The 54530-nt window shown below is 64.2% G+C and carries 66 protein-coding genes and 1 tRNA gene (2 of these 67 only partly in view); 25 read left to right on the top strand and 42 right to left on the bottom strand.

Annotated elements, in window-relative coordinates:
• The 13 genes from P2G62_RS03840 to P2G62_RS03780 all read left to right on the top strand — a co-directional run.
• On the top strand, window positions 1-782 hold the 3' portion of the coding sequence (locus tag P2G62_RS03840) for an AraC family transcriptional regulator (protein ID WP_275733544.1). Its footprint begins 67 nt before the window's first position; only the last 782 of its 849 coding nucleotides appear in the window; its start codon lies beyond the left edge, outside the window; it ends in the stop codon at window positions 780-782.
• A 70-nt stretch (window positions 783-852) separates the two neighbouring features.
• Window positions 853-1719 carry a branched-chain amino acid aminotransferase gene (locus P2G62_RS03835; RefSeq protein WP_275733543.1) on the top strand — a complete coding sequence of 289 codons (867 nt, stop codon included), beginning with the start codon at window positions 853-855 and terminating at the stop codon, window positions 1717-1719.
• A 62-nt stretch (window positions 1720-1781) separates the two neighbouring features.
• On the top strand, window positions 1782-2237 hold the full coding sequence (locus P2G62_RS03830; RefSeq protein ID WP_275733542.1) for a universal stress protein: 456 nt from the start codon (window positions 1782-1784) through the stop codon (window positions 2235-2237).
• A 95-nt stretch (window positions 2238-2332) separates the two neighbouring features.
• Window positions 2333-2896 carry a NifU family protein gene (locus P2G62_RS03825; protein WP_275733541.1) on the top strand — a complete coding sequence of 188 codons (564 nt, stop codon included), beginning with the start codon at window positions 2333-2335 and terminating at the stop codon, window positions 2894-2896.
• A complete protein-coding gene (gene tsaB, locus P2G62_RS03820) occupies window positions 2886-3500 on the top strand; it encodes a tRNA (adenosine(37)-N6)-threonylcarbamoyltransferase complex dimerization subunit type 1 TsaB (RefSeq protein WP_275733540.1) in 615 nt (204 codons plus the stop codon). The genes P2G62_RS03825 and tsaB overlap by 11 nt, the downstream gene beginning before the upstream one ends.
• A gap of 4 nt (window positions 3501-3504) precedes the next feature.
• A complete protein-coding gene (gene rimI / locus P2G62_RS03815) occupies window positions 3505-3930 on the top strand; it encodes a ribosomal protein S18-alanine N-acetyltransferase (protein ID WP_275733539.1) in 426 nt (141 codons plus the stop codon).
• A gap of 156 nt (window positions 3931-4086) precedes the next feature.
• Entirely contained in the window at window positions 4087-5076 is a 990-nt protein-coding gene (locus P2G62_RS03810; protein ID WP_275733538.1) for a BMP family ABC transporter substrate-binding protein, read from the top strand.
• On the top strand, window positions 5076-6662 hold the full coding sequence (locus tag P2G62_RS03805; RefSeq protein WP_275733537.1) for an ABC transporter ATP-binding protein: 1587 nt from the start codon (window positions 5076-5078) through the stop codon (window positions 6660-6662). The genes P2G62_RS03810 and P2G62_RS03805 overlap by 1 nt, the downstream gene beginning before the upstream one ends.
• Entirely contained in the window at window positions 6662-7753 is a 1092-nt protein-coding gene (locus P2G62_RS03800; protein WP_275733536.1) for an ABC transporter permease, read from the top strand. The genes P2G62_RS03805 and P2G62_RS03800 overlap by 1 nt, the downstream gene beginning before the upstream one ends.
• Window positions 7753-8721: an ABC transporter permease gene (locus P2G62_RS03795; RefSeq protein ID WP_275733535.1), complete on the top strand. Its 969-nt coding sequence runs from the start codon at window positions 7753-7755 to the stop codon at window positions 8719-8721. Before P2G62_RS03800 ends, P2G62_RS03795 begins: the two co-directional genes overlap by 1 nt.
• A complete protein-coding gene (locus tag P2G62_RS03790) occupies window positions 8705-9505 on the top strand; it encodes a purine-nucleoside phosphorylase (RefSeq protein ID WP_275733534.1) in 801 nt (266 codons plus the stop codon). Before P2G62_RS03795 ends, P2G62_RS03790 begins: the two co-directional genes overlap by 17 nt.
• Before the next feature lie 86 nt (window positions 9506-9591).
• Window positions 9592-10509 carry a sulfite exporter TauE/SafE family protein gene (locus P2G62_RS03785; RefSeq protein WP_275733533.1) on the top strand — a complete coding sequence of 306 codons (918 nt, stop codon included), beginning with the start codon at window positions 9592-9594 and terminating at the stop codon, window positions 10507-10509.
• Complete coding sequence (locus P2G62_RS03780; protein WP_275733532.1) at window positions 10506-11261, top strand: TIGR02186 family protein; 756 nt, start codon at window positions 10506-10508, stop codon at window positions 11259-11261. Before P2G62_RS03785 ends, P2G62_RS03780 begins: the two co-directional genes overlap by 4 nt.
• Here P2G62_RS03780 and P2G62_RS03775 read toward each other — a convergent pair.
• The 3 genes from P2G62_RS03775 to P2G62_RS03765 form a co-directional block, all read right to left on the bottom strand.
• Entirely contained in the window at window positions 11258-11989 is a 732-nt protein-coding gene (locus tag P2G62_RS03775) for an SDR family oxidoreductase (RefSeq protein WP_275733531.1), read from the bottom strand. The genes P2G62_RS03780 and P2G62_RS03775 overlap by 4 nt on opposite strands.
• Window positions 11990-12000: 11 nt before the next feature.
• The gene (locus tag P2G62_RS03770; RefSeq protein WP_275733530.1) at window positions 12001-13542 is read right to left on the bottom strand and encodes an AAA family ATPase; all 1542 of its coding nucleotides are present in this window, start codon (window positions 13540-13542) and stop codon (window positions 12001-12003) included.
• Between the two features lie 166 nt (window positions 13543-13708).
• Window positions 13709-15673, bottom strand: coding sequence for a protein meaA (locus tag P2G62_RS03765; protein WP_275733654.1), 1965 nt, complete (start codon window positions 15671-15673; stop codon window positions 13709-13711).
• A gap of 302 nt (window positions 15674-15975) precedes the next feature.
• On the opposite strand from P2G62_RS03765, the gene ccrA reads away from it, so the two are divergent.
• On the top strand, window positions 15976-17268 hold the full coding sequence (ccrA, locus tag P2G62_RS03760; RefSeq protein ID WP_275733529.1) for a crotonyl-CoA carboxylase/reductase: 1293 nt from the start codon (window positions 15976-15978) through the stop codon (window positions 17266-17268).
• Window positions 17269-17404: 136 nt separating this feature from the next.
• Here ccrA and P2G62_RS03755 read toward each other — a convergent pair whose 3' ends face one another.
• From P2G62_RS03755 to P2G62_RS03730, 6 genes are all read right to left on the bottom strand, one after another.
• Window positions 17405-18178 carry a glycosyltransferase gene (locus P2G62_RS03755; RefSeq protein ID WP_275733528.1) on the bottom strand — a complete coding sequence of 258 codons (774 nt, stop codon included), beginning with the start codon at window positions 18176-18178 and terminating at the stop codon, window positions 17405-17407.
• Window positions 18175-19332, bottom strand: a complete 1158-nt coding sequence (locus tag P2G62_RS03750) for a ceramide glucosyltransferase (RefSeq protein WP_275733527.1) — start codon at window positions 19330-19332, stop codon at window positions 18175-18177. Before P2G62_RS03750 ends, P2G62_RS03755 begins: the two co-directional genes overlap by 4 nt.
• Window positions 19329-20147: a UDP-2,3-diacylglucosamine diphosphatase gene (locus P2G62_RS03745; protein WP_275733526.1), complete on the bottom strand. Its 819-nt coding sequence runs from the start codon at window positions 20145-20147 to the stop codon at window positions 19329-19331. The genes P2G62_RS03750 and P2G62_RS03745 overlap by 4 nt, the downstream gene beginning before the upstream one ends.
• A gap of 199 nt (window positions 20148-20346) precedes the next feature.
• Window positions 20347-20423: transfer RNA gene (locus P2G62_RS03740), tRNA-Arg, on the bottom strand.
• Window positions 20424-20524: 101 nt separating this feature from the next.
• Entirely contained in the window at window positions 20525-21013 is a 489-nt protein-coding gene (locus P2G62_RS03735; protein WP_275733525.1) for a DUF4405 domain-containing protein, read from the bottom strand.
• 75 nt (window positions 21014-21088) lie between these two features.
• The gene (locus tag P2G62_RS03730; RefSeq protein ID WP_275733653.1) at window positions 21089-22492 is read right to left on the bottom strand and encodes a HAMP domain-containing sensor histidine kinase; all 1404 of its coding nucleotides are present in this window, start codon (window positions 22490-22492) and stop codon (window positions 21089-21091) included.
• A 304-nt stretch (window positions 22493-22796) separates the two neighbouring features.
• Here P2G62_RS03730 and rpmH point away from each other — a divergent pair, with 304 nt between their 5' ends.
• The 8 genes from rpmH to yihA all read left to right on the top strand — a co-directional run bounded on the left by rpmH (window position 22797) and on the right by yihA (window position 29740).
• A complete protein-coding gene (rpmH, locus tag P2G62_RS03725; RefSeq protein WP_066013101.1) occupies window positions 22797-22931 on the top strand; it encodes a 50S ribosomal protein L34 in 135 nt (44 codons plus the stop codon).
• Window positions 22932-22952: 21 nt separating this feature from the next.
• Window positions 22953-23453 carry a ribonuclease P protein component gene (gene rnpA / locus P2G62_RS03720; RefSeq protein ID WP_275733524.1) on the top strand — a complete coding sequence of 167 codons (501 nt, stop codon included), beginning with the start codon at window positions 22953-22955 and terminating at the stop codon, window positions 23451-23453.
• Entirely contained in the window at window positions 23450-23719 is a 270-nt protein-coding gene (gene yidD, locus P2G62_RS03715) for a membrane protein insertion efficiency factor YidD (RefSeq protein ID WP_275733523.1), read from the top strand. The genes rnpA and yidD overlap by 4 nt, the downstream gene beginning before the upstream one ends.
• Entirely contained in the window at window positions 23712-24596 is an 885-nt protein-coding gene (gene ttcA, locus P2G62_RS03710; protein WP_275733522.1) for a tRNA 2-thiocytidine(32) synthetase TtcA, read from the top strand. Before yidD ends, ttcA begins: the two co-directional genes overlap by 8 nt.
• A 78-nt stretch (window positions 24597-24674) precedes the next feature.
• On the top strand, window positions 24675-26216 hold the full coding sequence (locus tag P2G62_RS03705) for a GGDEF domain-containing phosphodiesterase (protein WP_275733521.1): 1542 nt from the start codon (window positions 24675-24677) through the stop codon (window positions 26214-26216).
• Between the two features lie 298 nt (window positions 26217-26514).
• A complete protein-coding gene (gene yidC / locus P2G62_RS03700) occupies window positions 26515-28338 on the top strand; it encodes a membrane protein insertase YidC (RefSeq protein WP_275733520.1) in 1824 nt (607 codons plus the stop codon).
• Window positions 28335-29090, top strand: coding sequence for an MOSC domain-containing protein (locus P2G62_RS03695; RefSeq protein ID WP_275733519.1), 756 nt, complete (start codon window positions 28335-28337; stop codon window positions 29088-29090). Before yidC ends, P2G62_RS03695 begins: the two co-directional genes overlap by 4 nt.
• Entirely contained in the window at window positions 29090-29740 is a 651-nt protein-coding gene (yihA, locus tag P2G62_RS03690) for a ribosome biogenesis GTP-binding protein YihA/YsxC (RefSeq protein ID WP_275733518.1), read from the top strand. The genes P2G62_RS03695 and yihA overlap by 1 nt, the downstream gene beginning before the upstream one ends.
• A gap of 15 nt (window positions 29741-29755) precedes the next feature.
• Here the strand turns inward: yihA and P2G62_RS03685 are convergent, their stop codons facing one another.
• Window positions 29756-30487, bottom strand: a complete 732-nt coding sequence (locus tag P2G62_RS03685; protein ID WP_275733517.1) for an SDR family oxidoreductase — start codon at window positions 30485-30487, stop codon at window positions 29756-29758.
• 141 nt (window positions 30488-30628) lie between these two features.
• Here P2G62_RS03685 and argB point away from each other — a divergent pair, with 141 nt between their 5' ends.
• From argB to P2G62_RS03670, 3 genes are read left to right on the top strand one after another with little or no spacing between them, the layout of a single operon-like run.
• The gene (gene argB, locus P2G62_RS03680; protein ID WP_275733652.1) at window positions 30629-31507 is read left to right on the top strand and encodes an acetylglutamate kinase; all 879 of its coding nucleotides are present in this window, start codon (window positions 30629-30631) and stop codon (window positions 31505-31507) included.
• Window positions 31504-32118 carry a ferredoxin gene (locus tag P2G62_RS03675; protein WP_275733516.1) on the top strand — a complete coding sequence of 205 codons (615 nt, stop codon included), beginning with the start codon at window positions 31504-31506 and terminating at the stop codon, window positions 32116-32118. The genes argB and P2G62_RS03675 overlap by 4 nt, the downstream gene beginning before the upstream one ends.
• Entirely contained in the window at window positions 32115-32636 is a 522-nt protein-coding gene (locus tag P2G62_RS03670; protein ID WP_275733515.1) for a histidine phosphatase family protein, read from the top strand. The genes P2G62_RS03675 and P2G62_RS03670 overlap by 4 nt, the downstream gene beginning before the upstream one ends.
• A gap of 90 nt (window positions 32637-32726) precedes the next feature.
• Here P2G62_RS03670 and P2G62_RS03665 read toward each other — a convergent pair whose 3' ends face one another.
• The 32 genes from P2G62_RS03665 to rpsC all read right to left on the bottom strand — a co-directional run.
• The gene (locus P2G62_RS03665; RefSeq protein ID WP_275733514.1) at window positions 32727-33518 is read right to left on the bottom strand and encodes an amino acid ABC transporter ATP-binding protein; all 792 of its coding nucleotides are present in this window, start codon (window positions 33516-33518) and stop codon (window positions 32727-32729) included.
• 10 nt (window positions 33519-33528) lie between these two features.
• Complete coding sequence (locus tag P2G62_RS03660) at window positions 33529-34845, bottom strand: amino acid ABC transporter permease (RefSeq protein WP_275733513.1); 1317 nt, start codon at window positions 34843-34845, stop codon at window positions 33529-33531.
• A 1-nt stretch (window position 34846) separates the two neighbouring features.
• The gene (locus P2G62_RS03655) at window positions 34847-36112 is read right to left on the bottom strand and encodes an ABC transporter permease subunit (RefSeq protein ID WP_275733512.1); all 1266 of its coding nucleotides are present in this window, start codon (window positions 36110-36112) and stop codon (window positions 34847-34849) included.
• 140 nt (window positions 36113-36252) lie between these two features.
• Entirely contained in the window at window positions 36253-37269 is a 1017-nt protein-coding gene (locus P2G62_RS03650; protein ID WP_275733511.1) for an amino acid ABC transporter substrate-binding protein, read from the bottom strand.
• Between the two features lie 217 nt (window positions 37270-37486).
• Window positions 37487-38197 (bottom strand): ATP12 family protein, encoded by a 711-nt coding sequence (locus P2G62_RS03645; protein ID WP_275733510.1) that lies wholly within the window; start codon window positions 38195-38197, stop codon window positions 37487-37489.
• Window positions 38194-38859, bottom strand: coding sequence for an HAD-IA family hydrolase (locus tag P2G62_RS03640; protein ID WP_275733509.1), 666 nt, complete (start codon window positions 38857-38859; stop codon window positions 38194-38196). The genes P2G62_RS03645 and P2G62_RS03640 overlap by 4 nt, the downstream gene beginning before the upstream one ends.
• Window positions 38856-39917 (bottom strand): RluA family pseudouridine synthase, encoded by a 1062-nt coding sequence (locus P2G62_RS03635; protein ID WP_275733508.1) that lies wholly within the window; start codon window positions 39915-39917, stop codon window positions 38856-38858. Before P2G62_RS03635 ends, P2G62_RS03640 begins: the two co-directional genes overlap by 4 nt.
• Window positions 39914-40291 (bottom strand): fluoride efflux transporter CrcB, encoded by a 378-nt coding sequence (gene crcB, locus P2G62_RS03630; protein WP_275733507.1) that lies wholly within the window; start codon window positions 40289-40291, stop codon window positions 39914-39916. The genes P2G62_RS03635 and crcB overlap by 4 nt, the downstream gene beginning before the upstream one ends.
• Before the next feature lie 31 nt (window positions 40292-40322).
• Window positions 40323-41633, bottom strand: a complete 1311-nt coding sequence (locus P2G62_RS03625; RefSeq protein ID WP_275733506.1) for a replication-associated recombination protein A — start codon at window positions 41631-41633, stop codon at window positions 40323-40325.
• 144 nt (window positions 41634-41777) lie between these two features.
• Window positions 41778-42362: an acyl-homoserine-lactone synthase gene (locus P2G62_RS03620; RefSeq protein ID WP_275733505.1), complete on the bottom strand. Its 585-nt coding sequence runs from the start codon at window positions 42360-42362 to the stop codon at window positions 41778-41780.
• Window positions 42363-42410: 48 nt separating this feature from the next.
• The gene (locus tag P2G62_RS03615; protein WP_275733504.1) at window positions 42411-43001 is read right to left on the bottom strand and encodes an autoinducer binding domain-containing protein; all 591 of its coding nucleotides are present in this window, start codon (window positions 42999-43001) and stop codon (window positions 42411-42413) included.
• 382 nt (window positions 43002-43383) lie between these two features.
• Window positions 43384-43803 carry a 50S ribosomal protein L17 gene (rplQ, locus tag P2G62_RS03610; RefSeq protein ID WP_275733503.1) on the bottom strand — a complete coding sequence of 140 codons (420 nt, stop codon included), beginning with the start codon at window positions 43801-43803 and terminating at the stop codon, window positions 43384-43386.
• A 182-nt stretch (window positions 43804-43985) separates the two neighbouring features.
• The gene (locus tag P2G62_RS03605) at window positions 43986-45002 is read right to left on the bottom strand and encodes a DNA-directed RNA polymerase subunit alpha (protein ID WP_275733502.1); all 1017 of its coding nucleotides are present in this window, start codon (window positions 45000-45002) and stop codon (window positions 43986-43988) included.
• 121 nt (window positions 45003-45123) lie between these two features.
• Window positions 45124-45513 (bottom strand): 30S ribosomal protein S11, encoded by a 390-nt coding sequence (rpsK, locus tag P2G62_RS03600; RefSeq protein ID WP_275733501.1) that lies wholly within the window; start codon window positions 45511-45513, stop codon window positions 45124-45126.
• A 15-nt stretch (window positions 45514-45528) separates the two neighbouring features.
• Window positions 45529-45897 (bottom strand): 30S ribosomal protein S13, encoded by a 369-nt coding sequence (rpsM, locus tag P2G62_RS03595; RefSeq protein ID WP_275733500.1) that lies wholly within the window; start codon window positions 45895-45897, stop codon window positions 45529-45531.
• 179 nt (window positions 45898-46076) lie between these two features.
• Window positions 46077-46733, bottom strand: a complete 657-nt coding sequence (locus tag P2G62_RS03590) for an adenylate kinase (protein ID WP_275733499.1) — start codon at window positions 46731-46733, stop codon at window positions 46077-46079.
• A gap of 14 nt (window positions 46734-46747) precedes the next feature.
• Window positions 46748-48109: a preprotein translocase subunit SecY gene (gene secY / locus P2G62_RS03585; protein ID WP_275733498.1), complete on the bottom strand. Its 1362-nt coding sequence runs from the start codon at window positions 48107-48109 to the stop codon at window positions 46748-46750.
• 102 nt (window positions 48110-48211) lie between these two features.
• On the bottom strand, window positions 48212-48682 hold the full coding sequence (gene rplO, locus P2G62_RS03580) for a 50S ribosomal protein L15 (protein WP_275733497.1): 471 nt from the start codon (window positions 48680-48682) through the stop codon (window positions 48212-48214).
• A gap of 147 nt (window positions 48683-48829) precedes the next feature.
• On the bottom strand, window positions 48830-49159 hold the full coding sequence (locus P2G62_RS03575) for a ribonuclease E inhibitor RraB (protein WP_275733496.1): 330 nt from the start codon (window positions 49157-49159) through the stop codon (window positions 48830-48832).
• 128 nt (window positions 49160-49287) lie between these two features.
• Window positions 49288-49473 carry a 50S ribosomal protein L30 gene (gene rpmD, locus P2G62_RS03570; RefSeq protein WP_275733495.1) on the bottom strand — a complete coding sequence of 62 codons (186 nt, stop codon included), beginning with the start codon at window positions 49471-49473 and terminating at the stop codon, window positions 49288-49290.
• Between the two features lie 12 nt (window positions 49474-49485).
• Window positions 49486-50046, bottom strand: coding sequence for a 30S ribosomal protein S5 (gene rpsE / locus P2G62_RS03565; protein ID WP_275733494.1), 561 nt, complete (start codon window positions 50044-50046; stop codon window positions 49486-49488).
• A gap of 114 nt (window positions 50047-50160) precedes the next feature.
• Entirely contained in the window at window positions 50161-50520 is a 360-nt protein-coding gene (rplR, locus tag P2G62_RS03560) for a 50S ribosomal protein L18 (protein ID WP_275733493.1), read from the bottom strand.
• Window positions 50521-50531: 11 nt separating this feature from the next.
• A complete protein-coding gene (gene rplF / locus P2G62_RS03555) occupies window positions 50532-51065 on the bottom strand; it encodes a 50S ribosomal protein L6 (protein WP_275733492.1) in 534 nt (177 codons plus the stop codon).
• A gap of 10 nt (window positions 51066-51075) precedes the next feature.
• Window positions 51076-51474, bottom strand: a complete 399-nt coding sequence (gene rpsH, locus P2G62_RS03550) for a 30S ribosomal protein S8 (RefSeq protein WP_275733491.1) — start codon at window positions 51472-51474, stop codon at window positions 51076-51078.
• 13 nt (window positions 51475-51487) lie between these two features.
• Window positions 51488-51793 (bottom strand): 30S ribosomal protein S14, encoded by a 306-nt coding sequence (gene rpsN, locus P2G62_RS03545; RefSeq protein WP_275733490.1) that lies wholly within the window; start codon window positions 51791-51793, stop codon window positions 51488-51490.
• Between the two features lie 19 nt (window positions 51794-51812).
• Window positions 51813-52373: a 50S ribosomal protein L5 gene (gene rplE, locus P2G62_RS03540; protein ID WP_275733489.1), complete on the bottom strand. Its 561-nt coding sequence runs from the start codon at window positions 52371-52373 to the stop codon at window positions 51813-51815.
• Window positions 52373-52678, bottom strand: a complete 306-nt coding sequence (rplX, locus tag P2G62_RS03535) for a 50S ribosomal protein L24 (RefSeq protein WP_275733488.1) — start codon at window positions 52676-52678, stop codon at window positions 52373-52375. Before rplX ends, rplE begins: the two co-directional genes overlap by 1 nt.
• Entirely contained in the window at window positions 52678-53046 is a 369-nt protein-coding gene (rplN, locus tag P2G62_RS03530) for a 50S ribosomal protein L14 (protein ID WP_022705624.1), read from the bottom strand. Before rplN ends, rplX begins: the two co-directional genes overlap by 1 nt.
• 81 nt (window positions 53047-53127) lie before the next feature.
• The gene (rpsQ, locus tag P2G62_RS03525) at window positions 53128-53361 is read right to left on the bottom strand and encodes a 30S ribosomal protein S17 (protein ID WP_275733487.1); all 234 of its coding nucleotides are present in this window, start codon (window positions 53359-53361) and stop codon (window positions 53128-53130) included.
• A 12-nt stretch (window positions 53362-53373) separates the two neighbouring features.
• The gene (rpmC, locus tag P2G62_RS03520; RefSeq protein ID WP_275733486.1) at window positions 53374-53574 is read right to left on the bottom strand and encodes a 50S ribosomal protein L29; all 201 of its coding nucleotides are present in this window, start codon (window positions 53572-53574) and stop codon (window positions 53374-53376) included.
• Window positions 53575-53753: 179 nt separating this feature from the next.
• Window positions 53754-54167 carry a 50S ribosomal protein L16 gene (gene rplP, locus P2G62_RS03515; RefSeq protein ID WP_275733485.1) on the bottom strand — a complete coding sequence of 138 codons (414 nt, stop codon included), beginning with the start codon at window positions 54165-54167 and terminating at the stop codon, window positions 53754-53756.
• Between the two features lie 12 nt (window positions 54168-54179).
• On the bottom strand, window positions 54180-54530 hold the 3' portion of the coding sequence (gene rpsC, locus P2G62_RS03510) for a 30S ribosomal protein S3 (protein ID WP_275733484.1). The gene runs 360 nt beyond the window's last position; the window shows 351 of its 711 coding nt (coding positions 361-711); its start codon lies off the right edge, out of view — the gene reads right to left on this strand; it ends in the stop codon at window positions 54180-54182.

The raw sequence follows: 54530 nt of genomic DNA, 5'->3' as shown, positions 1-54530 counted from the left end.
ATCTGGGCGCGGGGGCTGCATTGGCGGTCTGGTCGAACACGCGCGACCGGGTGCGCTATGAAAACACCCGGATGCATGTGCTCAGCCTCTATCTGGAGAACGGTCAGGAATGCCGCAGGCTGGACCGGGGGCGGATCACCGGGGCGCCCGGGGCGGTCTGCATCATGCCGCAAGGCGCGCAGTCCGACTGGGAAATCGGTGGCGCCTTCCGCTTCCTGCATCTGTATCTGCCCGACGCGCAATTGCGCCACTTCGCGGCCGAAACGCTGGGGCACGCGCCCGCCCGGATCGACCTGCCGGAACTGACCTTCGCCACCGCGCCGGACCTTGCCACGCATCTGTGCACCCTTGCCGCGGTGCAGGCGCGCCCCTTGGCCGCCCGCGCCGCCCTGCTGGATCTGATGCACCATCTGCTGACCGCACCCGGGCTGGGAAACCTGCGCGCCGAACCGCTGCGCGGCGGTCTGGCCCCGGCGGTGCGGCGCCGGATCTGCACCTTTATCGAGGACACTCTGGACAGCGCCCTGCCGCTGGCCGATCTGGCCGCGCAGGCCGGGCTGTCCGAATTCCATTTTCAACGCATGTTCACCGCCACGCTTGGCCTCAGCCCGCAGCGCTATGTCGAGACGCGGCGGATCGCCCGGGCCGAGGCGCTGATCGCGGACGGCACGCCGCTGGCCGAGGTCGCCGCCGCCTGCGGATTTGCCCATCATAGCCACCTGACCCGCACATTCCGGGCCCATCGCGGGGTGACGCCCAGCGTCTGGCGCGCCGCACTTTGACACCGATACAAGCCAGATCTGGACCTTGCCGCGCCCCGGTGCTTAGAGTGCGCGCCAAAGGAGACACGCTATGTCATTTGGGAAAAATATCCGCACCTGGTTCGAAGGCAGCTGGCACGAAGGCGACATCCCGGTGATGCGCGCCGCCGATCACGGCATCTGGCAGGGCAGTTCGGTCTTTGACGGGGCGCGGATGTTCGACGGGCTGATCCCCGATCTGGACGCCCATTGCGCGCGCACCAACCGCTCGGCCGAGGCGCTGATGATTACCCCCACGATCGACCCCGCCGAGATGGTCGAGATCGCGCGCGAAGGCCTGCGCCTCTATCCCCGCGACGCGGCCGTTTATGTGCGGCCGATGTATTGGGCGATCCACGGCTCGGAACTGGGCATCGCGCCGCTGGAAGGCGTGACCGGCTTTGCGCTTTGCCTCGAAGAGGTGCCGATGCCGCCCGCCGAGGCCACCACGACGATCACCACCACCAGCTTCCGCCGCCCGGTGCTGGCCGACAACGTCTGCAACGCCAAGGCCGGCTGCCTGTATCCGAACAACGCGCGGATGCTGGTCGAGGCCAAGCGCAAGGGCTTTGGCAATGCGCTGGTGCAGGATGCGATGGGCAATGTCGCGGAATCGGCCACGGCCAACGTGTTCATGGTCCGCGACGGCGTGGTGATGACACCCATCGCCAACGGCACCTTCCTGTCCGGCCTGACCCGCGCGCGCCACATCGAGAACCTGCGCGACAATGGCATGGAGGTGCGCGAATGCGTCCTCACGCTCGATGATTTCCGCGCGGCGGACGAGGTGTTCCTGTCGGGCAACTTCGCCAAGGTCACCCCGGTCGTGGCCTTCGACGAGGTGCGCTACGACCACGGCCCCGTCACCAAACGCATCCGCGAGATGTATTGGGACTGGGCGGCCAGCTGCCCGCTGTAACGCAGCACGGTTGCCAAACGCCCGGCCCGGCGCAATGATCGGCGCAGATCAAAGGAGATCCCATGCGCAAGTTTCTGGTGGTGCTTGACGATACGCGCGAATGCCTGAACGCGATGCGCTATGCCGCGATGCGGGCCAATCATACCCGCGCGGGCGTGGCGATCCTGTCGATCATCCCGCCCGAGGAATACCAGCACTGGATCGGCGTGGCCGAGATCATGCGCGAAGAGGCGCGCGAACGGATCGAGGCGCATTTCGAGGTGTTCGCGAAATGGATGCGCGACCGGCAGGGCGTCGACCCCGAACTCATCATCCGCGAGGGAGAGCCGGTGACCGAGATCCTTGACGTGATCCGGCAAGACCCGCAGATCGGCGTGCTGGTTCTGGGCGCGGGCACCGACAAGGCCGGGCCCGGCCCGCTGGTCACGCAGATGAGCCGCAACTCGGGCAACCTGCCGATCCCGCTGACCGTGGTGCCCGGCGACATGTCGAAAGAGCGGCTGGAGGCGATCACCTGACCGCCTGCGCCGATTTGCCCGCAGGGCGATCGAGCCGCAATACTTGATTAATTCGCTCGGGCGCCGCATATGTGCCCCAAGCCAAGGAGGCGCCGATGTTCATCCAGACCGAGACCACCCCGAACCCCGCCACGCTGAAATTCCTGCCCGGCCAGACCGTGCTTGAAGTCGGCACCGCCGATTTCCAAAGTGCCGAGGCGGCCGCGAAATCGCCGCTTGCGCAACGGATCTTTGCCGTTGCGGGCGTGACCGGCGTGTTCTTCGGATCGGATTTCGTGACCGTGACAAAAGATGCCGCGACCGCCTGGGAACACGCCAAACCGGCGATCCTGGGGGCCATCATGGAGCATTTCCAGTCCGGCGCCCCGGTGATGGAAGGCGAAGGCCCCGCGACCGGCGGGCACGCCGAACATTCCGGCGAAGATGGCGCGATCGTGGCGCAGATCAAGGAATTGCTGGATACCCGGGTGCGCCCGGCGGTGGCGCAGGACGGCGGCGACATCACCTTCCACGGGTTCGAACGTGGCGTGGTTTACCTGCACATGCAGGGCGCTTGCGCCGGCTGCCCCAGCTCGACCCTGACGCTGAAGATGGGCATCGAAAACCTGCTGCGTCACTACATCCCCGAGGTGACCGAGGTGCGCCCCGTTGCAAGCTAAGCGCTGGACCCTGGGCTTCGACACATCGGCCGCGCATTGCGCGGCCGCTTTGTTGCATGGTGAACGCCTGATCGAGGCCCGCGCCGAAGACATGCCGAAAGGCCAGGCCGAACGGCTGATGCCCTTGCTGGACGAGATGCTGGCACGCGCGGGCATCGGCTGGCGCGATCTGGCGGTGATCGGCGTCGGCATCGGACCGGGCAACTTCACCGGCGTGCGGATTTCGGTCTCGGCCGCGCGCGGGCTGGCGCTGGCACTGGGGATTCCAGCGGTGGGGGTCAGCACGCTCGACGCGCTTGCCGCAGGTCAGCCGCGCCCGCTGCGCGCCCAGATCGACGCCCGGCGCGACGAGGTTTATGTGCAGGATTTCACGGCGACCGGCGCGGATGCCCCGCAGATGATGCCGCGCGCACAGGCCGATGCCGAGGCGGCGCAACGCCATATGCCCCTGCGCGAAGGGATCGCGCCCGCCGAGCTGGCCACGGCGATCGCCCGGCTGGCCGCGGCGCGCGCCGATACGCCGCAGCCGCGCCCTGCCCCGCTTTACCTGCGCTCGGCCGATGCGGCGCCGCCATCCGACCCGCCGCCGGTCATTCTGGATTGACGCGATGAGCCCCGAGGCCCTTGCTGCCCTGCACAAGCGCTGTTTCACCACCCCGCGCCCCTGGTCGGCGGCGGAATTCGCCGAATTCCTGACGGCGCCCCTCTGTTTCCTGCAGGGCGATTCTCAGGGCTTCGTTCTGGGCCGGGTGATCGCCGGTGAGGCAGAGTTGCTGACCATCTGCACCGCGCCCGAGGCCCGCCGTCAGGGCACCGGCCGCGCGCTTCTGGCGCAATTCGCCGCCACCGCCCAAGAGCGCGGCGGCGAAAGCGCCTTTCTGGAAGTGGCCGAGGACAATACCGCCGCGCGCGCGCTTTACGCAGCGGCGGGCTGGCGGGAATCGGGGCGCAGGCGCGGCTATTACCACACGCCCGAGGGCGCGCGCGTCGATGCGCTGGTGCTGACCCTGCCGCTGCGGCCCGCCGAAGTTTGACCGAGCGCTCAAAAAGCCGCCAAGCACCGCCCCGCGCGCGCAAAATCACGCTTGACCCCCCCGGCAATCCCGGCCCTAATCCCTGTGGTCCGCGGGCCCATCAGCCTGCCAACAGCGTTCCGCAAGGAATGTGCAAACAATGACCGGGAGTGACCAATGACCCTTATGAAACAGTTTCTCGGCGCGGCCGCCACGCTGGCGCTTTGCACCGGCGCGGCCTTCGCCGATCCGGCACTGATTTACGACCTTGGCGGCAAATTCGACAAATCCTTCAACGAGGCGGCCTATACCGGCGCGAAGAAGTGGGTTGATGAGACCGGCGGCAGCTACAAAGAACTGGAGATGCAGTCCGAAGCCCAGCGCGAGCAGGCCCTGCGCCGTCTGGCCGAGTCGGGCGCCAACCCGATCGTGATGACCGGCTTTGCCTTCGGCGATGTTCTGAACACCGTGGCCCCCGACTACCCGGATACCAAATTCGCGATCATCGACATGGTCGTCGATCAGCCCAACGTCCGCTCGGTCGTCTTCACCGAAGAGCAGGGCTCGTTCCTCGTCGGCATGATGGCTGCGCAGGCCTCGAAGACCGGCACGGTCGGCTTCATCGGCGGCATGGACATTCCGCTGATCCGCAAATTCGCCTGTGGCTATGTGCAGGGCGTGAAGGCGGTCAACCCCGACGCCAAGGTGATCCAGAACATGACCGGCACCACGCCGAGCGCCTGGAACGACCCGGTCAAGGGCAGCGAACTGACCAAGGCGCAAATTAGCCAGGGCGCAGACGTGATCTATGCCGCCGCGGGCGGCACCGGCATCGGCGTTCTGCAAACCGCCGCGGATGAAGGCATCCTGTCGATCGGCGTGGACAGCAACCAGAACTATCTGCACCCCGGCAAGGTCCTGACCTCGATGCTCAAGCGCGTGGACAACGCGGTTTACGAGGCCTTCAAGGCGGGCGACACGCTGGAAACCGGGATCCATGTGATGGACCTCAAGGCCGAGGGCGTGGGCTATGCGCTGGATGACGATAACGCCGCGCTGATCACCGACGAGATGAAGGCGACGGTGGATGCCGCCGCCGCCAAGATCATCGCGGGCGAGATCACCGTGCATGACTACATGTCGGACAATACCTGCCCGGTCGAATAATGACGGGCGCACAGACCACGGAGGCGCGGCAGGACACTGCCGCCCTCGCTCCGGCGATCGAGCTGCGCGGCATCTCGAAAGCCTTCGGGCCGGTTCAGGCCAACAAGGACATTTCGATCCGGGTGATGCCGGGGACGATCCACGGGATCATCGGCGAAAACGGCGCGGGCAAATCCACGCTGATGTCTATCCTTTACGGGTTCTACAAGGCCGATGCGGGTGAAATCATCATCCACGGCCGCCCGACCCAGATCCCCGACAGTCAGGCCGCGATCCGCGCCGGTATCGGCATGGTGTTTCAGCATTTCAAGCTGGTGCAGAACTTCACCGTTCTGGAAAACATCATCCTGGGCGCCGAGGATGGTGCGCTGTTGCGCCCGTCCCTTTCCAAGGCGCGCAAGACGCTGCAGCATCTGGCCGAGGAATACGAACTGGACGTGGACCCCGACGCCGTGGTCGAGGAACTTTCGGTCGGCCACCAGCAGCGCGTCGAAATCCTCAAGGCGCTGTATCGTCAGGCCGACATCCTGATTCTGGATGAACCCACCGGCGTTCTGACCCCCGCCGAGGCGGACCACCTGTTCCGCATTCTGGACAACCTGCGTGCCCAGGGCAAAACCATCATCCTGATCACCCACAAGCTGCGCGAGATCATGGAAATCACCGATACCGTCTCGGTGATGCGCCGCGGCGAGATGACCGCGACCGTGAAGACCGACACCACCAGCCCCGAAGAGCTGGCCGAAATGATGGTCGGGCGCAAGGTGCTGCTGCATGTGCCCAAGGGCCCCGCCAATCCCGGCGCCACGGTGCTGGAAATCGCCGCTCTGCATGTGGTCGACGAAGACAAGGTCGAACGGATCAAGGGCATCAGCCTGCAGGTCCGCGCGGGCGAGATTCTGGGCATCGCCGGGGTCGCGGGCAACGGCCAGTCCGAATTGCTGGGCGTTCTGGGCGGAATTCAGAAAGGCACCGGCACGGTGCGCATCAACGGCCAGGAAATCGACCTGACCGGCAAGCATTCCAACGGTCAGTCGCGGCGTGCGCGCGGGATCGCGCATGTGCCCGAAGACCGGCAGCATCTGGGCCTGATCATGGATTTCGCCGCCTGGGAAAACATGATCTTCGGCTATCACCACGCGCCGGAATATCAGAAGAACGCGGTGGTGATGGATAACGCGGGCATCGTTGAAAAGACCGAAGGCGCGATGGAGCGCTTCGACGTGCGCCCGCCGATCCCGTCACTGCCCGCCAAATCGTTTTCGGGCGGGAACCAGCAAAAAATCGTGCTGGCCCGCGAGATCGAGCGCAACCCCGACCTGCTGCTGGTGGGCCAACCCACGCGCGGCGTCGACATCGGCGCGATCGAATTCATCCACAAGCGCATCGTCGAGTTGCGCGATGCGGGCAAGGCGGTGCTGCTGGTCTCGGTCGAACTGGATGAAATCCTGTCGCTGTCCGACCGGATCGCGGTGATGTTCGACGGCCGCATCATGGGCGAGCGTCTGCCCGCCGACACCAACGAACGCGAGCTGGGTCTGCTGATGGCGGGCGTGACCGATGCCGGCAAAGGAGAGGCCGCCTGATGGAAAAGCTCCCGACCTGGGCCGATGTGGTGCTGGTGCCGCTGATCTCGCTGCTGTTGGCGGCGATCATTTCGGCGATCGTGATTCTGGCGATCGGCAATGACCCGATCGAAGCCGTGACGGTGATGGTGGATGGCGCCTTCGGCTCGGCCAGCGGCATCGCCTATACGCTGTTCTACACGACCTCTTTCATCTTTACCGGGCTGGCGGTGACGGTCGCCTACCACGCCGGGCAATTCAACATCGGCGGCGAAGGCCAGGCGCAGATCGGCGGCCTGGGCGTGGCACTGGTCTGCCTGGCGCTGCCCTGGCCGCACTGGACGCTGGCGCTGGCGGCGGCGACGGTGGGGGCTGCGGCCTTCGGTGCCGCCTGGGCCGCGATCCCGGCCTATCTGGCGGCCAAGCGTGGCAGCCACATCGTCATCACCACGATCATGTTCAACTACATCGCGGCCGCGCTGATCGTCTATCTGCTGGTCGAGGTGCTGCGCCCGGCGGGTCAGATGGACCCGGCCACCGCGCGCTTCCCCACCGGGGCGGAACTGCCGAATTTCGGGGAAATCCCCGGGCTGAGCCTGATCTTTTCCAAACGCGTGCCCGCGAATGTCAGCTTCTTCGTCGCGCTGGCGGCTTGCTGGGGGGTGTGGCTGCTGCTGTGGCGCACCCGGCTTGGCTATGAAATCCGGGCTTTCGGCAAATCCGAAAGCGCCGCGGTCTATGCCGGGATCTCGCCGTTCAAGGTGGTGATGGTCTCGATGCTGATCTCGGGCGGGCTGGCCGGGATGATGGCGATCAACAACGTGATGGGAGAGGCGCACCGCCTGGTGCAGAACTCGGCCGAGGGCGCGGGCTTCATCGGCATCGCGGTGGCGCTGATGGGGCGCAACCATCCGATCGGGGTGTTTCTGGCCGCGTTGCTGTTCGGCTTCCTCTATCAGGGCGGGGCCGAGATGGGGCTGATGACCTCGATCCCGATCGAGCTGCGGCTGCTGTTGCAGGGTCTGGTGATCCTGTTCACCGGTGCGCTGGACACGATGGTGCGGATGATGCTGGGCGTCTTCTTCCGGCCCCGCACTAAGGAGGCCCTGTGATGGATTACGCAACGCTTCTGCAGATCCTCGACACCACCGTGCGCTTTGCGACGCCGCTGCTGCTGGCCTGTCTGGCGGGGCTGTTTTCAGAACGCTCGGGCATTTTCGACATCGGGCTGGAAGGCAAGATGCTGATGGCGGGCATGGCCTCGGGCGCGGTTGCGGCGCTCAGCGGCAGTGTCTGGATCGGGCTGCTGGCGGGGATCGGCGGCTCTGTGCTGTTTTCGATCGTTCACGGGCTCGCCTCGATCACCTTCCGCGGCAATCAGCTGATTTCCGGTGTGGCGCTGAACTTCGTGGCCTCGGGGGCGACGGTTCTGGTCGCGCAATCGCTGTTCCATCAGGGCGGCCGCACGCCGCCGCTGACCGGCGACGCCCGGTTCAACCCGATCACCCTGCCCTTTGTCGACACGCTGCGCGAGGTGCCGCTGATCGGGCCGTTCTATGCCGAGGTGATCTCGGGGCATTCCTTCCTGGTCTATGCCGCCTTCGTCGCGGTTCCACTGACGTGGTGGGCGCTCTATCGCACGCGCTTCGGGCTGCGGCTGCGGGCGGTGGGCGAGAACCCAGAATCGGTCGATACCGCGGGCGTGTCGGTGATCCGGCTGCGCTATACGGCGGTGATGATCACCGGCATCCTCTGCGGCATGGCGGGCGCCTATATGGCCACCGGGTTGCAGGCGGGCTTTGGCAAGGAAATGACCGCCGGGCGCGGCTATATCGCGCTGGCCGCGCTGATCTTTGCGAAATGGCGGCCGTGGTATGCGCTGATGGCGACGCTGCTGTTCGGCTTCTTTCAGGCGCTGGCGCTGCGCCCCGATGTGATCGAGGGCACCTTCGGCATGGCCATCCCGGTGCCCGCGCTGGACGCCCTGCCCTATATTCTGACCGTGATCGTGCTGGCGGGCTTCGTCGGGCGCGCCATCCCCCCCCGTGCCGGAGGCCAACCCTATGTCAAAGAGCGCTGAACTCGCCGCGCTGATCCGCGCCCGCGCGGGCGATGCGGCCCCGCACCTGGGGCTGATCCTGGGCTCGGGGCTGGGCCATCTGGCCGAAGAGGTGCAGGGCGTGGCGATCCCCTATTCCGATCTGCCGGGGTTTCCGCAGGCGGGCGTGTCGGGGCACAACCCGAAACTGGTGATCGGCGATCTGGAGGGCGTGCGCGTCGCCGTCTTCGGCGGCCGGGCGCATTACTACGAACACGGCAATCCCGCCGAAATGCGCCTGCCGCTGGAAATCCTGCGCGATCTGGGCTGCGGGCAGTTGCTGCTGACCAATGCGGCGGGCAGCCTGCGTCCTGACATCGGGCCGGGCGATCTGATGGCGCTGAACGACCACATCGCATTCGCCGGCACCAACCCCCTGATCGGAGAGCCGTCGGACGCCCGTTTCGTGCCGATGACCGAGGCCCATGACCCCGAAATGCGCGCAGGCCTTGCCGCCGCCGCCGCCGCCGAGGGCGTGGCCCTGCCCGAAGGCGTGTATTGCTGGTTCTCGGGGCCGTCCTTTGAAACACCGGCCGAGATTCGGGCGGCGCGCGTTCTGGGGGCCGATGCGGTGGGCATGTCGACCGTGCCCGAGGTGATCTTGGCGCGGTTCCTGGGCCTGCGGGTCGCGGCCGTGTCGGTGGTCACCAACATGGGCGCGGGCCTGTCTGCCGAAAACATCAGCCACGAGCACACAAAGGCGATGGCCCCGGTGGGCGCGGCCAAGCTGGAGCGGGTTTTGCGACGATATTTACGCAACCTTTAACCCCGCGCTTTCCTTGACGGAAACCGGGGTTTGACACCGTGCCCAAGGCAGGCAAGACTGACCCTCAAACACCAACCGGGCTGCCCATGCAGATCTACCTCCCTATCGCTGAGGTCTCCGTCAGTGCCGCCCTGCTTCTGGGCCTCGGAACGCTGGTCGGGCTGTTGTCGGGCCTGTTCGGCGTGGGCGGCGGCTTTCTGATCACGCCCCTGCTGTTCTTCATCGGCATTCCGCCCACCGTGGCCGTGGCCACCGGCGCCAATCAGGTCGTGGCCTCTTCGGTGTCGGGCGTGCTGGCACAGTTCAAGCGCAAGGCGGTGGATGTGCCGATGGGCGTGGTGCTGCTGATCGGCGGTCTGATCGGCTCGGGCATGGGGATCTGGGTCTTCAACCTGCTGACCCGGCTGGGCCAGATCGACCTTGCGGTGCAACTGGCCTATGTGGTGTTTCTGGGCTCGATCGGCCTGCTGATGCTGCAGGAATCGCTGCGCGCGATGCGCCGGGAAAAGCGCGGCGGAAAGCGCGCCAAACGGCATCAACACCTGTGGGTCCACAAGCTGCCCCTGAAGGTCAAGTTCCGCGCCTCGGGGCTGTATATCTCGGTGATCCCGCCGATGCTGGTGGGGATCGTGGTTGGGGTTCTGGCCGCGATCATGGGCGTCGGCGGCGGCTTCATCATGGTGCCCGCGATGATCTATCTGCTGGGGATGCCGACCAAGGTCGTGATCGGCACCTCTCTGTTCCAGATCCTGTTCGTGTCAGCCTTCACCACGATGATGCATGCGATCACCAACCAGTCGGTCGATGTGATGCTGGCGCTTCTGCTGATCGTCGGCGGCGTGATCGGCGCGCAGATCGGCTCGCGGCTTGGTGCGCGACTGAAGGCCGAACAACTGCGCATCCTGCTTGCGCTGCTGGTGATCCTGGTCGCGGGCAAGCTCGGGCTCGACCTGCTGCTGCGCCCGTCCGAACTGTTCTCGCTGTTCCCCGGGGCGTTCGAATGATCCGCGCGCTGATCATCCTGCTGGCGCTTGCCCTGCCCGCCCGCGCCGAAGAGGTGGTCGCGGGACTCAGCCACGACAATATCGGCATCACGGCGTCGTTCAACGGCTCCGAAATCCTGATCTACGGCGCGATCAAACGCTTCGAGCCAGAGCCCACGAGCGATCGCATGGGCATCATCGTGACACTAGAGGGCCCGCCGGGGTCGGTCACCATCCGCCGCAAATCGCGCCAGATGGGGATCTGGGTGAACACCGATTCCGTGGGTGTGGCCGCGGCCCCCAGCTATTATGCGGTTGCCAGCAGTGCCCCGCTGGCCGAGATCCTTGATCCCAATGTCGATGTCAGCCAGCGCATCTCGATCCCGCTGGCGATGCGCTCCTTCGCCGGACCGATCGAGGTTGCCGATGCGCGCCCCTTCACCGAGGCCCTCCTGCGCATCCGTCAGGAAGAGGGGCTGTATCATCTGGATGAAGCAGCGGTCACGATTCTGGAAAATACCCTGTTCCGCGCCGATTTCACCCTGCCGGCCAATCTGATCGAGGGCGATTACAAGACGCGCATCTTCCTGTTGCGCGATGGACAACTGGTCGACCAATACCGCACCGCGATCTATGTGCGCAAAGTCGGGCTGGAGCGGTGGCTTTATACCCTCTCGCGCGATCACGCGGCGATCTACGGCGCGCTGTCGCTGGCACTGGCGGTGTTTGCGGGCTGGGCGGCGGCGGCGGTGTTCCGCCTGATCCGCACCTAACCGCGACCGACGAAGGGCATCGCGGTCGCCATCACCGTCATGTTCAGCACATTGGCCCCGGGCGGCAGGCTGGCCATATGCAGCACCGCCGCCGCCACATCGCCCACCTCCATCATCGGCTCCGGGCGGATGCTGCCATCGGCCTGCAGCACCCCCGCCTCCATCCGCGCCGCCAGATCGGTGCGCGCGTTGCCCACGTCGATCTGCCCACAGGCGATGCCGAAATCGCGCCCGTCCAGCGCCAGCTGCTTGGTCAGCCCGTTGATCGCATGCTTGGTCACGGTATAGGCCAGCGACCGCGGCCGCGGCACCTGCCCCGCGATCGAGCCATTGTTGATGATCCGCCCGCCTTGCGGCGCCTGCGCGCGCATCTGCGCAAAGGCTGCACGCGCGCACCATACCATGCCGTCCAGATTGACCGCCCGTGTCAGGGTCCAGTCGTCGGGGTCCATCTCGTCGATCAGCGCGCCCTGCGGAAACACGCCCGCATTGTTGAACAGCACGTCGATCCGGCCGAACCGCGCCACCGTGTGCGCGAAAGCCGCCTCGACCGCGGCACGATCCGCGACATCGCAGGCCAGCGCCAATCCGTCGCCCCGCGCCGCCACCTCGGCCAGCGGTGCCGCGCGCCGTGCCAGACACGCCACCTGCCAGCCTGCCGCCAGCGCCGCCTCGGCCACCGCGCGGCCGATCCCCGCGCTCGCCCCCGTCACCACCATCACCGGCATGTCCTGTCTCCTCAGCCGTCTTCCTCGCGTTCCAGTTTCAGCGCGACCGCCCCCGTGGGCAGATCGTCGGTCGACAGCGGCGCCGAGGGCCGCGCCAGCCGCGCCCGCGTCACCCACAGCAGCCGGTGTTCGGCCCGGGTGATCGCCACATAGGCCAGCCGTTTCCACAGCGGAATCCCCGCCTCCATCCGCCCGGCGCGGGCGGCGGCGTAAATATCGGGCGCGAAGACCTGCACATCGGGCCACTGGCTGCCCTGCGCCTTGTGGATCGTCACCGCCGCGCCATGCAGGAAGGTCGCCCCCATTCGCGCGGCGAAGGGGATGAAGGGCTCTTCCTCGTCGGGCAGTTCGATCTTGACGATCGACGCCGCCGACAGCCGCGGATCTTCGGCGCCGATCACATGCAGACGCGAAAACCCGGGCTTCTTGCCCGGCCCCAGATAGATCACCTGCGCGCCCTTGATCAGGCCCCGCGCTTCCAGATCAATGCGTTTCTTGCGGTGTTTCAGCGGCAATTCGATCCCGTCGCAGATCAGCGGCTCGCCCGGCAGCAACATGTCGGCGGGCGCGGAATGCGCCGCGCGGAAGGCGGTGATCAGACGAATCCGCGTCGCATTGCGCCAGACCAGCACCGGGCTGCGCGCCATCAGATCGCTTTCCACCCGTTCCGCCCAAACGACGCGCGGGTCGTTCGCTGCGGCTTTCTCGATCATTCGCTCGAAGCCTTCGAAACTCAGGCTCTCATCGGCCAGCGCATGCGCCAGATCCAGGATCGGATTGTCCTGCGTCTGGCGGTGAATGCGATGCAGAACATGTTTTTGCGAATCCGGCAGACGTTCGAAACACATCTGCCCGGACTGGTTTACCGGCGCCAGCTGCGCGGGGTCGCCAAACAGCACCAGCGTCGGGAAAATCTCGCGCAGGTCGTCGAACTGGCGTTCATCCAGCATCGAGGCCTCGTCGACGAATCCGATGTCGAGCGGGTCTTCGCGCCGCTTCCAGCCATTGATGAAATCCGATCCGCGCAGCCCCGCCGAGGCCAAAGCCGCGGGGATGGATTTATACTGGTCGTAAAACGCCTTGGCACGGTCCAGCGCCTCTTCGGTCAGCCCGTTGATGCCCAGCATATCGACCTTGGGGCGCTCGCCCTGCCCGGCCAGCCATTCGGCGATCCGCTCGTATTCCGGGTCATAGACCGGGGTGTAAAGAATGCGGTGGATCGTCGTTGCCGGAACCCCGCGCCCCCGCAGCACCGAGGCCGCCTTGTTGGTGGGGGCCAAGATCGCCAGCGTGCGCCGGTCGCGGCGCCGCTTGCCCTCGAAATCGCCCGAAACCAGATCAACCCCGGCTTCCTCCAGCGCCTTGTAAAGCGCGGCCAGCAGCATCGTCTTGCCCGACCCGGCCTTGCCGATCACCGACAGCACGCGATTGCCGCCGCCATCGGGCGACAGGCTGCCTTCGACAATATCGACGCCCGCCGCCTCCAGCGCAGAGGCCACGGCATCCCAGGCCTCGGCCTGATCTTCGGAAAAGGTAATCGCAGGGCTGTTCATGGCCGCGACCTTACAGGGCGCGCGCGCCCACCGAAAGGCGCGAAATCGGCGAGGGCGGATGCCTCCGGCGGGGATATTTCCGCCAGAAAGAAAACAGCCCGGCCGGCTTCTTTCTGGTGAAAATATCCTGCGGGGGTCTGGGGGTGCAAAACCCCCAGCGCCGAGATCAGGCCGCCGCCGAGGCCGGGGTGGCGAGCGCCACGATATCCATCATGATCCGGTTGAGTTCGAAATCCTTGGGCGTGTAAACCCGCGCCACGCCGAACCCACGCAGTTTCACCGCGTCCTCGTCGGGGATGATGCCGCCCACAACGACCGGCACATGATCAAGCCCCGCAGCGCGCATCCGCTCCATCAGTTCTTCGATCAGCGGAATGTGGCTGCCCGACAGGATCGACAGACCCACGACATGCGCCTCGTCCTCGATCGCCTTGGCGACGATCTGTTCGGGCGTCAGGCGGATGCCGTCATAGGTGATGTCCATGCCGCAATCGCGGGCGCGGAAGGCGATTTGTTCCGCGCCGTTCGAATGGCCGTCAAGGCCCGGCTTGCCGACCAGGAATTTCAGGCGGCGGCCCAGTTGCGTGCTGACCGCATCGACGGCCGCGCGGATGTCGTCCAGACCTTCGGTCTTGTTCGAGGGGCTGCGCGACACGCCGGTCGGGCCGCGGTATTCGCCATGCACGGCCCGCATCACGCCGGCCCATTCGCCGGTGGTAACCCCGGCCTTCGCGGCGGCGATCGAGGCGGGCATGATGTTCTTGCCCGCTTTCGCATCGGCCTTCAGCTGATTGAGCGCTGCGGCAACGGCGGCCGCATCGCGTGCGCCGCGCCAGGCCTGCAGCCGCGCGACCTGATCGGCCTCGACGCCCGGATCGACGACCATGATGCCGCCATCGCCTGCGGTCAGCGGGCTGGGTTCGCCCTGCTGCCAACGGTTCACCCCCACGACGATGGTTTCGTTGGCCTCGATGCGGTTGATCCGCTCGGCGTTGCTTTCGACCAGACGGCCTTTCATGTAGTCGATGGCGGCAATCGCGCCCCCCATCGCATCAAGGGTTTCCAGCTCGGCGCGCGCACCTGCCTTCAGTTCCTCGACCTTGGCGGTCACGGCGGGGTTGCCGTCGAACAGGTCGGCATATTCCAGCAGGTCGGTTTCATAGGCCATGATCTGTTGCATGCGCAGCGACCACTGCTGGTCCCAGGGACGCGGCAGGCCAAGCGCCTCGTTCCAGGCCGGCAGCTGCACCGCGCGCGCGCGGGCGTTTTTCGACAGGGTCACGGCCAGCATCTCGATCAGGATGCGGTAGACGTTGTTTTCCGGCTGCTGCTCGGTCAGGCCCAGGCTGTTGACCTGCACGCCATAGCGGAAGCGGCGGTATTTCTCTTCCTCGATGCCATAGCGTTCGCGGCAGATTTCGTCCCACAGCTCGGTGAAGGCACGCATCTTGCACATTTCGGTGACGAAACGGATGCCCGCGTTCACAAAGAAGGAAATCCGCCCCACCATCGCCGGGAAGCCCGCGGCCGGGACTTTATTCTTCAGGTCATCCAGCACCGCGATGCCGGTGGCCAGCGCGAAGGCCAGCTCCTGCTCGGGCGTGGCGCCCGCTTCCTGCAGGTGGTAGGAACACACGTTCATCGGGTTCCATTTCGGCAGATGTTGCGCGGTATAGGCGGCGACATCGGTGATCATCGCCAGGCTGGGCTTGGGCGGGCAGATATAGGTGCCGCGCGACAGATATTCCTTCACCAGATCGTTCTGCACCGTGCCCTGCAGTTTCGAGACATCGGCGCCTTGCTCCTCGGCCACGGCGATATAGAGCGACAGCAGCCAGGGCGCGGTCGCGTTGATCGTCATCGAGGTGTTCATCTGTTCCAGCGGAATCTGATCGAACAGCGCGCGCATGTCGCCCAGATGGCAGACCGGCACGCCGACCTTGCCGACCTCGCCGCGCGACAGGACATGATCGCTGTCATAGCCGGTCTGGGTCGGCAGATCGAAGGCCACCGACAGGCCGGTCTGCCCCTTGGACAGGTTCGTGCGATAGAGTTCATTCGACTTTTCGGCGGTCGAATGGCCCGCATAGGTGCGAAACAGCCACGGCTTGTCCTTGGCGGGTTTGGTCATCTCGGTCATGCTGGCCTCCGGTCCCGGTCGAATCTAATTCCGCAACAAAATTGCGGGTTACGCCCTGATATGCGAAAGAATATATCCCTGTCAATTCGCCGCGCTGCGGCACGGGCGCCGCATTTTGCCACGCTGCGGCTTTCCAAGCAAATACAGGGAAGAGCTTGCACAGCCCAAAATCGAGCGAGACAGAAAATTACAAAATCGTAACGTCAGGCATTGCATTGTTGCGCAGGCGGAAGTATCTCGGTTTCCGATCCTCGCCCGATTCTGCGGCGCGGCGACGCTAACAGGAGATGCTCATGGCCCTCGACGTGAACACCAATATCGCGCCCTATGAAGCGCCGGAAAAAGACCTCTATGAAATCGGCGAGATGCCGCCCTTGGGCTATGTGCCGAAGAACATGTATGCGTGGGCGATCCGCCGCGAACGTCATGGCGAGCCCGAGCAATCCTTCCAGGTCGAGGTGGTGCCCACCTGGGAAATCGACAGCCACGAAGTGCTGGTCCTCGTGATGGCCGCCGGCGTGAACTACAACGGCATCTGGGCCGGTCTGGGCGTGCCGATCTCGCCCTTCGATGGCCACAAGCAGCCCTATCACATCGCCGGTTCGGATGCCTCGGGCATCGTCTGGAAAGTCGGCGACAAGGTCACCCGCTGGAAAGTGGGCGACGAGGTGGTGATCCACTGCAACCAGGACGACGGCGACGACGAAGAGTGCAACGGCGGCGACCCGATGTTCTCGCCCAGCCAGCGGATCTGGGGCTACGAGACCAACGACGGCTCGTTCTCGCAATTCACCCGCGTGCAGGCCCAGCAGCTGATGCCGCGCCCCAAGCACCTGACCTGGGAAGAGGCCGCCTGCTACACGCTGACGCTGGCGACCGCCTACCGGATGCTGTTCGGCCACGAGCCGCATGACCTCAAACCCGGCCAGAACGTGCTGGTCTGGGGCGCTTCGGGCGGCCTCGGCTCCTTCGCGATCCAGCTGATCAACGCGGCCGGCGCGAATGCCATCGGCGTGATCTCGGACGAGGACAAGCGCGAATTCGTGATGAGCCTCGGCGCCAAGGGCGTGATCAACCGCAAGGACTTCAAGTGCTGGGGGCAGCTGCCCAAGGTGAACTCGGAAGAGTACAACACCTGGCTGAAAGAAGCGCGCAAGTTCGGCAAGGCGATCTGGGACATCACCGGCAAGGGCGTGAACGTCGACATGGTCTTCGAACACCCGGGCGAAGCGACCTTCCCGGTCAGCTCGCTGGTGGTGAAGAAGGGCGGCATGGTCGTGATCTGCGCCGGCACCTCGGGCTTCAACTGCACCTTCGACGTGCGCTACATGTGGATGCACCAGAAGCGTCTGCAAGGCTCGCACTTCGCGCACCTCAAGCAAGCCTCGGCCGCCAACAAGCTGATGATCGAGCGCCGCATCGACCCCTGCATGTCGGAAGTCTTCCCCTGGGCGGAAATTCCGAAAGCGCACACCAAGATGCTGCGCAACGAGCATAAGCCCGGCAACATGGCCGTGCTGGTGCAGGCCCCGCGCACCGGTCTGCGCACCTTCGAAGATGCGCTGGAGGCCAGCCCCAAGGCCTGAGCGCCCGGCCTTTCAGTGAGCACCCGCGTCCGGTTTCCGGGCGCGGGTTTTTCATTGTCGGCCAGGCCTGCCGGACGGGGTGCCCGCCGCAACACTTGCTGGCCGGGGCGGATTGCAGCTGCGGGGACAGGCGCCGCTACTTCACCGCGCCCGGCACGGTTTGCGTGGGAATTTTCCGTCCGCCCCGAAGCTCCGGCACAGGTTTGATCCGCTGGCGGCGCAGCGCCCAGATCTGTGCGGTCGCCCGATGCAGGGGCACGGTGCGAAACATGTCGCACAGCATGCGCAGATCCGCCCAAAGCCCCTGCCAGGCACCATGCTTGGCCGACTTGAACGGGCTTTCGACCTCGGGCCAGCACACCACGGCGACACGCAGACGCTGGGCGATCCAGAACCGGTTCATATGCACTTCCAGCCCGAAGCGGGGCAGGTTGCGCAACGCGGCCAAGTCCCCCAGATGCTGACGCGACAGCACCCTTTCGCCCGAAATATAGTCCAGCCCGATCAGCCGCCACGGCAGCGGGGCGTTGCGGCGCAGGCTGATCGAGACATCCGCCGCGCCCTCCAGAACCGGCGCGATCAGCGCGCTCAGATGATGCGCATCCAGGCCCAGAAGGTCACTGTCGAGCAGCATCACCAGATCATGGCGGGCCGCCGCCACGCCCTCGGCCACGGCGGCGGTCTTGCCGCCATTCTGCGTCAGACGGATCAGCCGCGCGCCACCGATACCCGCCACCACCTCGGCAGTGCCATCGTGCGAGCCGTCATCGACGACGATCACCTCATCCACCAGCGGATGTCCCAGCACCGCCCCCAGCACCCGCGCAATCCGCGGCGCCTCGTTGTAAGCCGGAATCACGCAACTGACACGGCGGGGCAGATCCGCGCGCATCTCGCCCGGCATCGTCATTCGGCCGCCCCCACAGAAGTGCCCGGGCGCAAAGGATGCGCAGCCTCCGCCTCGGCGACGGGCAGCATCGCGGTGCCGCGCCAGTCGAAGCCACGCCGCGCCCAGGTGTCCAGCCACAGCACCGGCAGCGCCAGATCGCGCAGCACCATCGCAGCACAGTCACGCGGCCCGCACGGCCACCCCGCCAGCCGGGCCAGCGCGATTTCCGCACCATACCACAGCATCAGAAGCGCCGGCACCCAGCCCCCCCAGCCCAGCGCCAGCATGGCCAGCACCGGCGGCACCGGCCCGAGCAGGATCTCCAGCACGAACAGCCCCACGAAACCATCCCGCCGCACCCGCGCCCAGCGCAACTGCCGGCCCCAGACATCGGCCAGGCGGCGCGGCCCGATCGGCTGCGCGAAGGCCCGGCGCGCCAGACGCACCCGCAGCCCCTGCGCGCGCACCACCTTGGTCGAGGCCACGTCTTCGGCCAGATCGTGACCAAGGGCCGCCAACCCCCCGGCACGATCAAGCACGTCACGCGGCCACATCAGCGTCTTGCCCTGTGCAAACCCAAGCCCGACCTGATCGGCCGCCAGTTGCCAGCGCGCCTGAAAACTGTTCAGGAAAGCGCATTCCACCGCCCCCCACAGCCCCTGCCCCCGGATCCCGGCAGGGGGGCTGGTGACCAGCCCTGTGTCGGGGCGCCAGACGGCAAACAGCTGATCCAGGTAATCCGCTGGCAGCAGCAGGTTCGAATCGGCCAGCACGATCCAGTCGGCCCGCGCCGCGGCCCAGCCCTTGGCCAGATTGTTGAGCTTGGGGTTGGAACTGATGCGCTCTTCCCCGATCAGCAACTGTGCCCGGGCCTCGGGGTGGCGGGCAATCAGGTCGCGGACCAGCGCCACGGCGGGGTCGCTTTCGCGCGCCGCGCAAAACAGGATTTCGTAATCCGGGTAATCCAGCGCAAAACTGCTTTCCAGCGTCTCGGCATCGTAGCGGTCAAGCCCGCAGACCGGACGGATCAGGCTGACGAAAGGCCGCCCCGGATAGCCCCCGGCGGGCGGCGCGGGCCGCAGATAGCGCCACGCGGTCAGCGCGGCCGATCCCAGATGCAAAGCCAGCGTGCCCATCACCACCAGCGCCAGCACCCCCATCAGAACTGCAGTCATGAAGAAACTCCGATCGCCTGCGCCGCATCCTGCGCCGCCGCATATGCCAGCCCATCCCATTGCATCAGTTGCAATGCACCGTCGGCCGTTTCGGCCAGCGCGGTCAGACTGTCGATCCAGTCACCGCAATTGGCATAGGTGATGCCGTCGCGCAGATGCAGCGCGGCCTTGTGAAAATGTCCGCAGATCACGCCGTCATGGCCCCCCGCACGCGCCATGTCAGCCAGACGTTCCTCGAACCTGTTCCCGGCGAGCATCAGCGAATTCACCCCCGAGAGCGCCAGTTCTATCACCCCGCGCTCGGCGGTCGAGTTCAGCTGTCGGCGCAACCAGGCGTCCAGGGCGCGCAGCCAGCCATCGACACGGCTGCCGATCCGCGTCATCAGATGCCAGCGAAAGATCCGTGCGTCGCATTGATCGCCATGCAGCACCAGATAGCGGGTGCCATCGGCGGCCTCATGGGTCAGGCTTTCGCACAATTCGAACCCGTCGAAATCGCTGCCATACTGCGCTTTCAGGGCCACATCGTGATTCCCCGGCAGATAGACGACCCGGGTGCCCGCCGCCTGCCGGTCGCGCAGTTCTTGCAGGATTGCATCGTGAGTTTCGCTCCAATGCACCTTGCCGCAGTGCCAGATGTCGAGGATGTCGCCGACCAGAAAGATCGTCTCGGCCTCGACCCCTTGCAGGAATTTCAAGAAGGCCCCGGCCTTGCTGCCCCGCGCGCCAAGATGCAGGTCTGACACGAACAGGCTGCGCAGATGTCGGCGGGGTCCGGGACGCGGTTGCGCCGAGCGATGGCTGCGGTCGGGCATGGCGGGCTCCTCGCTGTTGCCTGAGCGCTCTGTGCCAAGCCCGCACTACGGTTTTGTGACGGTCATGCGACGAGTTGGTGAAAGCAGGCTGCAGTCGCAGAAACCCGTATCGGCGCAGCGTCCGGCCGACGAGGGCAAGCCCATGAATTCGCCGGTAAATTCGGCGCAATGCCTAGCCAGTCGCGAAGAGAGGGGGAAATGGCGGACCCGGAGCGATTCGAACGCCCGACCCTCAGATTCGTAGTCTGATGCTCTATCCAGCTGAGCTACGGGTCCACTGTGAGGGCGGATTTAGCGACCGCGCCGGGGGTTTGCAAGGGCTAAATGACAGAAAAATGCACGGGGCGCATTTTCGCGCCCCGTAACCTGTTGCGGGCTTATTGCTGCGTGAAGATCGCGGAAAGGATTGCGCCCTGCGCCCCGCGGTCGCCGCCCGACAGGGCCGCCACGGTCTGATCCGGCGCCGCATCGGTGTAGCCCATCTGCTGCAGACGGGCGCTCAGCGCCTGCGGGTCTTCGCCGCGCAGCACGGCCAATTGCTCGATCCGGCTTTGCCCCAGCCCGCCCATCACGGCGACCATCGGATTGCCACCGCCTTCACCGCCCGACAGCACCGTCGACAGGCCAAGGACGATGGCACCCAACGCCATGATCGTGCTGGCCACCGGGCGCTTGAAATACAGCGTAAAGGCACGCCAGTTCAGCACGACATGCGCCACCCCGCCCGCAACCATCGCCAACCCCGCCCATTCATGGACCGTTTTCATCAGCCCGATCTCGAGGTGAAAGAACATCAACACCCCGGTCACCGCCATCACCAGAAACGAGCCGATCACCAACGGGGTGGCCCATGCACGCAAAGACATGATTCTCTCCTGAACTCCTGCCGCTATCGCCGCGGCTCACACTGCTGACACGCGGCAGCGCGAACTTTCCGTCGCTCAATCTGCGACCGGGTCCAGGGCCAGTTCCTGCGGCAGGTGCAGCTTGAATTCGGTGCCGGTTTCATCGGTGCGCACCAGATCCAGCCGCCCGCCATGACCGCGCACCAGTTCGGCCGAAATCGCAAGCCCAAGCCCGGTGCCGCCCTTCTTCACCCCGCCCGAGAACGGCTGGAACAGATGTTCGCGCGCGCGGGGCGGCAGGCCCGGGCCGGTATCCTGCACCCGAATCCACCAGCCCTCAGGTTCTTCGCCGGCGCCGATCTCGATGGTACCGGGAATGCCGGTGGCCTCGATCGCCTGACGCGCGTTGCGCACCAGGTTGGAGAGCACACGATACAGCTGTTCGCGGTCCGCCCGGATCGCCAGATTCGGCGCCACGTCGATCACGAAGTCGATCTGGGCGGCATCGGCGGGGGGCTGCTCGCCCTCGACGACCTCGGACACCAGCCCCGCCAGCATGAACCGCGACAGCGTGGGCGGAGGCTCCTCGGCGCGCCCGAAGGTCAGCGTCGTTTCGCACAGGTTGACCGCCCGGCCGATCGAATTCATCAGCTTGGGCGCGGCGCGCTGCACGGCCGGGTCCTGCGAATCCTCCATCCGGTCGGCGAACAGCTGCGCCGTGGTCAGGATGTTGCGCAGATCGTGGCTGATCTTGGCCACCGCCTGCCCCAGCTGCGCCAGACGTTCCTTCTGCTTCAACGCGGCGGTCAGTTGCCGCTGCATCGAGGCCAGCGCCTCTTCGGCCACACGCAGTTCGGCCACGCGCGCGGTCGGGGCAATGATCCGGCGGCCATCCTCGGGCGCCTCGGCATAGGCGGCCATATGCGCGACGACGCGCTTGATCGGCACGACCATCAGCCGCCGCACCAGCGCAAACAGCAACAGCGCCGTCACCACCGACACGGCCGCCGACAGCGCCAGCAGCCGCACGCCATATTCCATCATCGCCACGCGCATCGGCCCGGTTTCCATGGTGACCTCGATCACCAGACCGCCCTTCTGCACCGGATCGCCGATCACCCGGATCACATGATTTTCGGCATCGACCAGCAACGCCAGCGCATCGCGCACCAATTGCCACTCTGGTGTTTCCCGCAGGTCGTAGCTGGCCGCGACCTGCTGCGGAATCGGCGACGACAGCACCAGCTGGCGCACCGCATCGCGGCGCAGAACGACGTTGAAGACCCCCGCATTGGCAAGCAGTTCCTGCTCCAGCTCGGGTTCGATCATCTGGTCGGTGGTCAGCAGCGCCAACGAGGCGATCTGGGCCCGTTCCAGACGCGTCAGCAGGTAATCTTCACGGAAATTGGCCAAACCCGGCAAAAGGATCAGCACCTCTGCCAGCACGACGAACAGCGTCGTCAGAATCAGAAATCGCCCCGAGAGCGTGTTGATCGCCATTTCTCCGTCACATCGCGGCGTGTTGCCCGCCATCACCGTTACCATCGGCATTTCCAATGAAATACCAAATGCTTCCCGCATTAAATAGGCGTGCCTTGCGCTTGGCGAAACCCCGCCACCTGTTGTATCAATCGCGTGAACGGGCGTGTTCCGTCGCCGGGGGCGAGAGGGACGCGAAAAAACGCCCGAGATCAATTGACTTGTGGCCCGACTGCCCCTAAAGACCGGGCTTCGAATATGAGCGGCAGCCGAATCCGGCAGGTTTCACGTTGCCCTACCGTAGACAGAACCCGGAGTAACCGCGATGAAACGCACTTTCCAGCCGTCGAACCTCGTTCGTGCCCGCCGTCACGGCTTCCGCGCCCGCATGGCCACCAAAGGCGGCCGTCGCGTGCTGAACGCCCGCCGCGCCAAGGGCCGCAAGTCCCTTTCGGCCTAAGGCTTGAACGGCCCGCAAGGCATGACACCGCCGGAGGCTCCCGTGACTGGCCCAGAGGGTCGGAGCGCGGGAAGCGCCCCGGCGGTTTCCGTTTGTCTTGCGAACACCTTGCCACCCCGCATCGAAGTGCTGCGCAAACGCGCGGATTTCCTGCGCGCCGCCTCGGCCCGCCGTCAGGGCGCGCCGGGTTTTTTGTTACAGGGCCGCGCACGGCGTGATGACGAAGCCGTGCCCCCCGGTCTGATCCGCGTGGGGTTTACCTGCTCGAAAAAGCTCGGGAATGCCGTGGCGCGCAACCGCGCCAAGCGGCGCCTGCGGGAAATCGCGCGGCTGGTGCTGCCCGCTTTGGGGCGCCCGGGCTGGGATTACGTTCTGGTCGGACGGCCCGAAGCTACCGCCACCCGCGACTTTCAGGCCCTGCAGGCCGATCTGCGACGCGCCTTGGCCGACGTTCATTCCGACCGCCCGCAAAAGCCGCGCCCTGCGGGCGAGCCCCCCAAGGGACGCCGGAGAGGCAAATGACCCCGCTCGCCCATGTTCTTGCCCTGCCCGTGCGCGCCTATCGGCTGCTGCTGAGCCCCTGGGTCGGCCATGGCTGCCGGTATCAGCCGACCTGCTCGGCCTATGCGCTGGAGGCGCTGGAACGGCACGGTGCGATCAAGGGCGGCTGGCTGGCGGCGAAACGGGTGCTCAGCTGTCATCCTCTGGGCGGTCACGGCTATGACCCCGTGCCCGGTGCCGACCCCGAATTCGACGCCCGGCGCTGCAAGGATCACGACCATGCTTGACGACGAAGACGCCCCGATCCATCCGCTGTTCGCCGGCGCCCCCGGCAGCACCGAATTCAAGAAGCTGCGCAAGCGCATCGTGCGCGAAACCCGCGAGGCCATTGAAAAATATGGCATGATCGAACGCGGCGCGCGCTGGCTGGTGTGCCTGTCAGGCGGCAAGGACAGCTACACCCTGCTGGCGATCCTGCACGAATTGAAATGGCGCGGGCTGCTGCCGGTCGATCTGCTGGCCTGCAACCTCGATCAGGGCCAGCCCGGATTTCCGGCGACTGTCCTGCCCGAGTTTCTGGAAAAAATGGGCGTCCCGCACCGGATCGAATATCAGGACACCTATTCGGTGGTGATGGACAAGATCCCGCAGGGCCGCACCTATTGCAGCCTGTGCTCGCGCCTGCGCCGGGGCAACCTGTATCGGATCGCCCGCGAAGAGGGATGCTCCGCCGTGGTGCTGGGCCATCACCGCGACGACATTCTTGAAACCTTCTTCATGAACCTGTTCCACGGCGGCCGGCTGGCGACGATGCCACCCAAGCTGCTGAACGAAGAGGGCGATCTGTTCGTCTATCGCCCGCTGTCTTTCGTGTCCGAGGCCGATTGCGAGAAATTCGCCCGCGACATGAACTATCCGATCATCCCCTGCGATCTGTGCGGCAGTCAGGACGGGCTGCAGCGACAGCAGGTCAAGCAGATCCTCGATGGCTGGGAGGCGCGCGCGCCCGGGCGCCGCCAGGTGATGTTCCGCGCGCTGATGAACGTGCGCCCCTCGCACCTGTGCGACCCCGGGATCTTCGATTTCGCGGGGCTGATGCGCGCTATGCCGCAGGATGAGACGGATTTGAACCAAAACATCCCGAATTTGCGCGACCCGAATTAACTGATCGCTGACCAAACCGGCCTAGGCTGTCCCGGACTATGGGGCGGTGACCCCGAAAGCGGGGGCTGAGGTCTGGATATGGCAAAAATCGGGGGTCCGAAAATCGTGGGCAGGGCAGCGCCAATCCTGCTGCGCTGGGAACTGGCGACCTTCATTCCCGCGATCGCACTGGCCGGGCTTTGGTTCGGCACAGAGGCCCTGCTGCTGGTGTCTGCAACCGCGCTCGGCGTGGCCTGGGTCACGCGGCCGCTGCCACAGCCCACAAGCGGGGCCCCGGACCATGCGCATGACGGGCTGACCGCGCTGCCGCTGCGGGCAGAGGCGGTCACGATCATGGATGCGCTGGTGCAGGAGGCCGCGAACAGTTCGCGCGCGACCACCTGCCTGGTGCTGGGATTCGACGACCCGCAAATTCTGGTCCGGCAGCTGAGTCATCATGATTTCGACCATGTGCTTCAGCGCACGGTGGAACGGCTGCGCGGCGCGCTGCGCGACAGCGACCAGATCGCGCGCCTCGAGGGGGCGCGGCTGGCGATCCTGCTCAAACCCACGCCGCGCGCCGATCTGGAAAGTATGATCCAGCTGTCCGTGCGGCTGCAAGCGGCGGTCGAGGCGCCACTATCGGTTGCCGCTCGGACGCTTGCCGTCAGTTGCCACATCGGCTTCTGCATGATGAGCCGCACCCCGGACCAGACCGGCGCCGCGATGCTGGAGGCCGCCGAAACCGCTGCGGATGCGGCCCGGCGCAACGGGCCGAGCGGCATTCGTGCCTTTTCGCCCGAAGTGCAGAAAACCGCACAGGCCCGCACGGTGCTGTCGTCCGAAATCGCCGGGGCGCTGGAAAACGGCGATATCGTCGCCTTCTTCCAGCCCCAGTTGAGCACCGACACAGGTGCCGTCTCGGGGATGCAGGCCGTGCCGCGCTGGCTGCACCCTCAGCGCGGCGTCCTGCTTGAGGACGACATCCTGCCTGCCATCGATTCGGAACGGCTGCGCGCGCGATTGGCCGAAGTGATACTGTTTCAAAGCTTTCACGCCCTGCGCGACTGGGATCTGGCAGGTCTCGTGCTCGGCCCCGTTTCCCTGCCCGTCTCCGCCGATCTTATGGCCAATCCGAAAATGGCCGACCGGCTACGCTGGGAGTTTGACAGGTTCGAAATCACGCCGGGGCGCATCCGGCTGGTGTTGCCGCAAAACGTGATGGCACAGATCGACGAAGAGGTGATCGCCCACAACCTGATGACCTGTGCCGAGATGGGATGCCGGATCGAACTGGCAGGTTTTGGCCTCGGGCCGACCTCGGTCAGTTCGATTCGTCGTTCCGCCGCCCAACGGCTGCGCATACACCGCTCTTTCGTGGCGCGGGTCGATTGCGACCCCGAACAGCAGCGGCTGATGGCCGCGATCATCTCGATGGCCGAAGGTCTGGGCCTTGAAACCCTGGCCGAAGGGGTCAGCACGCTGGGCGAGCATGCGATGCTGTCGCAACTGGGCTGCAATCACGTTCAGGGCAAGGCGATTGCGACCCCGATGCCGCTGGAGGAAGTCCACGACTGGGCGCTCCGGCATCGCGCAAAGCTCGAGGCGACCCCTCAAATTGGCCGCAAACGCGGCGAGTAAGGGCGCGCGGATCTGACCAAAGACCCAAAGGCCCGAAGCCCTGCCCCAGTCACCGCGCGTTGTGTCCCAGGACGTAACCGCGCAAGACAGCAGGAGTCGGGCGCGCGCAAATGCAAAACACAGATCGCGCTTTCTCAGGCGCCCGTCTCTGCCCACCCCACCGGCGCACGCTAAAAGGCAGGCCAACTGCGCTATTCCGGGGCCGATCCGGGGGTTTTCAGGAAAACCGCTTGACGTTTCGCCCCCCCTTCTGTTGAACCTCCCCCAACCCTCGGACAGGCTGGTGGACTGCGTTCCCATGGATAATCAGAACAAGAACCTTATCATTGCAACGGCACTTTCCGCGCTGGTGCTGATCGGCTGGACCTATCTGTTCCCGCCCGAACAGCCCCTGCCCGCAGACAGCACGCCGGTGAGCACGGAAGTGGCCACGCCGGTGGCCCCCGCCGTGACGCCCGACGCGGCCCCCGGCGCTGCACTGACAGCAGAAGCCACAGCCCAGGCCGAACTGGCCGCGACCCCGCGCATTGAGATCGACAACCCGGCGCTGACCGGCTCTCTGTCGCTGCTGGGGGGCCGGATCGACGACCTGTCGCTGAAGAACTACAAGGAAACGCTCGACGCGGACTCGCCGCTGGTGCGGCTTCTGGCCCCGGTCGGCGGCACCGATCTGAATGCAACGCCCTATTATGCGGTCTACGGCTGGGCCCCCGCTGGCGGGCTTGACCCGGCGCTGGTTCCCGGGCCGAAAACCGTCTGGACCGCCCCCGCCGGTGCCAAGCTGACCCCCACCACCCCGGTCACGCTGAGCTGGGACAACGGCGCGGGCCTTGTGTTCCACCGCGAAATCGCGCTGGACGAAGATTATCTGTTCACCGTCACCCAAAGCGTCGAGAACAACACCGGCGCCACGGTGCGTCTGGCGCCTTATGGCATCATCGCCCGCCATTCGATCCCCGAAAGCAAGCGGGTCTATGTGCTGCATGAAGGCGCCGTGCGGATGACCGACGGCAAGCTCGAAGAGATCAAATACAAGGACATCACCAAGCTTGACCCCGTCGAGGGCGAAGGCCAGGCCAAGGTTCTTGCGGCGTCCGAAAGCGGCTGGACCGGGTTTACCGACAAATACTGGATGACCACGCTTGCGCCGATCTCGGGGGCGTTCACGTCGGTCGTCAAATATACCGAAGCGCTGGATCTGTATCAGACCGAAACCCGCCAGCCGGTGATCGAAGTCGCCCCCGGCGCCAGTGCCAGCAGCGCCACGCGCCTGTTTGCCGGCGCGAAGGAATGGGAAGCGATCCAGCATTACCAGAACGATGTCGGCATCGCGGGCTTTGTCGATTCGATCGACTGGGGCTGGTTCTACTTCCTGACCAAACCGATGTTCCGCCTGCTGCACTGGCTGCACGGCTTCATCGGCAATATGGGCTGGGCGATCATCGGCCTGACCGTCATCATCAAGCTGCTGGTCTTCCCGCTGGCGCGCAAATCCTACATCTCGATGGCGAAGATGAAGGAATTGCAGCCCGAGATGGAAAAGCTGAAAGAGGCTGCCGGCGACGACCGCATGAAGGTCCAGCAAGGCATGATGGAGCTGTACAAGAAGAACAAGGTGAACCCGGCCGCCGGCTGCCTGCCGGTGCTGCTGCAGATCCCGATCTTCTTCTCGCTCTACAAGGTCATCTACGTCACGATCGAACTGTATCACGCGCCCTGGATTGGCTGGATCAAGGATCTGTCGGCGCCCGATCCGTCCTCGATCCTGAACCTGTTCGGCCTGCTGCCCTATGCCACGCCGGAACCCGGTTCGATGCTGTTCATGTTCAGCCTGGGCGTGCTGCCGATCCTGCTGGGCATCTCGATGTGGTTCCAGCAAAAGCTGAACCCGGCGCCGACCGATCCCAGCCAGGCGATGATCTTTGCCTGGATGCCCTGGGTGTTCATGTTCATGCTGGGCAGCTTCGCCTCGGGCCTCGTGCTCTACTGGATCGCGAACAACACGATCACCTTCATCCAGCAGTACACGATCATGTCGATGCACGGCAAACGGCCGGAACTGTTCGAGAATATCCGGTCCAGTTTCAAGAAGAAGCCGCAGGCCGACGCGCCGAAGAAATGACGGCACGGCTGGCCCATATCGTCCGCCATCCGATCAAGTCGATCGGTTACGAGACCCTGCACCACGCGTCCCTGTCCAAGGGGCGCGTGCTGCCTTTTGACCGGACCTGGGCCGTGTCGCACGAGGCTGCAAGCTTCGAGGGGCCGCTTGGGCATTGGGCACCGAAGCGCAATTTCGTGCGCGGGGTCGCTGCACCCGGGCTGATGGCCGTAGCCGCCCGCGCGATGGATGACGGCACGATCGAACTGACCCACCCCGAGCTGTGGCACCTGCGTCTGGACCCGGACAGCCCCGCCGACCGGGCCAAGCTGATCGAATGGCTGCGTCCGCTCTGGCCCGACAATCGCCCCGCCCCGCGCGCGGTCGAACGGGTCGCGGACATCGCCCTGACCGACATGTCCGAGCCCTATATCTCGATCCTCTCGCTCAGTTCGCTGGCGATGCTGTCCGAGGCGGCGGGGCAGCCGCTGTCGCCGCATCGGTTCCGCGGCAACCTGTGGGTCGAGGGCTGGGAACCGGCCGCCGAGCGCGATCTGATCGGGCGGCGGCTGCGCATCGGCACGGCCGAGCTGGAAATCGCGATGCCGATCACCCGGTGCCGCGCGACCTGTGCCAACCCCGAAACCGGCACCGAGGATGTCGAGACGCTCCGGCTGCTCGAATCCCTTTGGGGCAATACTCAATTCGGCGTTTACGCCACGGTCCTGACAGGGGGCGACATCGCCTCCGGCGACCGCGTGGAGATCTTGTGATGCAGATGCAATTCACCCTGGCCCCGGCCCCCGAAGACGCAGCGCGCGAAAAGGGCCGTCTGCTGTTCGCGGCGCCCGTCGAGTTTTTGAAAGGCGTGGTCGCGATGGCAGGCCTGCCGCCCGACGACCGGCTGGAAGTCTGTTTCGCGGGCCGGTCCAACGTGGGCAAATCCAGTCTGATCAACGCGCTGACCAACCGCAAGAACCTGGCGCGCGCCTCGAACACCCCGGGCCGCACGCAAGAGATCAACTTCTTCACCACCGAAGGCGGGCCCTATCTGGTCGACCTTCCCGGCTATGGCTATGCCGAGGCGCCGGTGGCGGTGGTCAAGAAATGGCACGCGCTGCTGAAATCCTACCTGTCGGGGCGCGCGACCCTGCGCCGCGCCTTCGTGCTGATCGACGCGCGCCACGGCATCAAGGCCGTCGATGACGAGATCCTGACCTTGCTGGATCGTTCGGCCGTGACCTTTCAGGTCGTGCTGACCAAGGTCGACAAGATCAACAAGACCGACCGCGAAAAGGTCATCGAACAGGTCAAGGGCGCGCTCGGCAAACACCCCGCCGCCTACCCCGAGATCGTCGTGACCTCTTCGGAAAAGGGCGAGGGCATCGAAACCCTGCGCGCGATCATCGCCACCCTCGAATGAGGACCTGCGGCGCGCTCAGACGTGCTGGCCGCCGTTCACCTCAATCTCGGTGCCGGTGACATAGCTGGACGCATCGGTGCACAGGAACCAGATCACATCGGCCACTTCGCGCGGCTGACCAAGGCGGCGCAGCGGCAGACCCTCGACGATCTTTTCGGTGCCGGGGCTGAGGATCGAGGTTTCGATCTCGCCCGGCGCGATCGCATTCACGCGCACGCCCAGCGGCCCGAAATCATGCGCCATCTCGCGGGTCAGCGCCTTCAGCGCGGCTTTCGAGGTGGCATAGGCGGCCCCCGCAAACGGATGCACGCGCGACCCCACGATCGAGGTGACGTTCACCACCGATCCCTGCGCCGCCGACAGTTCATCCTTCAAGCCGCGCGCCAGCACGATCGAGGCAAAGAAATTGACGTGGAACACCTGCCCCCAGGTGCGCAGATCGGTGTCGAGCGTATTGAGGCGGCTGCCCCCCGGGCCCTTGGGCGAAATCCCGGCGTTGTTGACCAGCGCATGCAACTTGCCGTCCAGCCGGGCGCGGATTTCCGCGATCGCCTCGATCGTCTTGCCGGGATCGCCCAGGTCGATCTGGATATGATCTTCGCGCCCGCCGCCCCAGGGGCATTGCTCGGGGAAGGGTTGGCGCGAACAGGTGATGATCCGCCAGCCTTCGCGCGCGAATCGTTTCACCGTGGCATGCCCGATCCCGCGGCTCGCCCCCGTCAACAGCATCACCTTGCGCTCGCTCATCCCGCCCTCGCTTTCTGCACCTGCAAGACCCTAGCGCCTTTCGCGGCGAAGGCAACGGGGCCTCGGCCCTTGGCAGATGCAGCAATTCGCCGTAACACTGGGGCTCGCTTTTCCCGGGGACATGACATGAGAAAGCAGACGATGGACCGAGACTGGATCGCCACTGCCCGGACGCTGTCCGAGGCCCTTCCCTATTTGCAACGCTACACCGGCGCCGTCGTCGTCGTGAAATTCGGCGGCAATGCGATGGGCGATGACGAAGCGATGGCCGAATTCGCCCGTGACATCGTGCTGATGCGTCAGGTCGGGATGAACCCGGTCGTGGTGCATGGCGGTGGCCCGATGATCAACGACATGCTGGCCAAGCTGGGTATCGAAAGCCAATGGGTGCGCGGCAAGCGCGTGACCGACAAGGCCACGGTCGAGGTCGTGGAAATGATCCTGTCGGGGCTGGTGAACAAGCGCATCGTGCAGGCGATCAACGATCAGGGCGGGCGTGCCGTGGGCATTTCCGGCAAGGACGACGATCTGATGGTCTGCGAGGCCGACGACCCGGAGCTGGGCTTCGTGGGCAAGCCGGTCGAGATGAACGTGCAGGTGATCCGCGATCTGTATAACGCGGGCATCATCCCGGTCGTGGCCCCGGTCGCCACCGGCGTGGCGGATAATGAAACCTTCAACGTCAACGGCGATACCGCCGCAGGCGCGATTGCCGGGGCCCTGCAGGCCGACCGCCTGCTGCTGCTGACCGATGTCGCGGGCGTCAAGAACAAGGCCGGCGATGTCATCACCGAAATGACCCCCGACGAAGTGCGCGCCATGATAGAGGATGGCACCATCGGCGGCGGCATGATCCCGAAAACCGAAACCGCGCTGCAGGCGGTCAAGGAAGGAGTGCGCGCGGTGGTCATTCTGGATGGGCGGGTTCCGAATGCCTGCCTGCTGGAACTGTTCACCGAACACGGCGCGGGCTCGATGATCCGTTCGACCATCCCGCGGGTCAAACCGCGCCGGCGGTGAGCCTTGCCGCCAATCTGAGCGCAGAGCGCCTGTTCATCGCGGGCGCTTTGCATGACGGGGACGAGACGCTGCTGCTGCTTGGCCCCGACGAGCCTGGTTTCTGGGCTCATGTCACCGCCAGCCCCGAATTCGCCGATGGCACGCCCGATCCGCTGGATCGCTGGTCGGCGCGGGTGATCGGCGCGCTGGCCGCGGCCCATGACGGGCGGGCGCTGTTTCCGTTTCAGGGCCCGCCCTTCCTGCCATTCTTCGACTGGGCGCTGCGCTCGGGTCAGGCCTGGCACTCGCCGCTGCCCTTGATGGTGCATGCGCGCATGGGGCTCTGGGCGAGCCTGCGGGGCGCGATTGCCCTGCCCGGGCATCTTGACCTCCCCTCCCCCGCACCGCGGCCCTGTAACGATTGCACGGCGCCCTGCGCCACCGCCTGTCCGGTCGGCGCCCTGTCGCCCGCGGGCTATGACGTGCCCGCCTGCCACGCCTTCCTGAACACCCCCAATGGGGAAAATTGTCTTTCTTCCGGCTGCCTTGCCCGACGCGCTTGCCCGATTGCACAATCCTATGGCAGGCTGCCTCAACAATCCGCTTGGCACATGAGGCATTTCCACCGATGACACCCCCCGGACACCACCGCCTGATCCTGACGCGCCATGCGAAATCAAGCTGGGACGACCCGCTGATGTCCGATCATGCCCGCCCGCTGAATGCGCGCGGCCGGATCGCGGCCCGGGAACTGGGGGACTTCCTGGCCTCGCGCGGGCTGGAACCGGAAGAGGTGCTGTGTTCCACCGCGCTGCGCACCCGCGAAACCTGGGATCAGGTCGCCAGCGCCGTGATCGAGACCCGGCCCGATGTGCATTACCGCGACGACCTGTATCATGCCGACCCGGCCGCGATGCTGGGGGCGCTGAAAACTGCCACCCAGGCAACGGTGATGATGATCGGCCATAATCCCGGCATCGCGGAATTCGCCGCCTCTCTGCCCGCACGTCCGATCTACGACCCGGATTTCCGCAAATACCCGACCTGCGCCACGCTGATCGTGGATTTCCAGATCGCCAGCTGGGCCGATCTGCAACCGGGCACCGGATCGGTGCTGGATTTCTTTACCCCCTCGAACCGCGGCAAGTAAACAAAAGGGGCCGCGTCACCGCAGCCCCTTCTTCTTGGCGAAAATACTCCGGGGGTCCGGGGGCAGAGCCCCCGGCACGATCATCCCCGCTCAGTGTCCCAGAATCTGGCTCAGGAACAGCTTGGTGCGATCCGATTGCGGGTTGTGGAAGAAGTCGTGCGGGTTGTTCTGCTCGACGATCTGGCCCTGGTCCATGAAGATGACGCGGTTCGCCACGGCCTGCGCAAAGCCCATCTCGTGGGTCACGCACAACATGGTCATGCCCTCTTCGGCCAGCTCGATCATCGTGTCCAGAACCTCCTTGATCATCTCGGGGTCCAGCGCCGAGGTCGGCTCGTCGAACAGCATGATCCGCGGCTTCATGCACAGCGACCGCGCGATCGCCACACGCTGCTGCTGACCGCCCGACAACATACCGGGGTATTTATGCGCCTGTTCCGGGATCTTGACCTTTTCGAGGAAATGCATCGCCGTTTCCTCAGCCTCTTTCTTCGGCACCTTGCGCACCCAGATCGGCGCCAGCGTGCAGTTTTCCAGGATCGTCAGATGCGGGAACAGGTTGAAGTGCTGGAACACCATCCCGACTTCGGACCGCACCTTGTCGATGTTCTTGAGGTCCGAGGTCAGTTCGGTGCCATCGACGATGATCTGCCCGGACTGGTGTTCCTCCAGCCGGTTAATGCAGCGGATCAGCGTCGATTTCCCCGACCCCGAGGGCCCGGCAATCACGATCCGCTCGCCGCGGTTCACGGTCAGGTCGATGTCCCGCAGAACATGAAACTGCCCATACCATTTGTTCATCTTGTTGATCTGAATGGCGATTTCGTCCGACACCTGCATGTGGCTGCGGTCGATATCACGCTCGAAATGCGGCTCCGTCATGGGCTGCTCCTTAACGGTGGTCACGCTTCAGCTTGCGCTCGAGATACATCGAGTAACGCGACATGCTGAAGTTGAGGATGAAGAAGATGGCGCCGACGAAGATGAAGGGCTCCCAGTAGATCCCTTTCCAGTTGAAGTCGGCGCGGATGAAGTCCGGGATGCCCTTGAGCGGATCGAACAGCCCCACGAAGGTGACCAGCGTCGTGTCCTTGAACATGCCGATGAAGGTCGACACGATCCCCGGGATCGAGATTTTCAGCGCCTGCGGCAGAATGATCAGTCGCTGCGCCTTCCAGTAATCCAGCCCCAGTGCATCGGCGGCCTCGTATTGCCCGCGCGGCAGTGCGGCCAGGCCGCCCCGGATCACCTCGGCGATATAGGCCGCGGCGAACAAGGTCACCAGAATCATCACCCGCAGGATGATGTCGAAGTTCGTCCCCGGCGGCAGGAAGTAGTTCAGCAGCAAGCTGGCCACGAACAGCAGGGTGATCAGCGGCACGCCCCGGATGAACTCGATGAAGATCACCGAGAAGGTCTTTATCAGGAACATGTTCGACTGCCGTCCCAGCGCCAGGATGACCCCCAGCGGCAGCGACATCACGATGCCGCCCACACCAATGGTGATCGCCAGCAGGAAGCCACCGAAACGGTCCGAGGCGACGGGTTCGATTGCCAGCGGCAGAACCGAGGTCAGGGCATCGTCGAGCGGCCCGACGGCAAAGACCCAGAACAGCACCGGCACCACAACCGCCGCGACGATCGCCAGGATCGAACCGACCCCGGACAGCACGCGCAGCATCAGCCAGCCCAACACGAAGCCCACGGCGACCATCGTCACCGGCCAGATCGAACCGCCCCAAAGCAACCAGATCGCGACCAGCGGATAGACCACCGAAAAGCCCAGCAGAATGCGCGGCAGATGGGTGAACAGCACCGGCGCCAGCGCCACGAACAGCAGCACGAAGACGGCAATCGGGCGCCAATACAGTTCCGGCGGGTAGAAGCCGAAGATGAACTGGTGCCAACGCTCGCGGATCATTGCCCAGCAGGCGCCGGTCGCGCCGTCGCCGAAGCTGGCCGTGATCGCCGCGCGGCATTCGGCCATGGAATTGGCATTCCACACCGAGTGGCGGAACCACGGGTAGAAATGCGTCACCAGCGTATAGACGAAGAACAGGCCGATCAGGGTCAGGGCCGTATTGACCGGCCCCGAGAACAGGTTTTCGCGCAGCCAGCGCACCGCCCCGGTCTGGGTGACGGGGGCCGGTTTTGCGGGCAGCATCGTCTCGCGGACGAAGGCGGTCGATTGGGCGTGTGTATCGCTCATCTCAGCGCTCCTTCAGCTTGACGGTGTTGTTGTAGATATTCATCAACCCGGAAATCGTCAGCGAAATCAGCAGGTAAATCAGCATCATCAGCAAGATCGCCTCAAGTTCGCGTCCGGTCTGGTTGAGCGTGATCCCCCCCAGCGTTCCGCGCAGATCCATGTAGCCCACCGCGATGGCCAGCGACGAGTTCTTGGTCAGGTTGAGGAATTGCGAGATCAGCGGCGGCACGATCACCCGCAGCGCCTGCGGCAGGATCACCAGGCTCATCGTGCGGTTCGGGCGCAGGCCCAGTGCGAAGGCGGCCTCGGTCTGCCCCTTGGACACGGCCAGAATCCCCGCGCGCACGATTTCGGCGATGAAGGCGCCGGTGTAGATCGACAGCCCCAGCCACAGCGCCACGAAAGCGTTCGACACATTCAGGCCGCCCACGAAGTTGAAGCCCTTCAGCTCGGGTTCGTTCAGGCGGAACCCCAGCGCCAGTGCCACGACGACCACCGGCCCCACCAGGATCAGCAGGCTCTTCCACCAGGTTGTGGGCCGCACGCCGGTTGCGTCCTGCACCTGATGCGCATGGTGCCGCACGCGCCGGTTGAGCCAGACCGACCCGATCAGAACCGCCGCGATCAGCAGGAAGTTCAGCGAAATCGGCGCGAAAGGCGTGTCGATTGCACCCAGCCCGTGGGTGAACTCGATGGACGGCACCGCAGTATAACGGTTGGTCGGAGCGATCGAATCGAACAGCCACATGCTGGCCGCCGCCTCGCCGGTTGCGGGATTGATCTTGTAAGCATTCGGCGCCGGCGTCAGCTCTGTCAGCAGCGCCAGCGACACCAGAATCCACAGCAACACCGGAATGTTGCGGAAGGTCTCGACATAGACCGTCATCAGACGGCTCACGAGCCAGTTGTTGGACAACCGCAGCACGCCGACAACGACGCCGATCACCGTTGCCGTCGCACAGCCCAGCACCGACACCCACAACGTGTTGAGCAAGCCCACCAGCATTGCCCGCGCGTGCGTGTTGTCATTGGTATAGGGAATCAGCTGCTGACCAATGTCATAGCCCGCCCGGTTGGTCAGGAAACTAAAGTTGAAGTCCTTGCCGAGCTGATTGAGGTTCTGGACCGTGTTGTCGATCAGCCATGCCACCCCTGCCATTACCAGAATGAAGGTGACGACCTGAATCGTCAGCGACCGGTAACGCGTATCGTAAATGAGCTGACTGAGCCGGAACCCAGGTTCCGGCGCATCCGATGCGCTAGTCATTGTTGCTTCCCCTGTTCCTGTCACGCGTCCGGGCTTTTGCCCATGTGTTGGGATCTCGCGACTGCGGCCCCGCGTGCAGGTCATTTCTTCGAATGTGGCGGGGCGCCCCGGTTTCCCGGGACGCCCCTACCGATATCAGATTAGCGGAACGGCGGCGTGTAGAGCAGGCCACCCTGCGTCCATTGCGCGTTCAGGCCGCGGGCCAGACCGATCGGGGTCGATTCGCCGATGGTCGCGGCGAAGATTTCACCGTAGTTGCCGCCAGCTTTGATCGCGCGCAGCGCCCAGTCCTTGTCCAGGCCGGTCATTGCGCCCAGATCCCCTTCAACGCCCAGCAGGCGGTTGATTTCCGGGTTCTCGGTGCCTTTGGCCAGCTCATCCACATTGGCCGAGGTCACGCCGTATTCTTCGGCAGCGATCAGCGCGTTCAGCGTCCAGCGGACGATATCGCCCCACTGGTTGTCGCCATGACGCACGGCCGGCCCGAGCGGCTCTTTCGAGATGATCTCGGGAAGGATGATGTGGTTTTCCGGGTCCGCGAAAGCGGCACGGGTTGCGGCCAGACCCGACGCGTCGGTGGTATAGGCGTCGCAGGCACCCGCCAGATACTGCTGCTCACCCTCGGCGTTGCTGTCGATGGTGATCGGCTGGTAGCTCATGTTGTTGGCTTTGAAGAAGTCCGCCAGGTTCAGTTCGGTGGTGGTGCCGGTCTGGATACAGACCGAAGCGCCGTCCAGTTCCTTGGCCGAGGTCACGCCCAGATCCTTGCGGACCATGAAGCCCTGACCGTCGTAGTAGTTCACGCCGACGAAATCGAGTTTCAGGTCGGTATCGCGCGAGAAGGTCCAGGTCGAGTTGCGCGACAGCATGTCGATTTCGCCCGAAGCCAGCGCGGTGAAGCGGGTCTGACCGGTGGTCGGCACATATTTGACTTTCGAGGCGTCGCCCAGCACGGCGGCGGCGACGGCCTTGCAGATCGCCACGTCGAAGCCCGACCAGTTCCCGTTGGCATCGGGGGCGGCAAAGCCCACAAGGCCGGTGTTCACGCCGCAGTTCAGCTCGCCGCGCGCCTTGACCTCGTCAAGCGTGCTCGCCGCAGCGATCCCTGCCGAAAGGCCGGCGACCGCGAGCGTGCCGAGAAATACGGATTTTTTCATATTTACCTCTTCCTGAGTTGCCGTCCTGTCATGGGACGGTTCTGCGCCCTTTGCGGGCCTGGAACGTCTATGAGGTTTATCCCCTAGTGCCCGGAGTTTGGGCCAATTGATCAAAGAAGGTCAAGGCCACTTGTTTCATTACGCCGGAACCCCTGCCTACACGGCAGGCAAATGCCCGCGAATTGACCAAAATCGGGCAGGTTGCGAAGATCGCCCCTCAGCTGTGATGCAGCGCCCAGAATCGTTCAGCCGCCAGCAGCGCTTCGCGTTTGAGCGCGGCCTGTGCTTCGGCTTCGTCATCGGCGCCCCAGTGTTCGATCTGCCAGGCCTCGTCAATCCGTGCCAGATCCCAGGCCGTCGCAGCATCCAGCCGCCCCAAAGCCACCGCCAGCCCCAGCACCAGCGAGCCCGTGATCCCCACCAGATCGTGCAGCGCGGCCAGCTCGAACGCATCCAGCGCCGCGACCCGCGCCGACAGCGCGGCCTGCGCTGCCGCGGGCTGTGCCACGGGAACCACGCCCTGCGTGACCGTCAACCGCGCCCCCAGCACCGTCTCGGCCCAGTCCAGCAGCGGGTCCCAGGCTGCCGCCTGCCGCGCGATCAGCGCTTCGGGCGCCTCGGCGCGGTAGCACAACAGATCGGTGCCGCCATATTCGGCGATCAGCGCGGCCACCTCAGCATGCTGCGTGCGCACCTTGTCGATCGCCGCATTGGCACCGCGCGTCACCGGCATGCTGCCCGGATCAATCTTTTCGACCTGGGCATCCCATTCGGCGGCAATCGCCTCGGCCAGCGCGCGCGAGGGCACGATCAGCGGCGCCTTGGCCGGGGTTTTCACCGCCCGACCGTCCAGCGCAACGCCAAAGCCGCCTTCGGCCTCGGTCACCGTTGCCGCTTTCCAGAACCGTTTCGCCACCCAGTTGCTCATGCGCCTTCTCCCAGAAACTCCGCCAGTGCCGCCTCCAGCGCGGTGAAATCGGTCACGATCCGTCCCGCGCCCGAGGTCCGCAAATCCGCCACCGGATGATAGCCCCAACTGACGCCGATCGAGGGCATCCCCGCCGCGCGCGCCATGTCGATGTCATAGCTGGTATCGCCGATCATCACCGCATCGCGCGCCGCGATCCCGGTTTCGGCCAGCGCCTCGAACAGCATCGCCGGATGCGGTTTCGACGGGTGGTTATCGGCGACCTGACGGGTGCTGAAGATCCCCTCCAGCCCGTGATGCGCCAGCAGCGCATTCAGGCCGCGCCGCGATTTGCCGGTGGCCACGCCCAGAAGGCAATCCTCGCGCCCTGCCAGACGGTGCAGCAGATCACCGGCGCCGGGGTAAAGCGGCGCCGGGCTGGCCGCACGGCTGTTCATGTAGCTGTCCTTGTAGGCGGCAACGATGGCGGCCTGCGTGATCGCGTCCAGATCCGGGGCCAGCCGCGCCACCGCCTCGGGTAACGACAGGCCGACGATGGACAGAACCGCTTCGCGCCCGGGCATATCGGCCCCGACCGCCTCGAACCCCAGCGACATCGCGTGCAGGATATGCGCCTGGCTGTCCGAGATCGTGCCGTCGACATCAAAGACGATCAGCTTCATGCCTCGTCCTCGAACGGATCGGCGGGCACGTCATTGGGCTCCCATCCCAGCGTCTTCCAGGTCCGCGCCATGTGGTCGGGCAAGGGCGCGGTGATGGTGATGCGTTTCTTGGTGATCGGATGATCGAAGCTGATCGTGCGGGCATGCAGGTGCAGCTTGCGGCTGATGTCGCCGCCCAGTTGCGCCCCCCAGCCATCGCCCAGATTTTCCTGACCACTGCCGCCATATTTGCCGTCGCCCACGATCGGGTGGCCCAGTTCGGCCATATGCGCGCGCAGTTGATGCGTGCGCCCGGTGATCGGCACCAGCGCAACCCAGGCCGCCCGCGACCCCAAGGCATCAAGCACCGCATAATCGGTGGTGGCGCGTTTGGCCTCGGGGTGATCGCCCAGCTTGGCGGGATGAATGCAGATCATCTTCTCGCCCTCGCCGCCGCGGCCATGGCCCGGCGCCTTCATCAGACCAAAGCGCACCGTACCCATCTTCGGCGTCGGCACGCCCGCGACCACGGCCCAATAGATCTTGCGCGTGGTCTTCAGCCGGAACGCCTCGGACAGGGCGCGCGCGATCCGGTCAGTGCGCGCCAGAAGCAGCACGCCCGAGGTGTCCTTGTCGAGCCGATGCACCATCTTCGGCCGATCCTTGTAGCCGAATTTCAGCGCATCCAGCAGACCATCGACATGCCGATCCCCCTGCCCCGAGCCGCCCTGGCTGGGCAGCCCCGGCGGCTTGTTCAGCGCGATGATATGTTCGTCCTTCCACAGCACGCAGGCCTGGATCATCTTTTCATCGGCGGGCGAAATCGTCGTGCGCTCGCGCCGCTCGGCGCTGCGGTTGGGGGCGGTTTCGGGCGCGGGCAGCGGCGGGATGCGCACCTCTTGCCCCGGCGCCACGCGGGTATTGGCCTTGACCCGGCCGCCATCGACGCGCAGCTGCCCGGTGCGGCACATCTTTTCGACCGCGCCCTGCGTCACCTGCGGGAATTTCTTTTTCAGCCAGCGGTCAAGGCGCTGTTCGCCCTCGGCCTCGGTGACTTTGACGATCTGAACACTGCTCATGCGAAAAACCCGCGTGCAAAGGCCATTCCCGCAAACAGAGCCGCCAGCGCCAGCACGACCGAGCCGATCACATAGCCCGCGGCGGTGGCCAGCTGGCCCGCCTCGTAGAGTTTGGCAGCATCCAGCGAGAAGGCAGAAAAGGTGGTGAAGCCGCCCAGAACCCCGGTCATCAGAAACGGTGCGAAGCGGGTGCCCGATTTCTGTGCCAGAACGACCACGATCACCCCCATCGCGAAGCTGCCGACGACATTCACGAACATCGTGGCATAGGGAAACCCGTGCCCGAGCAGCCGCGGCAGGCCGACGTTCACAAGATAGCGCCCGGAGGCACCCAGGGCGCCCCCAAGGGCAACGGTCAGAAGGGTCTGGATCATGCGGCCTTCCTTGCCGGACGGGCGTGAAATGTCAACCGTTGCGCTTCTCGCGCAGCTTTGCGAACCACTCGACGCGCTTCTTCAGCTCGCGCTCGAAGCCGCGCTCGACCGGGCTATACAGCACCGGGCGTTTCATCGTTTCGGGGAAATAGTTCTGCCCCGAGAACCCGTCTTCGGCATCATGGTCATAGGCATAGCCCGCGCCATAACCCTGCTTTTCCATCAGCTTGGTCGGCGCGTTCAGAATATGCTTGGGCGGCGGCTCCGAGCCAGAGCGCCGCGCCTCGGCGCGCGCCATTTTATAGGCCATGTAGCCCGCGTTCGATTTCGGCGCGAGCGCCAGGTAGATCACGGTCTGCGCCAGCGCCAACTCGCCCTCGGGGCTGCCCAGACGTTCATAGACCTCCCAGGCGTGCAGCGCATGCGTCTGCGCCTGCGGATCGGCCAGACCGATATCTTCCACCGCCATGCGCACAAAACGCCGCGCCAGATAGCGCGGGTCTTCGCCGCCCTCCAGCATCCGCGAAAACCAGTAAAGCGCCGCGTCCGGGTCCGATCCGCGCACCGATTTGTGCAGTGCCGAAATCAGGTTGTAATGCTCGTCCCCCGACTTGTCGTATTTCGCCGCGCGCCGCATCAGCCGGGTCGACAACGCCTGCGTATCCAGCGGAGCCTGCAGCTTCCAGGCCATCACCTGCTCGATCAGGTTCAGCGCCGCGCGTCCGTCGCCATCGGCCATCTCCAGCAGCGCCTCGCGGGCGGGGGCTTTCAGCGGCAGCGCCCGGCCCAACACCTGTTCGGCCCGCTGCGCCAGCCGTTCCAGATCGGCCAGGCTCAGCCGTTCCAGCACGATCACCTGCGCGCGGCTCAGCACGGCGGCGTTCAGCTCGAAACTCGGGTTTTCGGTGGTGGCGCCGACCAGCAGGATCGTGCCATCCTCCATATAGGGCAGGAAGCTGTCCTGTTGCGCCTTGTTGAAACGGTGGATTTCGTCGACGAACAGCAGCGTGCCGCGCCCCTGGGCGAAGCGCAGCTTGGCGGCCTCGAACACCTTGCGCAGTTCCGGCACGCCCGTGAAGATCGCCGAGATCGGCACGAAGGCGCGGTCGGTTTCCGATGCCAGCAGCCGCGCGATCGTGGTCTTTCCGACGCCGGGCGGACCCCAGAGGATGAGCGAGCTGAGCGAGCCTGCCGCCAGCATTGCCCCCAGCGGCCCCTCGGGGCCAAGCACATGTTCCTGTCCGATCACCTCGGACAGGTGCTGCGGGCGCAGGCGGTCCGCAAGTGGGCGGTGGGCCGGTGTGGCCTCTGGCGCCGAGGGGGAGTCGAACAGATCTGGCATGGACCATCAGTAACGCCGCGCCCCGGCCAACAAAAGCCCCCAAAGAGAAGCCCCTGCCAAAGGCAGGGGCAAGGGTAGAAAAATAAGGGATCTGAGTAGCCAGCCTACGCCATTAACCTTATCGTTTCATTAACGCGATCAACGTTAATGCAGCTTCGTTGCGAGGCTGATTTCCACACAGACATGGGCGCCGTCAATGTCCAGAACCGGACCCGTCGGCACGCATTCAAGGCCGACGCGCCGCCCGCCCCGCACCGCCACCGCGGGAATCAGGCCTAGGACTTTCGACGCCCCCAAATGGCGCGCCGAGACGACCATTTCACGGATCAGCTGGGAATGAACCGACATGCGCTGTTGGGCGGGCACATGCTCGGACACGAAGATGCGCGAGCATTCCCAGATATGGCTGGCAATCGGCGCTTCTTCATACAGCAGATGCGAGGGGATCGACGGCAGCAGCCCGCGTTGAGCATCGCGGATCATGTAGCTGTAGATCCCGACCTGATGGGTGGTCGGGATCAGCCGCACACCTGCCAGAATCTGGCCGCGATCATGCACCGCGACCCAGCGGCTTGCCGCCGTGTCGTACTGGTCGAATTCCATCCCATCGACCTGCGGCAGATCCCACCGCTTGCGGCTGATGAAGGTTTCGTGCCTTGCACGAAAGAAATTTGCGAACAACTCCCCGTGGTTGTGCAGATTGGTGTAAGAGAGAGTAGTGGCTTCCATAGTAGTGCCTCCTTCTGGGTTGAAACCTTTCGGGAAGCGCCACAGAGCTCAGAGCAATCTGTATTCTCGTGCTTTGCGCACCGCCTCAGAGGTGGTGCGGGCCTCAAGTCGGATGCGCGCTGACTTCAAACGAGCCTTCAGCGCACTCTCCGAAATCCCCAGTTTGGCTGCGGCAGCAGTGTGGCGATCCCCATTCGAAATGCATTGTAGTGCTTCGATCTGAGCCTGCGTCAGCTCTGTCGGAGGTGTATTCTCCTCGTGCAGACGCAAAGCGATCTCCTCCAGCTTCACCAACTCCTCATTGGTGAACTCGCGATCCCCTCGACCGATCCCGACAATCGAGCGCGACGAAATCGGGCCACAGGACGCAGAAGCCCCGTATTTCATCCCGAATTGTGCAGCTTGCTTGATGACATCGAAAGGATCGGGCAGGCCGATCTCGCTCCAGCGAGTCACGCCTGTCGTGCCAATCCCCCAAAACACCAGCGGATCGCGCAGATAATAGCTGTTATCATTGTAGTGGCGCACCCAGGCTGGTGGAAACGTGCTGTGATACAGCAGCGGCGTAGCAAAGCGTATATGCAACCCCACGGTGAATCCGAGTGGCGAAAGCTCCGTCAGTTCGTCCAGAATTTCCATGGTCGTGCGATTTATTGACATATCTTTTTAGACAAGTTGTATGGAAAGGCGTCAACTTTAAACTGTATATGTCGAGGCTTTCCGTGTGGTGTTTCGCAATATCTATGATCGCCAGCGAAGCTTTTACATAGCCACCCGGCCTTTCGCCCCTTATCCGCATGGTTTCAGGGGATTTTTTTGACATGAAACGACACAGGGGCCCAGCGTCCGGCACGCATCCAGAAGTGGAAAATGGCAGACATCGTGTAGCGCGAGCTTACGCCCCCTGCCCTGACGGAACCGCCAAATCGGCGGCCCAGGAAAGACCGCTCCGCCCCCTAAACAGGCAATAAAAAAATCCCGCCACAAGGGCGGGATTTTTCTAATTCGATGCCTTCCGGGATCAATCCTCGGCGGCTTCCTCGGCCTCGACGCGGGCCTTGTCGGCGGCGCCTTTGGCAGCCACGTCACGATCCACGAATTCGATGATCGCCATCGGCGCCATGTCGCCGTAGCGGAAGCCGGCTTTCAGAACGCGGGTGTAGCCACCGGCACGCTCTTTGTAGCGCGGGCCCAGCACTTCGAACAGCTTGGCCACGTCTTTGTCTTGCTTCAGCATCGCCGCAGCCTGACGGCGGGCGTGCAGGTCGCCGCGTTTCGCCAGCGTGATCATTTTTTCGATGATCGGACGCAGTTCCTTGGCTTTCGGCAGCGTGGTTTTGATTTGCTCATGCTCGATGAGCGAGCCGCACATGTTCGAGAACAGCGCTTTGCGGTGTTCGTGGGTACGGTTCAGACGGCGGTAACCGCGAGCGTGACGCATGATAGTCTCCTACTAGTCGCGTTTTACTTTGTGTTGCCCCGTCTGCGTTGGACGAAGCGTCGTTGGGGCACCATGCCCGTTCAGGTCGATAACGCTCCACCGGAGCGTTCTCTTCCCTTCACTTCCCGGGTATTCCCGGCATTGTCGGGGGGCGTTTAACCCACGCCCCCCAAATCTGTCAATCAGAACTGGTCTTCGAAGCGCTTGGCCAGATCTTCGATGTTCTCCGGCGGCCAATCCTCGACTTCCATGCCAAGGTGCAGGCCCATGCCCGAGAGCACTTCCTTGATCTCGTTCAGCGACTTGCGACCGAAGTTCGGGGTGCGCAGCATCTCGGCTTCGGTTTTCTGGATCAGATCGCCGATATAGACGATGTTGTCGTTCTTCAGGCAGTTGGCCGAACGCACCGACAGTTCCAGCTCGTCCACTTTCTTCAGCAGCAGCGGGTTGAATTCCAGCCCGTCGTCCGCGTCTTGCTTGTTGGCCGATTCCGGTTCGTCGAAGTTCACGAAGATCGACAGCTGGTCCTGCAGGATGCGTGCAGCATAGGCCACGGCATCTTCCGGGGTCAGCGAACCGTCGGTTTCGATTTTCATCGTCAGCTTGTCGTAGTCCAGCACCTGACCTTCGCGGGTCGGCTGCACTTCGTAGGCGACTTTCTTGACCGGCGAATAGATCGCATCAATCGGGATCAGACCGATCGGCGCATCTTCGGGGCGGTTCTTGTCGGCCGCGACATAGCCTTTGCCGGTGTTCACGGTCAGCTCCATGAACAGGTCGGCGCCGTCGTCCAGGTGGCAAACGACGTGATCCTTGTTCAGGACCTCGATACCAGCCGATTCCGAGATGTCGCCAGCGGTCACGACGCCCGGCCCTTTGGCCGAGATCGACAGGCGCTTCGGCCCTTCGACGTCCATCTTCAGCGACACGCCCTTGAGGTTCAGGATGATGTCGGTGACGTCTTCACGCACACCGGCCACGCTCGAGAACTCGTGCAGCACGTTGTCGATCTGCACCGAGGTGATGGCGGCGCCTTGCAGCGAGCTCATCAGCACGCGGCGCAGCGCGTTGCCCAGCGTCAGACCAAAGCCGCGCTCCAGCGGTTCGGCGATCACGGTTGCCTGACGTTGCGGATCGTTGCCCGGCTTGACTTCAAGCTGAGTCGGTTTGATCAGCTCGGCCCAATTCTTGTGGATCATGCGTTCTGCCTCCATACTTGTCCCAAACCCATGTCCGTAAGCCGGGGACGCCCGAGGGTATAAACGAAAGCGACCGGGCCGCGCGGGGAATTCCCGCACGGCCCGATCGGTAAGTCCGAGATCAGACGCGGCGACGCTTCGGGGGGCGGCAGCCGTTGTGTGCGATCGGGGTCACGTCGCGAATCGACGTGATGTTCAGACCGGCAGCAGCCAGCGCACGCAGCGCCGACTCACGACCCGAGCCCGGGCCCTGCACTTCGACGTCGACGGTTTTCAGGCCGTGTTCCTGTGCCTTTTTGGCTGCGTCTTCAGCAGCCATCTGCGCGGCATAGGGGGTCGATTTACGCGAGCCCTTGAAGCCCATGGTGCCCGAGGACGACCACGAAATGGCGTTCCCCTGCACGTCCGAGATCAGGATCTTGGTGTTGTTGAACGAGGAGTTCACATGCACAACGCCAGCGGCGATGTTTTTGCGTTCCTTGCGCTTAACGCGGGTTTTATCACGTGCCATGTTTCAACGCTCCCCTTACTTCTTCTTGCCGGCGATGGCTTTTGCGGGGCCCTTGCGGGTACGAGCGTTGGTGTGCGTGCGCTGACCGCGAACCGGCAGGTTGCGGCGGTGACGCAGGCCACGGTAGCAACCGAGGTCCATCAGACGCTTGATGTTCATCTGGGTCTCACGACGCAGATCGCCTTCCACGGTGTAGTTGGCGTCGATGTGCTCGCGGATGGCGAGGACTTCGGCGTCCGACAGTTCGTTGACGCGACGGGTGCGGTCGATGCCCACGGCTTCGCAGATCAGTTCCGCGATATGGGGGCCGATACCGGTGATGTAGGTCAGTGCGATCGGGACGCGTTTCCCGGTCGGAATGTTGACGCCAGCAATACGTGCCAAAGCGTGTATCCTTATTGTTGCGGTTCCGTAATCCCAGAACCTTTTCTCACAACGAAGGCCCGAAAGCAGTGCTTCGGGCCGCTCTTCGCCACAGCCGGGGATTACCGGTTCACGACGATTCTCTACCGAGACGCTGTGACCTAGAAGGATTTTCCCTCAAGGTCAAGCGCCTTGGTGCGTTAACTCGCCTGCTGGTCGAGAATGGCGCTCATCTGCCGCGCCACATCGTCGATTTCGGCCAGACCGTCGACGGTGAACAGGTCGCCCGTCGCATAGTAATAACCGATCAGCGGAGAGGTTTTCTTGTAGTATTCCATCAGCCGGGTTTTCAGGCTGTCTTCGTTGTCATCGGCACGGCGCTTCAGATCGTGGCTGCCGCAAACATCGCAGGTGCCCGGAACCTTGGTCGGCTTGGTTTCGTCGTGATAGACTTCGCCGCAATTGCCGCAGGTGAAGCGGCCGGTGATCCGGCGCACCAGCGCCTCGTCATCCACCCGCATTTCGATCACGGCATCCAGCTTCGAACCGATCTTCGCCAGCAGCTTGCCCAAGGCATCCGCCTGCGGCAGCGTGCGCGGGAAGCCGTCGAAGATGAAGCCGTTGCCGCCCGCGGTTTTCAGCTTTTCCTCGATCAGACCGTTAACGATTTCGTCGGTGACCAGTTGGCCGCGGTCCATCACCTCGGCCACGCGCTTGCCCATCTCGGTGCCCGAGGTCTTGGCCTCGCGCAGCATGTCCCCGGTGGACAGCTGCACCATGCCGCGCTCTTCCACCAGCTTGCGGGCCTGCGTGCCCTTGCCCGCCCCCGGCGGCCCCAGAAGAATGATGTTCGTCATCGGTATCCTCCCGTTTAGCGACGTGCCGGAGCCTTGCGGGCACCCGACTTCTTCTTGCCGCGCAGCTGCGATTTCTCGATCAGCCCTTCATACTGGTGCGCCAGCAGATGCGACTGGATCTGGTTGATCGTATCCATCGTGACCGACACCACGATCAGCACCGAGGTGCCGCCGAAATAGAACGGGATCGACAGTTGCGAGCGCAGGATCTCGGGCAGCAGGCAGACCGCGGCCAGATAGGCCGAACCGATCACCAGAACGCGTGCCACGACGTAATCCAGATAGTCCTCGGTTTTCTTGCCGGGACGGATACCCGGAATGAAGCCGCCCTGGTTCTTCAGGTTGTCGGCCACCTCGTCGGATTTGAACGCGACGTTGGCGGTGTAGAAATAGGCGAAGAACACGATCATTGCCGCGAAGAACGCCAGATACAGCGGCTGGCCGGGGCCGAAATAGGCCAAGATCGTCGACATCACCGGGCCGGTTTGCGAGCCCGAGAAGGTGGCGATCGTGGTCGGCAGCAGCAACAGCGACGAGGCGAAGATCGCCGGGATCACGCCGGCCGGGTTCACCTTGATCGGCAGATGCGACGAGCCGCCGTCATAGATTTTCATGCCCACCTGACGGCGGGGGTATTGGATATGGATCTTGCGCAACGCGCGTTCCATGAACACCACAAAGGCAATGACCGCGACAACCATCACCATCACGCCCAGGATGACCGGCGTCGAGACGGCGCCCGAACGGCCCTGCGCGAAGAACTGCGCCAGCGCGGCCGGGATGTTGGCGACGATACCGACGAAGATGATCAGCGAGACGCCGTTGCCGATGCCGCGTGCGGTGATCTGTTCGCCCAGCCACATCAGGAACATCGTGCCGCCGACCAGCGTGATGACGACCGAGGCAATGAAGAACAGCCCCGGATCATGCGCCAGATCGCCCGATTGCAGCGAAACGGCCAGACCATAGGCCTGGAAGGTCGCCAGACCCACGGTCGCATAGCGGGTGATCTGGTTGATCTTCTTGCGGCCCTGCTCGCCCTCTTTCTTCATCTGCTCCAGCGCCGGGACCATGGCGGTCAGCAGCTGCACGATGATCGAGGCCGAGATATAGGGCATGATGCCAAGCGCGAAGATCCCCATGCGACCAAGCGCGCCGCCGGTGAACATCGACAGCATGCCGCCGATCCCCGAAGCCGCGCTGTCCATGAATTCCCGCAGCGCCACCGCGTCGATCCCCGGCACCGGGATATAGGTGCCCAGCCGGTAGATGATCAGCAGACCGATCGTAAAGAAGATGCGTTGGCGCAGCTCGGTGGCTTTGCCCAGGGCGTCCCAGCTCAGGTTCGCCGCCATTTGCTCTGCAGCAGATGCCATATGCCCGTCTCTTTCATGAAAGCGCCGCCGGACCGTTCCCCGGTCGGCGGCGCCTGGAAAACTGTTGCCTATGTAAGCGGGCCGAGGCCCGCCCACAACCGCTTATTCAGCGGCAGCAGCCACCACGGTCAGCGTGCCGCCGGCTTTCTCGACGGCCTCGATGGCCGCTTTCGAAGCGCCGGTCACGTTCAGCGCGACCTTGGTTTTGATTTCGCCCTTGGCCAGAACGCGGATACCGTCCAGCTTGCGGCGGACCAGACCCGAAGCGACCAGCGCGTCTTCGGTGATCTCGGCTTTGCCGTCCAGCTTGCCCTCGGCGATGAATTTCTCGATCAGGCCCAGGTTGATAACCGCGAAGGATTTCTGGTTGGGCTTGTTGAAGCCACGCTTCGGCAGACGCCGATAGAGCGGCATCTGGCCGCCTTCATAGCCGTTCAGCGCTACGCCCGAACGCGATTTCTGACCTTTGATACCACGGCCAGCGGTTTTGCCTTTGCCCGAACCCGGACCACGCGCAACGCGTTTTTTCTTACGGGCGGCACCGGCGTTATCGGCCAATTCATGAAGTTTCATGTCGCTATCTCCTAGGCCGGAACTGTCCCGCCAGCGACGGATGGGACAAACACGGCATTTCTTGGTTTGCGCCTTGCGGCATTGATTCTGGGGCCCCGAAGAGCCCACCGGGGGCGTATAGAACCCCCGGCCCCCGAAAGCAACAGCTTACTCGGTGAAGAAGCCCCAGCCATCGGCCGCGAACCCATAGACCGCGCCCAGCAACGTCAGTTTTTCTTCATGCCCCCACAGCACCTCAAGCGACAGCGGGCCCATCGCCGTGGTGATCTCGACGCAGGCTTCATCCTCGTCGTCCGCATCATACCATTCCACCGTGTAGCCCTGCGCCTCTGCCGCTTCGGTGAAACCGTCCCAATCGGCCTCTCCCGCTTCGGCGACGAACTGGAAGTTGATGCAGGCCGCTTCCGGCAGGGTCTCCATCTGCGAAATCTCGCGGAAGACCTGTTCGGTTTCCGCTTTCTGCTCGTTCAGATCCATGCCGATTCTCCTTGGCTTGTCTGGGGCAACGTGACGCCAGATCGCGCCGCGTCACAAGTGAATATCACGCAAAGCAAAACGCCCCGCCGTCTGGCGGGGCGTTTCGATACTGTCCCGGGCCGTCAGGCTCAGGCTTTTTCTTCCACGATGGTCACAAGATGCGGGATCTTGTTGACCATGCCGCGCACCGAGGGGGTATCCTCAAGCTCACGGGTGCGGTTGATCTTGCCCAGACCCAGACCTTTCAGGGTCGCAGCCTGAATCGCCGGGCGGCGCGCGGCCGAAGCGATCTGTTTCACAACGATGGTAGCCATGGTTCAAACTCCTCAGGCTTCGACCGAAGCTTCGGCTTCGGGTTTCGCCAGAATGTCCGCCACTTTCTTGCCGCGACGCTGCGCGACCGAACGGGGCGAGGCTTCTTTCTTGAGGCCGTCGATGGTGGCGCGGATCATGTTGTAGGGGTTCTGCGAGCCCAGCGACTTCGCAACAACGTCCTGCACGCCCAGCATCTCGAACACGGCGCGCATCGGACCACCGGCGATGATCCCGGTACCGGCCGGAGCCGTCCGCATCACCACCTTGCCAGCGCCGTGACGGCCTTCCATGTCGTGGTGCAGCGTGCGCGCATCTTTCAGAGCGACGCGGATCAGCGAGCGTTTCGCCTGTTCGGTCGCCTTGCGGATCGCTTCCGGCACTTCTTTCGCCTTGCCTTTGCCGAAGCCGACGCGACCGCGCTGGTCACCGACGACGACGAGGGCCGCGAAACCGAAGCGCTTACCACCCTTCACGGTTTTCGACACACGGTTGATCGCAACCAGGCGATCTGCGAATTCCGGGGTCTCTTCGCGGCTTTCGCGGCGATCCCGGCGGTTCTCACGTTCTGCCATGAGGCATTCCTTTTCGTGATGGCGTGGTATCACGCCGATAACATCCAATCCTGGTGGGCGGCCCAAAGACCGCCCCCGGATCATCGGGGGGACGCGAACATCCCCCGCCTGTGCTTAGAACTTCAGGCCGCCTTCACGGGCAGCATCGGCCAAAGCCTTGATCTTGCCGTGGAACAGGAAGCCGCCGCGATCGAAGTAGCATTCTTCAACGCCAGCTTTTTTCGCACGTTCCGCAATCGCCGCGCCGACTTTCGCCGCCGCTTCGACGTTGTTCTTGCCAACCACACCGAGATCTTTCTCGAGGGTCGACGCGGCCGCCAGGGTCACACCTTTGACGTCGTCGATCAGCTGAACGCTGATGTTCTTCGACGAACGGTGCACCGACAGACGCGCACGCCCGTTGGCCATGGCCCGCAGTTTGTTCCGCACGCGCAGGCGGCGCTTGAGGAACAGCTCTCTTTTGTTGTTCGCCATCTCTCAGCCCCTTACTTCTTCTTGCCTTCCTTGCGGAACACGAACTCACCCTTGTAGCGGATGCCTTTGCCTTTGTAGGGCTCGGGCTGACGCCATTCGCGGATGTTCGCGGCGACCTGACCAACGAGCTGCTGGTCGATGCCTTCCACAACGATTTCGGTTTGTTTCGGCGAGGTCACGGTGACCCCGGCCGGAACTTCGAAGTTCACTTCGTGCGAGTAGCCGAGCGACAGCTTCAGAACGTTGCCCTGCATCGCGGCGCGGTAACCCACACCTTGAATTTCAAGCTCTTTCTTGAAGCCGGTGGTCACGCCCGTCGCCAGGTTCTCGATCATCGAGCGGGTCATACCCCACTGCTGACGAGCCCGCTTCGAGGTGCCGCGCGGCGTCACGGCGACGGTCTGACCATCCAGCGTGATGGTCACATCGTCGGTGGCGGTGAAGCTACGGGTGCCTTTCGGCCCCTTCACTTCGATGGTCTGGCCCGACAGCTGCGCCGAAACGCCGCTGGGAAGCTCGACCGGTTTTTTACCAATACGAGACATGGAGCCCTCCTTAGAACACGGTGCAGAGCACTTCACCGCCAACATTGGCAGTGCGCGCAGCCGCGTCCGACATGACGCCTTTCGGCGTGGAGACGATCGACACGCCCAGGCCCTGACGGACCACCGGGATGTCTTTCACCGAAGCGTAAACGCGGCGACCGGGGGTCGAGACGCGCTTGAGTTCGCGGATCACCGGGGTGCCCTCGAAATACTTCAGGCTGATTTCCAGTTCCGGGTGGCCATCGGCACCGGTCGTGGCTTCATAACCGCGAATGTAGCCTTCCGCGGTCAGCACATCCAGAACCCAGGCGCGCAGCTTCGACGCCGGCGTCTTGACAGTGGACTTGCCGCGCAGTTGCGCGTTGCGGATGCGGGTCAGCATATCGCCGAGAGGATCGTTCATCGACATTTCCCGATTCTCCTTACCAGCTCGACTTCACCATGCCGGGGATCTGACCGAAGGAGGCCAGGTCGCGCAGCATGATCCGCGAGAGTTTGAGCTTACGATAGTAAGCATGGGGACGGCCGGTCAGCTGGCAACGGTTGTGCAGACGGACGGCCGACGAGTTGCGGGGAAGCTCTGCCAGTTTCAGGGTCGCCTTGAAGCGATCTTCCATCGGCAGGTTCTGGTCTTCGATGATCGCCTTCAGCGAGGCGCGTTTACCGGCGTATTTCTTCACCAGTTTCGCGCGCTTCACTTCGCGTTCAATCATGGATTTCTTAGCCATGTGGTCTCTCTCCCCGCGATCAGCTGTTGAAGGGCATGTTGAATTGCTTCAACAGCGCCTTCGCTTCCGCGTCTTTGGTCGCGGTGGTGCAGATGATGATGTCCATGCCCAGAACTTCGTCGACTTTGTCGAAGTCAATTTCCGGGAACACGATTTGCTCTTTCAAGCCCATCGCATAGTTGCCACGGCCATCGAACGAGGTGCCTTTGACGCCGCGGAAGTCGCGGACGCGGGGCAGCGCGATGTTGATCAGACGGTCCAGGAACTCGTACATGCGGTCGCCACGCAGGGTGACCTTGCAGCCGAGCGGCATCTCTTCACGAACGCGGAAGCCGGCGATCGACTTTTTCGCGTGGGTGATGACAGCCTTCTGACCAGCGATGAGCGACAGCTCTTCGGCGGCCTGCTTGACCTTCTTGGTGTCTTTCACGGCTTCGCCGACGCCCATGTTCAGGACGATCTTGTCCAGACGCGGGATCTGCATGTCGTTCTTGTAGCCGAACTCTTCTTTCAGAGCGGCCTTGATCGACGACGTGTAGAGCGCTTTCAGGCGCGGGGTGTAGGTGGCTTGGTCGAGCATCAGATCGCCTCCCCGGTGGTCTTGGCGAAACGCACCTTCTTGTCGTCTTCCATGCGGAAGCCGACGCGGGTGGCTTTGCCATTGGCGTCCAACAGCGCCAGGTTCGACAGGTCGATCGGCATCGCTTTCGCGATCCGGCCGCCCTGGCTGGTCTGGGACTGACGGGTGTGACGGATGGCGGTGTTCACGCCTTCCACGATCGCCTTGTTGTCCTTGGGCATGACAGCGGTGATTTCACCCTGTTTGCCCTTGTCCTTACCGGCGAGCACGACGACCTTGTCGCCTTTGCGGAGCTTGGCAGCCATCACAGCACCTCCGGAGCAAGCGAGATGATCTTCATGAAGTTTTTCGCACGCAGCTCGCGCACGACCGGCCCGAAGATACGGGTGCCGACCGGTTCGCCCTGGTTGTTCAGGATGACGGCGGCGTTGCGGTCGAAGCGAATGGCGGTGCCATCTTCACGACGAACTTCTTTGGCGGTGCGCACGACGACGGCCTTGCGGACGTCACCTTTCTTCACGCGACCGCGCGGGATGGCTTCCTTAACGGAAACGACAATGATGTCGCCCACCGACGCATAGCGACGGTGCGAACCACCCAGAACCTTGATGCACTGAACACGGCGAGCGCCGCTGTTGTCAGCAACATCCAGATTGGTCTGCATCTGGATCATTTGGTTTCTCCCGACCTTTGGGGACGTCCAAGTTCATTGGGGCCCCAGGGTTTCGACAAACTGGTGACTGATCCCGGGGCCTCAGGCCTCGAGAACAACCGTCCAGCGTTTCGTCTTCGAAATCGGTGCGCATTCTTCGATGCGAACAATGTCACCGGTCTTGAATTGGTTGTTGGCGTCGTGAGCCCGGTATTTCTTGGACTTACGAACGGTCTTGTGCAGCAGCGGGTGCTTGAAACGGCGCTCGACCAGAACGGTGATCGTCTGATCGTTCTTGTCCGAAGTCACGGTGCCTTGCAGGATACGTTTGGGCATCTGGGAAACTCCTCAGTTCGCAGCTTCAGCGGCTTTTTGGTTCAGGACCGTCTTCACACGGGCAACGTCACGACGGACGGCACGCATGCGGGCGGTGTTCTCGAGCTGACCGGTGGCCTGCTGGAAGCGCAGATTGAAGGCTTCCTTCTTCAGAGCGACCAGCTCATCGCGCAGCTGGTCAGGCGTCTTCGCCTTGAGTTCTTGGGCGTTCATCCCAGGTCCTTTCTTGGCATCAGAGGGCCCCACTGGGGTCACCCTGTCTCTGATGGGTTATGTCTGTCCGTATTTCAGGATGCGCGCGTATAACACCGCACCCCCGGGCTGGCAATGCCAGCCTTCAAAAAAACAGACCCCCGAAGCGAATTCGGGGGTCTGAAGATCTTTTCGGTCGCTTACCAGTCTTCGCGCGCAACGATCCGGGTCATCACCGGCAGTTTGTTGGCGCCCAGACGCAGGGCTTCGCGGGCGATCACTTCCGAGACACCGTCGATCTCGAACATGATTCGGCCAGGTTTCACCTTGGCTGCCCAGAAGTCGACGGAGCCTTTACCTTTACCCATCCGCACTTCGGTCGGCTTCGAGGTCACCGGGGTATCCGGGAACACACGGATCCAGACGCGGCCTTGACGCTTCATGTGGCGGGTGATCGCGCGGCGGGCCGCTTCGATCTGCCGCGCGGTGACGCGCTCCGGCTCGGTGGCTTTGAGGGCAAAAGACCCGAAGTTCAGGTTGAAGCCGCCTTTGGCTTCGCCGTGAATCCGGCCTTTGTGCAGCTTGCGGAACTTAGTCCGTTTCGGTTGCAGCATTGTTCACACTCCTCAGCGGGCGTCACGGCGCGGGCCACGCGGGGCCGGGCCTTCCTGGGCCTCGGCGGCCTTGCGGTCGCGCGCTTGCGGATCATGTTCCATGATCTCGCCTTTGAAGATCCAGACTTTCACGCCGATGATCCCGTAGGGGGTCGACGCTTCGTCCGTCGCATAGTCGATGTCGGCACGCAGGGTGTGCAGCGGCACGCGACCTTCACGGTACCATTCGGTCCGCGCGATCTCGGCACCGCCCAGACGGCCCGCGACGTTCACACGGATGCCCAGGGCGCCCATGCGCATCGCGTTCTGCACGGCGCGCTTCATCGCACGGCGGAACGACACACGACGCTCCAGCTGCTGGCA

It is taken from the genome of Paenirhodobacter sp. CAU 1674, assembly GCF_029222945.1.
Classification (GTDB): Bacteria; Pseudomonadota; Alphaproteobacteria; order Rhodobacterales; family Rhodobacteraceae; genus Rhodobacter.
This window is presented reverse-complemented; position numbering and strand designations above follow the sequence as displayed.

Coding starts and splice junctions, on each gene's coding strand:
- argB (WP_275733652.1), top strand. CDS start 30,629: ATGGACCGAGACTGGATCGCCACTGCCCGGACGCTGTCCGAGGCCCTT.
- rpmD (WP_275733495.1), bottom strand. CDS start 49,473: ATGGCTACCATCGTTGTGAAACAGATCGCTTCGGCCGCGCGCCGCCCG.
- P2G62_RS03795 (WP_275733535.1), top strand. CDS start 7,753: ATGGATTACGCAACGCTTCTGCAGATCCTCGACACCACCGTGCGCTTT.
- P2G62_RS03670 (WP_275733515.1), top strand. CDS start 32,115: ATGACACCCCCCGGACACCACCGCCTGATCCTGACGCGCCATGCGAAA.
- rplE (WP_275733489.1), bottom strand. CDS start 52,373: ATGCTCGACCAAGCCACCTACACCCCGCGCCTGAAAGCGCTCTACACG.
- rpsH (WP_275733491.1), bottom strand. CDS start 51,474: ATGTCGATGAACGATCCTCTCGGCGATATGCTGACCCGCATCCGCAAC.
- P2G62_RS03800 (WP_275733536.1), top strand. CDS start 6,662: ATGGAAAAGCTCCCGACCTGGGCCGATGTGGTGCTGGTGCCGCTGATC.
- P2G62_RS03750 (WP_275733527.1), bottom strand. CDS start 19,332: ATGACTGCAGTTCTGATGGGGGTGCTGGCGCTGGTGGTGATGGGCACG.
- rpsQ (WP_275733487.1), bottom strand. CDS start 53,361: ATGCCCAAACGTATCCTGCAAGGCACCGTGACTTCGGACAAGAACGAT.
- ccrA (WP_275733529.1), top strand. CDS start 15,976: ATGGCCCTCGACGTGAACACCAATATCGCGCCCTATGAAGCGCCGGAA.
- yidC (WP_275733520.1), top strand. CDS start 26,515: ATGGATAATCAGAACAAGAACCTTATCATTGCAACGGCACTTTCCGCG.
- P2G62_RS03785 (WP_275733533.1), top strand. CDS start 9,592: ATGCAGATCTACCTCCCTATCGCTGAGGTCTCCGTCAGTGCCGCCCTG.
- P2G62_RS03665 (WP_275733514.1), bottom strand. CDS start 33,518: ATGACGGAGCCGCATTTCGAGCGTGATATCGACCGCAGCCACATGCAG.
- P2G62_RS03735 (WP_275733525.1), bottom strand. CDS start 21,013: ATGTCTTTGCGTGCATGGGCCACCCCGTTGGTGATCGGCTCGTTTCTG.
- rpmH (WP_066013101.1), top strand. CDS start 22,797: ATGAAACGCACTTTCCAGCCGTCGAACCTCGTTCGTGCCCGCCGTCAC.
- rplO (WP_275733497.1), bottom strand. CDS start 48,682: ATGAAACTTCATGAATTGGCCGATAACGCCGGTGCCGCCCGTAAGAAA.
- P2G62_RS03805 (WP_275733537.1), top strand. CDS start 5,076: ATGACGGGCGCACAGACCACGGAGGCGCGGCAGGACACTGCCGCCCTC.
- rplX (WP_275733488.1), bottom strand. CDS start 52,678: ATGGCTGCCAAGCTCCGCAAAGGCGACAAGGTCGTCGTGCTCGCCGGT.
- secY (WP_275733498.1), bottom strand. CDS start 48,109: ATGGCATCTGCTGCAGAGCAAATGGCGGCGAACCTGAGCTGGGACGCC.
- P2G62_RS03775 (WP_275733531.1), bottom strand. CDS start 11,989: ATGCCGGTGATGGTGGTGACGGGGGCGAGCGCGGGGATCGGCCGCGCG.
- rpsK (WP_275733501.1), bottom strand. CDS start 45,513: ATGGCACGTGATAAAACCCGCGTTAAGCGCAAGGAACGCAAAAACATC.
- rpsN (WP_275733490.1), bottom strand. CDS start 51,793: ATGGCTAAGAAATCCATGATTGAACGCGAAGTGAAGCGCGCGAAACTG.
- rplQ (WP_275733503.1), bottom strand. CDS start 43,803: ATGCGTCACGCTCGCGGTTACCGCCGTCTGAACCGTACCCACGAACAC.
- P2G62_RS03615 (WP_275733504.1), bottom strand. CDS start 43,001: ATGGAAATTCTGGACGAACTGACGGAGCTTTCGCCACTCGGATTCACC.
- P2G62_RS03605 (WP_275733502.1), bottom strand. CDS start 45,002: ATGATCCACAAGAATTGGGCCGAGCTGATCAAACCGACTCAGCTTGAA.
- P2G62_RS03635 (WP_275733508.1), bottom strand. CDS start 39,917: ATGAGCAGTGTTCAGATCGTCAAAGTCACCGAGGCCGAGGGCGAACAG.
- P2G62_RS03625 (WP_275733506.1), bottom strand. CDS start 41,633: ATGCCAGATCTGTTCGACTCCCCCTCGGCGCCAGAGGCCACACCGGCC.
- P2G62_RS03590 (WP_275733499.1), bottom strand. CDS start 46,733: ATGACGAACATCATTCTTCTGGGGCCGCCGGGGGCGGGCAAGGGCACG.
- P2G62_RS03645 (WP_275733510.1), bottom strand. CDS start 38,197: ATGAGCAACTGGGTGGCGAAACGGTTCTGGAAAGCGGCAACGGTGACC.
- yihA (WP_275733518.1), top strand. CDS start 29,090: ATGCAGATGCAATTCACCCTGGCCCCGGCCCCCGAAGACGCAGCGCGC.
- P2G62_RS03780 (WP_275733532.1), top strand. CDS start 10,506: ATGATCCGCGCGCTGATCATCCTGCTGGCGCTTGCCCTGCCCGCCCGC.
- yidD (WP_275733523.1), top strand. CDS start 23,450: ATGACCCCGCTCGCCCATGTTCTTGCCCTGCCCGTGCGCGCCTATCGG.
- P2G62_RS03660 (WP_275733513.1), bottom strand. CDS start 34,845: ATGAGCGATACACACGCCCAATCGACCGCCTTCGTCCGCGAGACGATG.
- rnpA (WP_275733524.1), top strand. CDS start 22,953: ATGACACCGCCGGAGGCTCCCGTGACTGGCCCAGAGGGTCGGAGCGCG.
- P2G62_RS03830 (WP_275733542.1), top strand. CDS start 1,782: ATGCGCAAGTTTCTGGTGGTGCTTGACGATACGCGCGAATGCCTGAAC.
- rplR (WP_275733493.1), bottom strand. CDS start 50,520: ATGGCGAACAACAAAAGAGAGCTGTTCCTCAAGCGCCGCCTGCGCGTG.
- ttcA (WP_275733522.1), top strand. CDS start 23,712: ATGCTTGACGACGAAGACGCCCCGATCCATCCGCTGTTCGCCGGCGCC.
- P2G62_RS03745 (WP_275733526.1), bottom strand. CDS start 20,147: ATGCCCGACCGCAGCCATCGCTCGGCGCAACCGCGTCCCGGACCCCGC.
- rplF (WP_275733492.1), bottom strand. CDS start 51,065: ATGTCTCGTATTGGTAAAAAACCGGTCGAGCTTCCCAGCGGCGTTTCG.
- P2G62_RS03810 (WP_275733538.1), top strand. CDS start 4,087: ATGACCCTTATGAAACAGTTTCTCGGCGCGGCCGCCACGCTGGCGCTT.
- rpmC (WP_275733486.1), bottom strand. CDS start 53,574: ATGAACGCCCAAGAACTCAAGGCGAAGACGCCTGACCAGCTGCGCGAT.
- P2G62_RS03835 (WP_275733543.1), top strand. CDS start 853: ATGTCATTTGGGAAAAATATCCGCACCTGGTTCGAAGGCAGCTGGCAC.
- P2G62_RS03655 (WP_275733512.1), bottom strand. CDS start 36,112: ATGACTAGCGCATCGGATGCGCCGGAACCTGGGTTCCGGCTCAGTCAG.
- P2G62_RS03650 (WP_275733511.1), bottom strand. CDS start 37,269: ATGAAAAAATCCGTATTTCTCGGCACGCTCGCGGTCGCCGGCCTTTCG.
- P2G62_RS03825 (WP_275733541.1), top strand. CDS start 2,333: ATGTTCATCCAGACCGAGACCACCCCGAACCCCGCCACGCTGAAATTC.
- P2G62_RS03730 (WP_275733653.1), bottom strand. CDS start 22,492: ATGGCGATCAACACGCTCTCGGGGCGATTTCTGATTCTGACGACGCTG.
- P2G62_RS03705 (WP_275733521.1), top strand. CDS start 24,675: ATGGCAAAAATCGGGGGTCCGAAAATCGTGGGCAGGGCAGCGCCAATC.
- crcB (WP_275733507.1), bottom strand. CDS start 40,291: ATGATCCAGACCCTTCTGACCGTTGCCCTTGGGGGCGCCCTGGGTGCC.
- P2G62_RS03575 (WP_275733496.1), bottom strand. CDS start 49,159: ATGGATCTGAACGAGCAGAAAGCGGAAACCGAACAGGTCTTCCGCGAG.
- P2G62_RS03640 (WP_275733509.1), bottom strand. CDS start 38,859: ATGAAGCTGATCGTCTTTGATGTCGACGGCACGATCTCGGACAGCCAG.
- P2G62_RS03790 (WP_275733534.1), top strand. CDS start 8,705: ATGTCAAAGAGCGCTGAACTCGCCGCGCTGATCCGCGCCCGCGCGGGC.
- rplN (WP_022705624.1), bottom strand. CDS start 53,046: ATGATCCAGATGCAGACCAATCTGGATGTTGCTGACAACAGCGGCGCT.
- rplP (WP_275733485.1), bottom strand. CDS start 54,167: ATGCTGCAACCGAAACGGACTAAGTTCCGCAAGCTGCACAAAGGCCGG.
- P2G62_RS03685 (WP_275733517.1), bottom strand. CDS start 30,487: ATGAGCGAGCGCAAGGTGATGCTGTTGACGGGGGCGAGCCGCGGGATC.
- P2G62_RS03695 (WP_275733519.1), top strand. CDS start 28,335: ATGACGGCACGGCTGGCCCATATCGTCCGCCATCCGATCAAGTCGATC.
- P2G62_RS03765 (WP_275733654.1), bottom strand. CDS start 15,673: ATGACCAAACCCGCCAAGGACAAGCCGTGGCTGTTTCGCACCTATGCG.
- P2G62_RS03755 (WP_275733528.1), bottom strand. CDS start 18,178: ATGACGATGCCGGGCGAGATGCGCGCGGATCTGCCCCGCCGTGTCAGT.
- rimI (WP_275733539.1), top strand. CDS start 3,505: ATGAGCCCCGAGGCCCTTGCTGCCCTGCACAAGCGCTGTTTCACCACC.
- P2G62_RS03770 (WP_275733530.1), bottom strand. CDS start 13,542: ATGAACAGCCCTGCGATTACCTTTTCCGAAGATCAGGCCGAGGCCTGG.
- rpsE (WP_275733494.1), bottom strand. CDS start 50,046: ATGGCAGAACGTGAGAACCGCCGGGATCGCCGCGAAAGCCGCGAAGAG.
- P2G62_RS03620 (WP_275733505.1), bottom strand. CDS start 42,362: ATGGAAGCCACTACTCTCTCTTACACCAATCTGCACAACCACGGGGAG.